At 67.2% G+C, this 56,521-nt stretch carries 54 protein-coding genes (1 of these 54 cut by a window edge); 20 read left to right on the top strand and 34 right to left on the bottom strand.

Going from position 1 to position 56,521, the window contains the following annotated elements:
- Positions 1-589, bottom strand: the 5' portion of a protein-coding gene (locus tag BEMPMBAN_RS18605) for a uroporphyrinogen decarboxylase/cobalamine-independent methonine synthase family protein (protein WP_159232731.1). The gene continues 422 nt to the left of window position 1, outside the view; the window shows 589 of its 1,011 coding nt (coding positions 1-589); the start codon lies at positions 587-589; the stop codon falls past the left edge of the window.
- 36 nt (positions 590-625) lie between these two features.
- Here BEMPMBAN_RS18605 and BEMPMBAN_RS18600 point away from each other — a divergent pair, with 36 nt between their 5' ends.
- Complete coding sequence (locus tag BEMPMBAN_RS18600) at positions 626-1,279, top strand: sensor domain-containing protein (RefSeq protein ID WP_159232730.1); 654 nt, start codon at positions 626-628, stop codon at positions 1,277-1,279.
- Here the strand turns inward: BEMPMBAN_RS18600 and mnmA are convergent.
- The 6 genes from mnmA to BEMPMBAN_RS18570 all read right to left on the bottom strand — a co-directional run bounded on the left by mnmA (position 1,276) and on the right by BEMPMBAN_RS18570 (position 7,254).
- Positions 1,276-2,349, bottom strand: a complete 1,074-nt coding sequence (mnmA, locus tag BEMPMBAN_RS18595; RefSeq protein WP_159232729.1) for a tRNA 2-thiouridine(34) synthase MnmA — start codon at positions 2,347-2,349, stop codon at positions 1,276-1,278. The genes BEMPMBAN_RS18600 and mnmA overlap by 4 nt on opposite strands.
- Positions 2,346-3,539 (bottom strand): cysteine desulfurase family protein, encoded by a 1,194-nt coding sequence (locus BEMPMBAN_RS18590; RefSeq protein WP_159232728.1) that lies wholly within the window; start codon positions 3,537-3,539, stop codon positions 2,346-2,348. The genes mnmA and BEMPMBAN_RS18590 overlap by 4 nt, the downstream gene beginning before the upstream one ends.
- 45 nt (positions 3,540-3,584) lie before the next feature.
- Positions 3,585-4,445 (bottom strand): lysophospholipid acyltransferase family protein, encoded by an 861-nt coding sequence (locus BEMPMBAN_RS18585; protein WP_159232727.1) that lies wholly within the window; start codon positions 4,443-4,445, stop codon positions 3,585-3,587.
- A complete protein-coding gene (locus BEMPMBAN_RS18580; protein WP_159232726.1) occupies positions 4,442-5,284 on the bottom strand; it encodes a GNAT family N-acetyltransferase in 843 nt (280 codons plus the stop codon). The genes BEMPMBAN_RS18585 and BEMPMBAN_RS18580 overlap by 4 nt, the downstream gene beginning before the upstream one ends.
- A gap of 148 nt (positions 5,285-5,432) precedes the next feature.
- Positions 5,433-6,389, bottom strand: coding sequence for an electron transfer flavoprotein subunit alpha/FixB family protein (locus BEMPMBAN_RS18575; RefSeq protein WP_159232725.1), 957 nt, complete (start codon positions 6,387-6,389; stop codon positions 5,433-5,435).
- A 73-nt stretch (positions 6,390-6,462) separates the two neighbouring features.
- Positions 6,463-7,254, bottom strand: a complete 792-nt coding sequence (locus tag BEMPMBAN_RS18570) for an electron transfer flavoprotein subunit beta/FixA family protein (protein WP_159232724.1) — start codon at positions 7,252-7,254, stop codon at positions 6,463-6,465.
- A gap of 208 nt (positions 7,255-7,462) precedes the next feature.
- On the opposite strand from BEMPMBAN_RS18570, the gene BEMPMBAN_RS18565 reads away from it, so the two are divergent.
- Genes BEMPMBAN_RS18565 through BEMPMBAN_RS18555 form a run of 3 tightly spaced genes read left to right on the top strand, consistent with a single transcriptional unit; the run spans position 7,463 to position 11,093 of the window.
- Positions 7,463-8,269, top strand: coding sequence for a class I SAM-dependent methyltransferase (locus tag BEMPMBAN_RS18565; protein ID WP_159232723.1), 807 nt, complete (start codon positions 7,463-7,465; stop codon positions 8,267-8,269).
- Positions 8,266-9,864 carry a 1,4-alpha-glucan branching protein domain-containing protein gene (locus tag BEMPMBAN_RS18560; RefSeq protein WP_159232722.1) on the top strand — a complete coding sequence of 533 codons (1,599 nt, stop codon included), beginning with the start codon at positions 8,266-8,268 and terminating at the stop codon, positions 9,862-9,864. The genes BEMPMBAN_RS18565 and BEMPMBAN_RS18560 overlap by 4 nt, the downstream gene beginning before the upstream one ends.
- Positions 9,865-9,866: 2 nt before the next feature.
- Entirely contained in the window at positions 9,867-11,093 is a 1,227-nt protein-coding gene (locus tag BEMPMBAN_RS18555; protein WP_159232754.1) for a glycosyltransferase family 4 protein, read from the top strand.
- A gap of 3 nt (positions 11,094-11,096) precedes the next feature.
- Here the strand turns inward: BEMPMBAN_RS18555 and zwf are convergent, their stop codons facing one another.
- Positions 11,097-12,608, bottom strand: coding sequence for a glucose-6-phosphate dehydrogenase (zwf, locus tag BEMPMBAN_RS18550; RefSeq protein WP_200846041.1), 1,512 nt, complete (start codon positions 12,606-12,608; stop codon positions 11,097-11,099).
- Between the two features lie 47 nt (positions 12,609-12,655).
- Positions 12,656-13,393 (bottom strand): acyltransferase, encoded by a 738-nt coding sequence (locus tag BEMPMBAN_RS18545; RefSeq protein ID WP_159232721.1) that lies wholly within the window; start codon positions 13,391-13,393, stop codon positions 12,656-12,658.
- A 106-nt stretch (positions 13,394-13,499) separates the two neighbouring features.
- On the opposite strand from BEMPMBAN_RS18545, the gene BEMPMBAN_RS18540 reads away from it, so the two are divergent.
- A complete protein-coding gene (locus BEMPMBAN_RS18540) occupies positions 13,500-14,780 on the top strand; it encodes a BamB-related PQQ repeat family beta-propellar protein (protein ID WP_159232720.1) in 1,281 nt (426 codons plus the stop codon).
- A 110-nt stretch (positions 14,781-14,890) separates the two neighbouring features.
- Positions 14,891-16,441 carry an alanine/glycine:cation symporter family protein gene (locus tag BEMPMBAN_RS18535; protein WP_159232719.1) on the top strand — a complete coding sequence of 517 codons (1,551 nt, stop codon included), beginning with the start codon at positions 14,891-14,893 and terminating at the stop codon, positions 16,439-16,441.
- 9 nt (positions 16,442-16,450) lie between these two features.
- Here the strand turns inward: BEMPMBAN_RS18535 and BEMPMBAN_RS18530 are convergent, their stop codons facing one another.
- The 7 genes from BEMPMBAN_RS18530 to BEMPMBAN_RS18500 form a co-directional block, all read right to left on the bottom strand.
- Complete coding sequence (locus BEMPMBAN_RS18530; RefSeq protein ID WP_159232718.1) at positions 16,451-17,140, bottom strand: esterase; 690 nt, start codon at positions 17,138-17,140, stop codon at positions 16,451-16,453.
- A gap of 64 nt (positions 17,141-17,204) precedes the next feature.
- Positions 17,205-18,425, bottom strand: a complete 1,221-nt coding sequence (locus BEMPMBAN_RS18525; protein ID WP_234897558.1) for a THUMP-like domain-containing protein — start codon at positions 18,423-18,425, stop codon at positions 17,205-17,207.
- The gene (locus BEMPMBAN_RS18520; RefSeq protein WP_159232716.1) at positions 18,383-19,381 is read right to left on the bottom strand and encodes a class I SAM-dependent methyltransferase; all 999 of its coding nucleotides are present in this window, start codon (positions 19,379-19,381) and stop codon (positions 18,383-18,385) included. The genes BEMPMBAN_RS18525 and BEMPMBAN_RS18520 overlap by 43 nt, the downstream gene beginning before the upstream one ends.
- A 26-nt stretch (positions 19,382-19,407) precedes the next feature.
- On the bottom strand, positions 19,408-20,085 hold the full coding sequence (locus tag BEMPMBAN_RS18515) for an enoyl-CoA hydratase (RefSeq protein WP_159232715.1): 678 nt from the start codon (positions 20,083-20,085) through the stop codon (positions 19,408-19,410).
- Positions 20,082-20,939, bottom strand: a complete 858-nt coding sequence (locus tag BEMPMBAN_RS18510; RefSeq protein ID WP_159232714.1) for an NUDIX hydrolase — start codon at positions 20,937-20,939, stop codon at positions 20,082-20,084. Before BEMPMBAN_RS18510 ends, BEMPMBAN_RS18515 begins: the two co-directional genes overlap by 4 nt.
- Positions 20,936-21,790, bottom strand: a complete 855-nt coding sequence (locus tag BEMPMBAN_RS18505) for an ABC transporter ATP-binding protein (protein WP_159232713.1) — start codon at positions 21,788-21,790, stop codon at positions 20,936-20,938. Before BEMPMBAN_RS18505 ends, BEMPMBAN_RS18510 begins: the two co-directional genes overlap by 4 nt.
- Before the next feature lie 80 nt (positions 21,791-21,870).
- Positions 21,871-22,056 carry a hypothetical protein gene (locus tag BEMPMBAN_RS18500; protein WP_159232712.1) on the bottom strand — a complete coding sequence of 62 codons (186 nt, stop codon included), beginning with the start codon at positions 22,054-22,056 and terminating at the stop codon, positions 21,871-21,873.
- Between the two features lie 62 nt (positions 22,057-22,118).
- Here BEMPMBAN_RS18500 and yczR point away from each other — a divergent pair, with 62 nt between their 5' ends.
- Positions 22,119-23,561 (top strand): MocR-like transcription factor YczR, encoded by a 1,443-nt coding sequence (yczR, locus tag BEMPMBAN_RS18495; protein WP_159232711.1) that lies wholly within the window; start codon positions 22,119-22,121, stop codon positions 23,559-23,561.
- 83 nt (positions 23,562-23,644) lie between these two features.
- Here yczR and serB read toward each other — a convergent pair whose 3' ends face one another.
- Together serB and ctaD are read right to left on the bottom strand one after the other, a co-directional pair.
- Positions 23,645-24,907 (bottom strand): phosphoserine phosphatase SerB, encoded by a 1,263-nt coding sequence (gene serB / locus BEMPMBAN_RS18490; protein ID WP_159232710.1) that lies wholly within the window; start codon positions 24,905-24,907, stop codon positions 23,645-23,647.
- 25 nt (positions 24,908-24,932) lie between these two features.
- A complete protein-coding gene (ctaD, locus tag BEMPMBAN_RS18485; RefSeq protein ID WP_159232753.1) occupies positions 24,933-26,678 on the bottom strand; it encodes an aa3-type cytochrome oxidase subunit I in 1,746 nt (581 codons plus the stop codon).
- Between the two features lie 202 nt (positions 26,679-26,880).
- Here ctaD and BEMPMBAN_RS18480 point away from each other — a divergent pair, with 202 nt between their 5' ends.
- Positions 26,881-28,020, top strand: a complete 1,140-nt coding sequence (locus BEMPMBAN_RS18480; protein ID WP_425294988.1) for an iron-siderophore ABC transporter substrate-binding protein — start codon at positions 26,881-26,883, stop codon at positions 28,018-28,020.
- Positions 28,021-28,174: 154 nt separating this feature from the next.
- Positions 28,175-29,221: an NAD(P)-dependent alcohol dehydrogenase gene (locus tag BEMPMBAN_RS18475; protein ID WP_159232709.1), complete on the top strand. Its 1,047-nt coding sequence runs from the start codon at positions 28,175-28,177 to the stop codon at positions 29,219-29,221.
- A 161-nt stretch (positions 29,222-29,382) separates the two neighbouring features.
- Here BEMPMBAN_RS18475 and BEMPMBAN_RS18470 read toward each other — a convergent pair whose 3' ends face one another.
- The 5 genes from BEMPMBAN_RS18470 to BEMPMBAN_RS18450 all read right to left on the bottom strand — a co-directional run bounded on the left by BEMPMBAN_RS18470 (position 29,383) and on the right by BEMPMBAN_RS18450 (position 34,885).
- Positions 29,383-30,045: a TetR/AcrR family transcriptional regulator gene (locus tag BEMPMBAN_RS18470; protein WP_159232708.1), complete on the bottom strand. Its 663-nt coding sequence runs from the start codon at positions 30,043-30,045 to the stop codon at positions 29,383-29,385.
- Positions 30,042-31,256, bottom strand: coding sequence for a cytochrome P450 (locus BEMPMBAN_RS18465; protein WP_159232707.1), 1,215 nt, complete (start codon positions 31,254-31,256; stop codon positions 30,042-30,044). The genes BEMPMBAN_RS18470 and BEMPMBAN_RS18465 overlap by 4 nt, the downstream gene beginning before the upstream one ends.
- Positions 31,257-31,488: 232 nt before the next feature.
- A complete protein-coding gene (gene nrdF, locus BEMPMBAN_RS18460; protein ID WP_159232751.1) occupies positions 31,489-32,451 on the bottom strand; it encodes a class 1b ribonucleoside-diphosphate reductase subunit beta in 963 nt (320 codons plus the stop codon).
- A gap of 72 nt (positions 32,452-32,523) precedes the next feature.
- Positions 32,524-34,098, bottom strand: a complete 1,575-nt coding sequence (locus BEMPMBAN_RS18455; RefSeq protein ID WP_159232706.1) for a flavin-containing monooxygenase — start codon at positions 34,096-34,098, stop codon at positions 32,524-32,526.
- Between the two features lie 46 nt (positions 34,099-34,144).
- Positions 34,145-34,885, bottom strand: coding sequence for a TetR/AcrR family transcriptional regulator (locus tag BEMPMBAN_RS18450; protein WP_159232705.1), 741 nt, complete (start codon positions 34,883-34,885; stop codon positions 34,145-34,147).
- A 152-nt stretch (positions 34,886-35,037) separates the two neighbouring features.
- Between BEMPMBAN_RS18450 and BEMPMBAN_RS18445 the strand changes: the two genes are divergently transcribed.
- From BEMPMBAN_RS18445 to BEMPMBAN_RS18435, 3 genes are read left to right on the top strand one after another with little or no spacing between them, the layout of a single operon-like run.
- A complete protein-coding gene (locus tag BEMPMBAN_RS18445) occupies positions 35,038-36,222 on the top strand; it encodes an NAD(P)/FAD-dependent oxidoreductase (RefSeq protein WP_159232704.1) in 1,185 nt (394 codons plus the stop codon).
- Between the two features lie 15 nt (positions 36,223-36,237).
- On the top strand, positions 36,238-36,810 hold the full coding sequence (locus BEMPMBAN_RS18440) for a hypothetical protein (RefSeq protein ID WP_159232703.1): 573 nt from the start codon (positions 36,238-36,240) through the stop codon (positions 36,808-36,810).
- Between the two features lie 40 nt (positions 36,811-36,850).
- Positions 36,851-37,267, top strand: a complete 417-nt coding sequence (locus BEMPMBAN_RS18435; RefSeq protein ID WP_159232702.1) for a VOC family protein — start codon at positions 36,851-36,853, stop codon at positions 37,265-37,267.
- Positions 37,268-37,283: 16 nt separating this feature from the next.
- On the opposite strand, the gene BEMPMBAN_RS18430 is transcribed toward BEMPMBAN_RS18435, so the two are convergent.
- Positions 37,284-37,994, bottom strand: coding sequence for a LysR family transcriptional regulator substrate-binding protein (locus BEMPMBAN_RS18430; RefSeq protein ID WP_159232701.1), 711 nt, complete (start codon positions 37,992-37,994; stop codon positions 37,284-37,286).
- Between the two features lie 28 nt (positions 37,995-38,022).
- Here BEMPMBAN_RS18430 and BEMPMBAN_RS18425 point away from each other — a divergent pair, with 28 nt between their 5' ends.
- Complete coding sequence (locus tag BEMPMBAN_RS18425) at positions 38,023-38,397, top strand: DUF5997 family protein (RefSeq protein WP_159232700.1); 375 nt, start codon at positions 38,023-38,025, stop codon at positions 38,395-38,397.
- 294 nt (positions 38,398-38,691) lie between these two features.
- Here the strand turns inward: BEMPMBAN_RS18425 and BEMPMBAN_RS18420 are convergent, their stop codons facing one another.
- From BEMPMBAN_RS18420 to BEMPMBAN_RS18400, 5 genes are all read right to left on the bottom strand, one after another.
- Positions 38,692-39,447: an NUMOD3 domain-containing DNA-binding protein gene (locus BEMPMBAN_RS18420; RefSeq protein WP_159232699.1), complete on the bottom strand. Its 756-nt coding sequence runs from the start codon at positions 39,445-39,447 to the stop codon at positions 38,692-38,694.
- Positions 39,448-39,475: 28 nt separating this feature from the next.
- Positions 39,476-41,644 carry a class 1b ribonucleoside-diphosphate reductase subunit alpha gene (gene nrdE / locus BEMPMBAN_RS18415; protein WP_159232698.1) on the bottom strand — a complete coding sequence of 723 codons (2,169 nt, stop codon included), beginning with the start codon at positions 41,642-41,644 and terminating at the stop codon, positions 39,476-39,478.
- Positions 41,611-42,075: a class Ib ribonucleoside-diphosphate reductase assembly flavoprotein NrdI gene (nrdI, locus tag BEMPMBAN_RS18410; protein ID WP_159232697.1), complete on the bottom strand. Its 465-nt coding sequence runs from the start codon at positions 42,073-42,075 to the stop codon at positions 41,611-41,613. Before nrdI ends, nrdE begins: the two co-directional genes overlap by 34 nt.
- A 34-nt stretch (positions 42,076-42,109) precedes the next feature.
- The gene (gene nrdH, locus BEMPMBAN_RS18405) at positions 42,110-42,355 is read right to left on the bottom strand and encodes a glutaredoxin-like protein NrdH (RefSeq protein WP_159232696.1); all 246 of its coding nucleotides are present in this window, start codon (positions 42,353-42,355) and stop codon (positions 42,110-42,112) included.
- A gap of 554 nt (positions 42,356-42,909) precedes the next feature.
- Entirely contained in the window at positions 42,910-43,464 is a 555-nt protein-coding gene (locus BEMPMBAN_RS18400; RefSeq protein WP_159232695.1) for an NAD(P)H-dependent oxidoreductase, read from the bottom strand.
- 107 nt (positions 43,465-43,571) lie between these two features.
- On the opposite strand from BEMPMBAN_RS18400, the gene BEMPMBAN_RS18395 reads away from it, so the two are divergent.
- Genes BEMPMBAN_RS18395 through BEMPMBAN_RS18385 form a run of 3 tightly spaced genes read left to right on the top strand, consistent with a single transcriptional unit; the run spans position 43,572 to position 46,394 of the window.
- Complete coding sequence (locus BEMPMBAN_RS18395) at positions 43,572-44,156, top strand: TetR/AcrR family transcriptional regulator (RefSeq protein ID WP_159232750.1); 585 nt, start codon at positions 43,572-43,574, stop codon at positions 44,154-44,156.
- Positions 44,153-45,223: a DNA polymerase IV gene (locus BEMPMBAN_RS18390; RefSeq protein ID WP_159232694.1), complete on the top strand. Its 1,071-nt coding sequence runs from the start codon at positions 44,153-44,155 to the stop codon at positions 45,221-45,223. The genes BEMPMBAN_RS18395 and BEMPMBAN_RS18390 overlap by 4 nt, the downstream gene beginning before the upstream one ends.
- 10 nt (positions 45,224-45,233) lie before the next feature.
- Complete coding sequence (locus BEMPMBAN_RS18385) at positions 45,234-46,394, top strand: AAA family ATPase (RefSeq protein WP_159232693.1); 1,161 nt, start codon at positions 45,234-45,236, stop codon at positions 46,392-46,394.
- A 3-nt stretch (positions 46,395-46,397) separates the two neighbouring features.
- Here the strand turns inward: BEMPMBAN_RS18385 and BEMPMBAN_RS18380 are convergent, their stop codons facing one another.
- Together BEMPMBAN_RS18380 and BEMPMBAN_RS18375 are read right to left on the bottom strand one after the other, a co-directional pair.
- The gene (locus BEMPMBAN_RS18380) at positions 46,398-47,285 is read right to left on the bottom strand and encodes an SDR family oxidoreductase (protein ID WP_159232692.1); all 888 of its coding nucleotides are present in this window, start codon (positions 47,283-47,285) and stop codon (positions 46,398-46,400) included.
- 42 nt (positions 47,286-47,327) lie between these two features.
- Positions 47,328-47,972 (bottom strand): TetR/AcrR family transcriptional regulator, encoded by a 645-nt coding sequence (locus BEMPMBAN_RS18375; RefSeq protein ID WP_159232691.1) that lies wholly within the window; start codon positions 47,970-47,972, stop codon positions 47,328-47,330.
- Between the two features lie 117 nt (positions 47,973-48,089).
- On the opposite strand from BEMPMBAN_RS18375, the gene BEMPMBAN_RS18370 reads away from it, so the two are divergent.
- Positions 48,090-49,571, top strand: a complete 1,482-nt coding sequence (locus BEMPMBAN_RS18370; protein ID WP_200846037.1) for a cytochrome P450 — start codon at positions 48,090-48,092, stop codon at positions 49,569-49,571.
- A gap of 12 nt (positions 49,572-49,583) precedes the next feature.
- Here BEMPMBAN_RS18370 and BEMPMBAN_RS18365 read toward each other — a convergent pair whose 3' ends face one another.
- The 3 genes from BEMPMBAN_RS18365 to BEMPMBAN_RS18355 form a co-directional block, all read right to left on the bottom strand.
- On the bottom strand, positions 49,584-50,084 hold the full coding sequence (locus BEMPMBAN_RS18365; protein WP_200846036.1) for a 2-isopropylmalate synthase: 501 nt from the start codon (positions 50,082-50,084) through the stop codon (positions 49,584-49,586).
- A 172-nt stretch (positions 50,085-50,256) separates the two neighbouring features.
- On the bottom strand, positions 50,257-51,309 hold the full coding sequence (locus BEMPMBAN_RS18360; RefSeq protein ID WP_159232690.1) for a phosphotransferase family protein: 1,053 nt from the start codon (positions 51,307-51,309) through the stop codon (positions 50,257-50,259).
- 86 nt (positions 51,310-51,395) lie between these two features.
- Positions 51,396-52,163: an SDR family NAD(P)-dependent oxidoreductase gene (locus tag BEMPMBAN_RS18355; protein ID WP_159232689.1), complete on the bottom strand. Its 768-nt coding sequence runs from the start codon at positions 52,161-52,163 to the stop codon at positions 51,396-51,398.
- A 108-nt stretch (positions 52,164-52,271) separates the two neighbouring features.
- Between BEMPMBAN_RS18355 and BEMPMBAN_RS18350 the strand changes: the two genes are divergently transcribed.
- The 3 genes from BEMPMBAN_RS18350 to BEMPMBAN_RS18340 all read left to right on the top strand — a co-directional run.
- On the top strand, positions 52,272-53,822 hold the full coding sequence (locus BEMPMBAN_RS18350) for a molybdopterin-dependent oxidoreductase (RefSeq protein WP_159232688.1): 1,551 nt from the start codon (positions 52,272-52,274) through the stop codon (positions 53,820-53,822).
- Positions 53,823-53,928: 106 nt separating this feature from the next.
- Complete coding sequence (locus BEMPMBAN_RS18345; RefSeq protein ID WP_159232687.1) at positions 53,929-55,473, top strand: ATP-dependent DNA ligase; 1,545 nt, start codon at positions 53,929-53,931, stop codon at positions 55,471-55,473.
- Positions 55,474-55,545: 72 nt separating this feature from the next.
- Positions 55,546-56,521: amidohydrolase family protein (locus BEMPMBAN_RS18340; RefSeq protein ID WP_159232686.1), on the top strand; the 976-nt coding region annotated here is incomplete at its 3' end.

The raw sequence follows: 56,521 nt of genomic DNA, 5'->3' as shown, positions 1-56,521 counted from the left end.
TGACCACCGATTCGTCCACCGGATGCACCGGTGAGAAGCGCGTCACACCCGTCAAGCGGCCCGCGAGGGCGGCCGGCAGTGAAGGCTCATCGAACTGCACGACCACCGCCGCCTCGAGGCGTCTTGTGAGTTGCGCCCGCAGCACTGCCACGCCTTCGGCCAGTGAGGTCGTCAGATCGCGGACCGCACCGGTGTCGGTGATGGCCCGGTGCCCGCCGGGGAGCTCCAAGTGCGCCGCCAGGGTGACCGGGCCCGGTGCCTGCACCTTGACCACGCGGTCGCCACCGCGTAGTCCGGCGGTCTCCCAGGCTTCCTCGAGCGCGTCGACGTCCTCGTCGAGGAGGCTCACCGCCCGACGGGTCACCGATCGGCGACCGGTTGCGATTCGGTACCCCCGGGGCACGGTGTCGATGGCGATGTCCACAAGCAGCGCGCCGGCGCGACCGATCATGTCTGCTCCCACACCACGCTCGGGTAACTCGACGAGGTGCGGTAGGCGGTGCAACTCGCCGACGACGATCTCGGTGGCCTGCCGGGCCGACGAGCCCGGCCACGATCCGACACCGGTCGCATTGGCGAAAACGCTCACTCGAACGACACTATGCGACGGACTACTGTCATGCGGATGACGGCCCCGCTGCGCGCGTCTGCGCTGTGCGCGTCTGCGCTGTGCGCCGTCGCCATGTTCGTCGCCGGGTGCGCGCACACTGTGGCCGGAACCGCAGTCCGGCCGGCACCTGGTGTCGACGAGGACTCGCGTTCGCCAGTCGACGTCGACGCCGTGCTGCTCGAGCGTGCGGAAATGCAGGCCATCACCGGGGCCGGCGAAGACCTCACCGCCATCCCCGGGATGGACAGCAAGGTGCCCGTCGACATCGATGTGATGTTTGAATCCGTTCCGCCGCAATGCCAATGGGTGTTCGCCGAATCGCAGATCTTCGGGTCCGAGGTCGAAGAGTTCCACAAGTCGACATTTCAGAACCCGCCGAGGGGCGGTCTGATCTCGCAGGCGGCCGCGGGTTACCGCGACGCGGCGGTTGCCCAGCGCGCCTTCGATGGCCTCGTCGAGCGGATCGCAGGATGTGATGCGACCGATTCGGGTCCGGCCATCGTGGGCGCTGTGACAGCGACCGAGGACTCCGTTCACACCCGCCCGGGCAACTGTGGACGCGACTACCGGGTGAAGTCCGTCGTGCTGGTGGAGGTGACGTTCTGCGCGTTCCCGGACTCGGTGCCCGACATCGTCATGTCGAACATCCTCGCCAACGTGCCCGGCTAGTGCGCCTCGCGAATCGTCGCGCTGCCGAGGACCTCGTCGCCGTCGGGATCGGGGCGGTAGAGCACCACGGTCTGGCCGGGTGCCACGCCCCGCAACGGCGCCCGCAGCTCGATCGCCAATGTGTCGCCGCGCAACTCGGCGACCGCGTCGACGATCCCGCCGTGAGCGCGCACCTGAACCACGCATTCCACCGGGCCGTCGGGGGTGACTCCCGAGGTGAACACCGGCGCATCCCCTGCCAGGGTGGTCACCTCCAGGTCGGCGAGGTCACCGACGCGCACGGTACCGGTGTCGGCGTCGATACCGGTCACGTAGCGAGGGCGGCCGTCCGGACCGGGGCCGGCGATGCCCAGTCCCTTCCGCTGGCCGATGGTGAAGCCGTGCACTCCGTCGTGCTCGGCGAGCACCGTGCCTGCGCCGTCGACCACCTGGCCGCGTCGCACGCCGATGCGGGCCCCCAGGAACGCTCGGGTGTCGCCCGACGGGATGAAGCAGATGTCATGGCTGTCGGCCTTGTCCGCCACCGATAGTCCGCGGCGGGCGGCCTCTTCCCGGATCTGCGCTTTCGGAGTGTCGCCGATCGGGAACACGGCATGTCGCAGCTGCTCGGCGGTGAGCACCGCCAACACGTAGGACTGATCCTTGTCGTGGTCCACGGCCCGGCGCAGTCGCCCGGCCGACAACCGGGCGTAGTGACCGGTGGCCAGCGCGTCGAAGCCGAGGGCCATCGCGCGGGAGGCCAACGCGGAGAATTTGATTCGCTCATTACAGCGCACACACGGGTTGGGTGTCTCACCCCGGGAGTACGAGTCCACGAAATCGTCGATCACGTCCTCTTTGAACCGGTCGGCGAAATCCCAGATGTAGAAGGGGATGTCGAGCACGTCGGCAACACGGCGGGCGTCGCCCGCGTCTTCCTTCGAACAGCACCCGCGTGAGCCGGTGCGCAAGGTCCCCGGCGCCTTGGACAGCGCCAGGTGCACGCCGACGACGTCGTGACCGGCGTCGACCATCCTGGCGGCGGCGACCGAGGAATCCACGCCACCGCTCATCGCGACGAGCACCCTCATCGGGGCCCCGAACCGGCCAGCGCGGCTTGCCGGGCCCGTTCGACCGCCGCGGGCAACACCTCCAGGACCGCGTCGACGTCGGAGTCGGTGCTGGTGTGTCCCAGCGACAGCCGCAGCGACCCGCGCGCACTGGCCGGGTCCGCACCCATCGCCGTCAGCACATGGGACGGCTGCGCCACCCCGGCAGTGCACGCCGAACCAGTGGAACATTCAATTCCCTTGGCGTCCAACAGCATCAACAGGGAATCGCCTTCGCAGCCACGGAACGTGAAGTGGGCGTTGCCGGGTAACCGGGCCGCCCCCGGCGCACCATTGACGTAGACGTCATCGATCGTCGCAAGCACCCCGTCGACCAACCGGTCGCGCAGGGCCCGCAGGCGGGCCGCAGTGGCCTCCATGTTCTCGACCGCCGCCCGGGCAGCAGCGGCCATTCCCACCACGCCGGCGACATCCTGCGTGCCGGAACGGACGTCGCGCTCCTGGCCGCCGCCGTGCAACTGCGGCACACAGGCCGTGTCCCTACGTAGCAGCAGAGCACCCACACCGGTGGGCCCACCGAACTTGTGCGCGGCCACGCTCATCGCCGACAGCCCGCTGGCGGCGAAGTCCACCGGGACCTGGCCGACGGCCTGGATCGCATCACTGTGCATGGGAATGTCGAACTCCGACGCGACGGCCGCCAACTCGGCGATCGGCATGACGGTGCCGACTTCGTTGTTCGCCCACATCACCGAGATGAGGGCGACTTCGGCAGGGTCACCGACGGCGGCGCGCAGCGCTGCGGGACTCACCGCCCCGACCGCGTCGACCGGTAGCCACGTCACCTCCGCGCCCTCGTGTTCCACCAGCCACTGCACGGCGTCGAGCACCGCGTGGTGTTCGACGGGCGTGGTGATGATGCGGCGGCGCTGCGGCGACGCATCGCGGCGCGCCCAGAAGATCCCCTTGATCGCGAGGTTGTCGCTCTCCGTACCGCCTGCGGTGAAGATCACCTCCGACGGGCGTGCCCCGAGCAACTTGGCCGTGGTCTCGCGCGATTCCTCCAACCGGCGCCTGGCCAGCCGACCGGAACCGTGCAACGAGGACGCGTTGCCGACCGTCGCCAGCACAGCAGCCATCGCCTCGATCGCGGCGGGACGCATCGGGGTGGTGGCGGCGTGGTCGAGATAGACCGGCGTGCACGCAGACATGACCGTTCCACAATAGCCGTCATGCGCCTGCCGACCCCATTCCGCTCACGCCACCAGTGCGTGGCCCTCACCGCAGCCGGACCCATTCGTCAGCGCTGACCTCATCTCGCCACGCACAGCGACCTCGCAGCGCGCGGCCAGCTCACGACGGTCCGCACCGGGCAGTTGCAGCGACTCGACCGAGACGTGGCAGACGGTGCGGCGCGCGGTGATGACCCGCTTGATCGACGTCAGCAGCGAGTCGTCACCGACGAACGCCGGCACGGTGGACTGCCGCCCGTCTTTGTGCCGGTAGCTCAGCCGCAGCGGCTGCACGGGCCGGCCGGCGTCGACCGCCGCCTGAAACATCGCCGGGCGGAACCGGCCGTAGCCGAGACCGCACCATGTGGTCCCTTCCGGGAACGCGACCACGGTGTGGCCGGCCCGCAACCGGTCGGCAACGGCAGCCACCACCGTCGGCAGCCTGCGCAGCCGGCCCCGGTCGATCGGGATGACCTTCATCAGCCGGACGATCGGGCCGAGCGCCGGCCACTCCACCAGGTCGGCGCGGGCGACGAACGACCCCGGCAGCACGGCGCCGATCGCGAAGGTGTCCAGCCATGACACGTGCCCGCTCACCACCAGCACGCCGCGCAGGTTGCGGATCGGTCCGCCCGACACCGACATCCGTACCCCGAGGCACCGCAGCATCATTCGGCAGTAGCCACGTTGCAGATGCGATCGACCCGGCATCGGCACAGCCAGCAGCCACACTCCCGAGAACAGCAGCAGAGCCGCTGCCACACGCCACGCAGTGCGCACCGCGACCACCCACCGTCGACCGGGCACGTCTGCGCCGGCGTGCACGCATCCGGCGCCGCAGGTCGCGCGCTGCAGCCAGGCGTGCTCGGGCGTGGTGGCGGTCATGACGGCACCCCGCCGGCCATCGCGGTCGCCGCACCGACCGAACGGAGTCGGCGCAGGTAGCGGGTGTCGGCGTGGCGCTTGTCGAGCAGCGCCGGGAAGTCTCCCACCCCGAAGTCGGGGTCGTGGGCCGGCTGACCACACACCTGGGCACCCAACCGCAGGTAGCCACGCATCAGCGGGGGCACCGACAGTCGGTCCGGTGGTTCGATGTCGTCGAGCGCGACACCGTCGATCACGACGGGCCGGAAGGGCCGGACGCCGTACTCGGGTGGCGCGGCGTGACGCCGCAGCACGAAGTCGCGCACCCCCCGCAGTTGACTGCCCGCAGCACCACGGCCCGCCGGATCCAGGATCGGGACCGAGACACAACCGGTGACGTGGTCGTAGCCGCTGCGGTCCAGGTAGGCCAGAATCCCGGCCCACATCAACAGCACCACGGCGCCGTTGCGATGGTCTTCACGCACCACCGCACGCCCCATTTCGACCAGCGAGGGACGCAACGGGTCGAGTGCGGTGACGTCGAATTCGGTGGCGATGTACAGACCGCCGGCAGCGATCGCACCGGACGGCGGCAGCATCCGGTAGCAACCGACGAGTTCGCCGGTGTCGTCGTCGCGGACGAGCAGGTGGTCGCAGTGTTCGTCGAAGCGGTCGGCGTCCCGGCCGTCCGTGCGATCGGCCTTCAGCGCGAAACCCGGCTCCGAGGTGAAGACGTCGTAGCGCAGGCGTTGCGCAGCCTCGATCGAGTCTGCGTCGGTGCACAGCAGCATCGAGTACCGCGGCGCGGAACCCGCTGAGGCAGTGCTGTCGGATCGGATGAGTACAGAAGCAGTGCTCATAACGTGCACGGTTGCCGAGCCGGGTCTCCGGAGGGCATCGTGCGCGTGACGTGTCCGTGAGCGCCAGATGACGAAGTGTGGTCCCGCCGCAGACGCAAGAACCCCGGCGCCACAGGTGCGCCGGGGTCCTCGGGTCAGAACTGGGTCGTCAGCCCTTGCGGGTCTTGACCGCCTCGGTCAGCTGCGGGGTCACCTTGAACAGGTCACCGACGACGCCGAGATCGGCGATCTCGAAGATCGGCGCCTCTTCGTCCTTGTTCACCGCGATGATCGTCTTCGAGGTCTGCATGCCGGCACGGTGCTGGATCGCCCCGGAGATGCCCAACGCGATGTAGAGCTGCGGAGACACGGTCTTGCCGGTCTGGCCGACCTGGAACTGGCCCGGGTAGTAGCCCGAGTCCACCGCGGCACGCGAGGCGCCGACGGCGGCACCGAGCGAGTCCGCCAGTTCTTCGACGATGCCGAAGTTCTCGGCACTGCCGACACCACGCCCACCGGAGACGACCACGGTCGCCTCGGCGAGCTCGGGGCGGTCGCCCGCGACGGCGGGTTCACGGGAGGTGATCTTCGTCGCGTTCTCGGCCGCGGCCGGCACCTCGACGGTGACGACCTCGCCGGCGCCGTCGGCGGGCTCCGCGTCGACCGAACCGGCGCGCAGGGTGATCACCGGGGTGTCGCCGACGACCTCGGCCTCGACGGTGAACGCACCGCCGAAGATCGAGTGCACGCCCTTGCCGCCCTCCTTCACCTCGACGACGTCGGTCAGCACACCCGAACCGATGCGGGCGGCCAGCCGACCTGCGATCTCCTTGCCGTCCGCGTTGGCCGACAGCAGCACGCCGGCAGGTGTCACGGATTCGGTCAGGGAGGCCAGCACGTCCACCTGCGGGGTGATCAGGTAGCTCTCCGCGTCGTCGGATTCGGCGAGGTAGATCTTGCCGGCACCGGCGGACTTGAGTCCCTCGATGAGCGGTTCGGCCGTACCGGGCTTGCCCACCACCACGGCGGAGGGCTCGCCCAGCGCACGGGCGGCGGTGATCAGTTCAGCGCTGACTTTCTTCAGCGCACCTTCGGCGTGCTCCACGAGCACGAGTACTTCAGCCATGCGTTTCGTTCGCCTCTATGTCTGTCAGGTGGTTCATGGATGTCAGGAGTTAAGGATGTGGTGGAAGATCTGCCTAGATGATCTTCTGGGCGACCAGGTACTCAGCGACCTTGGTGCCGCCCTCGCCCTCATCGGTGATCTTCTCGCCCGCGGTCTTGGGCGGCTTCGGGGTCGACGAGAGCACCTTGGAGCCGGCGTGGGCAACGCCCACCTCGTCGGCCTCGACACCGATCTCGGCCAGCGTGAGAGTGGTCACTTCCTTCTTCTTGGCGGCCATGATGCCCTTGAAGGAGGGGAAGCGGGGCTCGTTGATCTTCTCGTTGACGCTGACGACCGCAGGCAGGCTCGCCTCGAGCGTGAACAGGCCGTCGTCGGTCTCGCGCTCGGCGGTGACCTTGCCGTTCTCCACGCTCAGCTTTCGCACGTGGGTCAGCTGGGGCAGGCCCAGGTACTCGGCGATGATGGCCGGGACCGCGCCGCCGGTGCCGTCGGTCGCCTCGTTGCCTGCGATGACCAGTTCGGTGCCCTCGATGGTGCCCAGCGCGCGGGCCAGCGCCCAGCCCGTCTGCACCATGTCGGATCCATGCATACCCTCGTCGACCAGGTGAACCGCCTTGTCGGCACCCATCGACAGGGCCTTGCGGATCGCCTCGGTGGCGCGTTCGGGACCGGCGGTGAGGACCGTGACGGTGCTGTCGCCGCCTTCGCGCTCCTTGATCAACAGCGCCTCCTCGACGGCACGCTCGTTGATCTCGTCGAGCACGGCGTCGGCGGCCTCTCGGTCGAGGGTCCAATCACCCTCGGACAGCTTGCGCTCCGACCATGTGTCTGGGACCTGTTTGATCAGGACCACGATATTCGTCATGACTCTGGTTCGTCCTCCTCGAAGGGGCCGGTGACCGGCCCGCAATATCACGTTTGAAGCAACAACCACCATGTTACCCGCAAGTAACTTATTGGTGGTTCGCAGAAACACCATAGCTGGTCGAAGTTTGTGCTCTGTCGGCCCCGCGAACAGTGCGGGTTCGACGAACTGTTCGCCTCCGGACGGTTACGGGTTAGCCTGCCTTCCAATGAGCGCATCTGTTACCGGGGCGACAGAGCCTGGCAGGGCTCCGGCGGCCGCCCCCATGCCGCTGACCGGCGAGCGCACCGTGCCCGGTCTGGCCGAGGAGAACTACTGGTTTCGGCGCCACGAGGTGGTCTATCGACGGCTGGTCGAGCGTTGCTGCGACCGCGACGTGCTGGAGGCGGGCTGCGGCGAGGGATACGGCGCCGATCTGATCGCCGACGTCGCCCGTCGCGTGATCGGCCTCGACTACGACGATTCGGCGGTGGCCCACGTCCGCGCGCGCTATCCCCGCGTCGACATGCGCCAGGGCAACCTCGCCGAACTGCCACTGCCCGCCGAGTCCGTGGATGTGGTGGTCAACTTCCAGGTGATCGAACACCTCTGGGACCAGGAACAGTTCGTCGCCGAGTGTCACCGGGTGCTGCGCCCCGGCGGGGTACTGCTCATCTCCACCCCCAACCGCATCACCTTCTCCCCCGGTCGCGACACTCCGGTCAACCCCTTCCACACCCGCGAACTCAACGCCGCCGAGCTGACCGAACTGCTGGAGTCGGCCGGCTTCGAGATCGAAGGGGTGTACGGCGTCTTTCACGGCGCGCGGCTGGCCGAATTCGACACCCGCCACGGTGGGTCCATCATCGACGCGCAGATCGAGCGCGCAGTGGCCGACGCCCCGTGGCCCGACGACCTGCTCGCTGACGTCGCGGCCGTCAGCACGGACGACTTCGACATCGTCGAAGCGGGAACTCGCGACGACAGGGCCATCGACGACAGCCTCGACCTCATCGCGATCGCGGTGCGTCCGTGACGGAGGTCGACCCCGGACCGGCCGACGCGACCCCGGTGCCCGGGCTGTTCACCCTGGTTCTGCACACGCACCTGCCCTGGCTGGCTCATCACGGACGGTGGCCGGTCGGCGAGGAATGGCTCTACCAGTCGTGGTCGGCGGCCTACCTTCCGCTGGTGCGGGTGCTGCGTACCCTCGCGGCCGAGAACCGCAGGCACCTGGTCACGCTCGGCATCACCCCGGTGGTGGCCGCACAGCTCGACGACCCCTACTGCCTGCAGGGTATGCACCACTGGCTGGCCAACTGGCAACTGCGCGCCCTCGAGGCGGCGACCCTCCGGGCGTCACCGGCCTCGTCACCGGCGTCCACACCGGAAGCCCTGCGGCAGTTCGGGTCTCGGGAGTACGCCGAGGCGGATCGGGAGCTCTCGGAGTTCGACACGCTGTGGCGCCACGGCGCCAGCCCGGTGTTCCGCGAGCTGCTCGACGGCGAGGTGATCGAGCTTCTCGGCGGACCGCTGGCTCATCCGTTCCAGCCGTTGCTCAATCCCCGGCTGCGCGAGTTCGCGCTCCGCGAGGGGCTCGCGGACGCAGGCCAGCGATTCGCCCACACCCCGGCGGGCATCTGGGCACCGGAGTGCGCGTACGCCCCCGGTATGGAGGTCGACTACGCCGCCGCGGGCGTCGGCCACTTCATGGTCGACGGGCCGTCTCTGCACGGAGACACCTCGCTGGGCCGGCCGGTCGCCGCATCCGACGTCGTGGCGTTCGGGCGCGATCTGGCGGTCAGCTACCGCGTCTGGTCACCGAAATCCGGCTATCCCGGTCACCCGGCCTACCGCGATTTCCACACCTATGACCACGTCACCGGGCTCAAGCCCGCGCGGGTGACAGGACGCAGCGTCCCCTCGGACGCCAAGGCGCCCTACGACCCACGGCGCGCCGACGCCGCGGTGGACGTTCACGTGACCGATTTCGTCGACACCGTGCGGCGGCGGCTGACCGCCGAGAGCGCGCGGATCGGCAGGCCCGCCCACGTCATCGCCGCCTTCGACACCGAACTGTTCGGGCACTGGTGGTACGAGGGCCCGACCTGGCTCGAACGGGTGCTGCGGGCGCTGCCCGCCGCCGGTGTCCGGGTGGGCACGCTGGCGGACGCAGTCTCCGATGGCTACGTCGGGGGCCCGGTCGACCTGCCGCCGAGCTCATGGGGCTCGGGCAAGGACTGGCAGGTGTGGTCCGGTGAGAAGGTGGCCGATCTGGTGCAGCTCAACAGCGAGGTCGTCGACACTGCACTGAGCACCGTGGACAAGGTGCTCACCCAGTCGGGATCTCGGGGATCGCTGGGCGCTCCGACACCGAGGATGTTCGTCGCCGACCAGATACTGCGGGAGACGCTGCTCACGGTGTCCAGCGACTGGCCGTTCATGGTCAGCAAGGACTCGGCCGCCGAGTACGCCCGCTACCGCGCACACCTGCACGCGCACGCCACCCGCGAGATCGCCGGCGCGCTCGCCTCCGGCCGTGCAGAGCACGCACAGCGCCTGGCCGAGGGATGGAACCGCGCCGACGGGTTGTTCGGAGCGCTCGACGCGCGGAGACTGCCGAGCACATGAAGATGAAGATCCTGCTGCTGTCCTGGGAGTACCCGCCGGTGGTCATCGGCGGCCTCGGTCGCCATGTGCACCATCTGGCCACCGAGCTGGCGCTGGCAGGCCACGACGTCGTCGTGCTCAGCCGCAGGCCGACCGGCACCGACCCGCACACCCACCCGTCCACCGACGAAGTCACCGAAGGTGTGCGGGTGATCGCCGCCGCAGAGGACCCCCACGAGTTCACCTTCGGCGCGGACATGATGGCGTGGACCCTCGCCATGGGCCATGCCATGGTGCGCGCCGGTCTCGGCCTGACCGACTGGCGCCCGGATGTGGTCCACGCCCACGACTGGCTGGTCGCACACCCCGCCGTCACCCTGGCCCAATTCTTCGACGTACCTTTGGTTTCCACCATCCACGCCACCGAGGCAGGCCGACACTCGGGCTGGGTCTCGGGGGCGGTCAGCCGCCAGGTCCACGCCCTGGAGTCCTGGCTGGTGCGTGAATCCGACTCGCTCATCACGTGTTCGGCGTCGATGCGCGATGAGATCAGCACGCTGTTCGGACCGGAACTCGCCGAGATCTCGGTCATCCGGAACGGGATCGACACCGACGGCTGGCCGTTCGCGCTGCGTCGTCGCCACCAGGGGCCCGCCCAGCTGCTGTACTTCGGCCGCCTCGAATATGAGAAAGGGGTGCACGACGCGATCGCCGCCCTGCCCCGGATCCGCCGCACGCATCCCGGAACCACCCTCACCATCGCCGGAGACGGCACCCAGCTCGAGTTCCTCAAGGCACAGGCCCGCAAGCACCGGGTCCTCAAAGCTACGAATTTTGTCGGCCGCGTTGACCATTCGCAACTGCTGAGGTTGCTGCACCGCGCCGATGCCGCCGTGCTGCCGTCGCATTACGAACCGTTCGGCATCGTTGCTCTCGAGGCCGCCGCAGCCGGCGCTCCCCTGGTGACGTCCAATGCGGGTGGGCTCGGCGAGGCAGTGATCGACGGCCAGACCGGACTGTCGTACCCGCCCAGCGACGTGGCCGCACTGTCCGCGGCGGTCCGGCTGGTCCTCGACTCGCCGGCCTCCGCTCAGCAACGGGCCAGGGCGGCACGCGAACGGCTCACCTCCGACTTCGCCTGGCAGACCGTCGCCGCCGAGACCTCGCAGGTCTATCTGGCCGCCAAACGCGTTGAACGCCAACCACACCGGCGCAGGCCAATCGTCGAGCGGCCGCTGCCCAACCGGTGAGCGTCAGGGTGTCTTCTTGTCACGCCAACCTCGTTCGAACGGCAGCCGCCAGCTGTTGGGCGCGATCAGTTGGTGAATCGCGTTGGGCCCCCACGTCCCCTGCTGATACATCTTGGCCGGTGGAGGGTCGGCGAGCAGTTGCGCGGAGCGTTCCCACAACGACTCGATGCCCTCGGCGGTCGTGAACAGGGTGTGATCTCCGCGCATCGCGTCGAGGATCAAACGCTCGTAGGCCTCCAGGACATCGTCGCTGTATTCGGTCTCCTGGGTGGAGAACTGCATCGAGAGCTTCTCGAGCTTCATGCCCGGGCCCGGCCGCTTACCGTAGAACGACAATGAGATCTTCGACGAGTCGGCCAGGTCGAAGGTGAGATGGTCGGGCCCCTGGGAGCCGACACCGGACCCGGGCGGAAACATCGTCCGCGGAGCCTCTTTGAACGCGATCGAGACGATCCGTTGCCCCTCCGCCATCCGCTTGCCGGTGCGCAGGTACACCGGTACCCCCGCCCAACGCCAGTTGTCGATGCCGACCTTCAGCGCGATGAACGTCTCGGTGTCCGAGTCCCGTGCCACCCCCTGCTCTTCGCGGTAGCCCGAGTACTGCCCGCGCACCACGCAGGCGGGCTCCACCGGCAGCATCGACCGGAAGACCTTGTTCTTCTCCTCGCCGATGGCGCGCGGCTCCAGCGCGGTCGGCGGTTCCATCACGACGAAGGCCATCACCTGGAACAGATGGGTGACCACCATGTCCTTGTAGGCGCCTGTGCTCTCGTAGAAGTCGGCCCGCTGATCCAGGCCCAGCGTCTCCGGTATGTCGATCTGGATGTGGTCGATGAAGTTGCGGTTCCAGATCGGTTCGAACAGACCGTTGGCAAACCGGAACGCCAGGATGTTCTGTGCGGCCTCCTTGCCCAGGAAGTGGTCGATGCGGAAGATCTGCGTCTCCCCGAACGTCTCGTGCACGAACTTGTTGAGCTCCACCGCGCTCTCGAGATCGGTGCCGAACGGCTTCTCCATCACCACCCGGGACCGGTCGACCAGGTCGGCCTCCTTGAGCATCGTGATCACCGACTCAGCGGCCTTCGGAGGGACGGACAGGTAGTGCAGACGCTGCACCCCCGCACCGAGCTCGGCCTCCCTGCCGGCAACGGCCGCCGCGAGCGCTTCCGGCCCCGCCGACTGCGGGATGTAGGACACCTTCGCGGCGAACTGGTCCCATTCCTCCTCGGAGAACGGGTGGTTGCCGAACGAGTCGATGGCCTCCCGGGCGAGCTCGCGGAAGTCCTCGTCGGTGTACTCCTCGAGCGACGTGCCGATCAGCCGGATGTCGGGGGTCAGATCGGACTGCTCCAGATGGGCGAGGCCCGGCAACAGCTTGCGGCGCGCCAGGTCACCGGTGGCGCCGAACAGCACGATGACAAACGACGCCAACTTCGCCTCGTCCCTGCGGAACGGGTGGGCGCCTGGAGCGGGGTAAGAGATGTTGTGCGAAGTCCCGTTGGTCACCTTCGGAATGCTGTCACCTACGTCGCGCGGACGCAGCGCTTGGGCGGGTTCCGCCGTCAGCGGGCGGACTTCTTGCGTTCGATGTCGGCCAGCGCCGCCGCCAACTCGGCCCGCTGCGCCGCCGACGTCTCCCACGACAGCTTGCGGTTCTTGACCACCTTGGCCGGTGCCCCCACCGCGATGGAGAAGTCCGGGATGTCGCCCTTGACCACGGCGTGGGAGCCGAGCACGCACCCCCGGCCGACGCTGGTCCCCCGCAACACCGTCACCTTGGCCGCGACCCAGGTGTCCGGGCCGATCCGCACCGGGCTCTTGACGATGCCCTGGTCCTTGATCGGCAGCTCGATGCTGTCCATCCGGTGGTCGAAGTCGCACACGTAGCACCAGTCGGCCATCAGCACCGAGTCGCCCAACTCGATGTCGAGGTAGGTGTTGATCACGTTGTCGCGCCCGAGCACCACCTTGTCGCCGATGCGCAGCGACCCTTCATGGCAGCGGATGGTGTTCTTGTCCCCGATGTGCACCCAACGGCCGATCTCCATCTCGGACAACTCGGGAGCCGCCTGGATCTCCACGTCCTTGCCGATGAACACCATGCCCCGGGTGATGATGTGCGGGTTGGCGAGCTTGAACCGCAGCAGCCGCCAGTACCGGACCAGATACCACGGGGTGTAGGCGCGGTTGGCCAGCATCCATTTCAGCGATGCCACGGTGAGGAAGTCGGCTTGACGCGGATCCCGCAGTCGGGAGCCTCGCCAGCGCTTATGCAGCGGCGCACCCCACATCGTCGTCATGGCCGGAAAGCCTACGCGAGCACGGTGGGGTCGAACGGTTACCCTCACCTGGGCTCGAACAACACCCGGACGCGGCAGGCCGCTCCGAAGATTCAGAAGGGATCCAGTGCTCCGGCGAATCCTCGCGTTGGCCGCAACGGCGCTGATCTCGGGTGCGCTCACCGGCTGCGGCAACACCGATTCCTGGGTCCAGGCCCGCGCCGCGACCGGCTGGGCCGCGCAGTACGCCGACGCCGCCAACAGCAGCTACTCCCCCGTCGACGGCTCCGACACGCTGCGTCTGGAGTGGACGCGTTCGGTCAAAGGTGAGCTCGCCGCGCAAGCGGCGCTCGGGTCCGGCGAGTACCTGGCCGTCAACGGCCAGACCGCCGGGGGTTGCTCGCTGATGGTGTGGGAGACCGACAACCAGGCGCGGCAGCGCTGGTGCACCAGGCTGGTCCAGGGCGGCGGCATCGCCAGCCCCATGTTCGACGGATTCGACAACGTCTACATCGGTCAGCCCGGAGCGGTGTTGTCGTTTCCGACCACCCAATGGATCCGGTGGCGCAAACCGGTGATCGGGATGCCGATGACCACCCGCATCCTGTCGCCCGGAAATCTCCTGGTGGTAACCCATCTCGGACAGGTGCTGGTGTTCGACGCCCATCGGGGCACCGTCACGGGCAACTCGCTGGATCTGGTCGCCGGTCTCGACCCCACCGATTCCGAGCGCGGTCTCGACGACTGCCGCCTGGCGCGCCCGGAGTGCCCGGTGGCCGCCGCACCCGCCTTCTCCGAGGCGACCGGCATCATCGTGCTGACGTTGTGGGAGCCGGGAGCCGACGCGCCGGTACTGGTCGGTCTGCGGTACCGGCCGGGTCAGACCCCACTGCTGACCCGCGAGTGGACCAGCGACGCTGTCGCCGACGGACCATTGGCCAGCCCGGTGTTCTCCGCGGACGGGTCGACGGTCTACGTCAATGGTCGCGACGAGCGGCTGTGGGCGCTCAGCAGCGACGACGGCACAGAGAAGTGGTCGGTGCCGCTGAACTACCTGCCCCAGACCCCACCGTCGGTCACCCCGGGCGGGTTGATCGTCGCCGGCGGCGGCCCGGGAGCCCGGCTCATGGCGTTTCGCGATGCCGGTGACCAGGGCGACGAGGTGTGGAGCCGGGACGACACGTCACCGCTGTCGACGTCCAGCCTCGCCGGGATCGGCTACACCGTGGCACGCGACGGCGACGACGGGATGGCCCTGGTCGTGTTCGACCTCGGTGATGGCCGCACGGTGAACAGCTACCCCCTCCGCGGGGCCACCGGATGGCCCGTCGGGGTGTCGATCGGGCGGGACGGGCGGATCGTGACCGCCACCAGTGACGGCCGGGTCTTCGGTTTCGCGCCGTCCTGATCCCGCGACCTCCGCAACAACCAGTTCACAATTTCGCAACACCTGCAGCCCTCGCCGGTGCAATCATCCATTGCGATCACCCGGATGCCGCCACCAGAGGGGACACCACCTTGTCGGATTTCCTGAGCACCGTGAACAGCTACATATGGAGCAACGCGCTGGTCTACCTGTGTCTAGCCGCAGGCGTGTACTTCTCCATCCGATCCAGGTTCGTCCAGGTCCGTCAGGTACCCGAGATGATCCGGCTGATGTTCAAGGGCGAGAAGTCGCCTTCGGGTATCTCGAGCTTCCAGGCGCTGACCATCTCACTGGCCGGCCGCGTGGGTACCGGCAACATCGCCGGGGTGGCGACGGCGATCGCGTTCGGCGGTCCGGGCGCCCTGTTCTGGATGTGGACCGTCGCCTTCCTCGGGGCATCGACGTCGTTCGTCGAGTGCACGCTGGGCCAGATCTACAAGACCCGCGACCCGCTCACCGGCGAGTACCGCGGCGGCCCTGCCTACTACTTGAGTAGGGCCTTCGCCCACACCGCAGCGGCGCCCGCGATGAAGATCTACGGCTACGTCTTCGCGGCGGTCACCATCCTGGCAATGGGCCTGCTGCTGCCCAGCGTGCAGTCCAACTCGATGGCCTCGGCGATGAACTCCGCCTGGGGCTGGTCCAAGTGGTGGGTGGCCGTGGGCACCGTGATCGTGCTGGCCTTCGTGATCATCGGCGGGGTCAAGCGGATCGCGACGTTCGCTTCGGTCGTGGTGCCGTTCATGGCCATCGTCTACATCGTCCTGGCGCTGATCATCGTGGCGCTCAACGCCGGTGAGATCCCCGGAGTTATCTCGCTGATCTTCTCCAGCGCATTCGGGCTCGACTCGGCGTTCGGGGCGATCCTCGGCTCCGCGGTGATGTGGGGCGTCAAGCGTGGCATCTACTCCAACGAGGCCGGCCAGGGCACCGGTCCGCACGCCGCGGCTGCCGCCGAGGTGTCGCATCCGGCCAAACAGGGCCTGGTTCAGGCCTTCGCCGTGTACATCGACACGCTGTTCATCTGCACGGCCACCGGATTCCTGATCCTGTCCACCGGGGCCTACCGGGTGTTCGAGGGCGAGAGCTCCGACGGCGCGGTCATCCGCGAGGGCGGCTCGATCCTGCCGGCCGACGCCGAGGTCGGCCCGACGTTCGCGCAGACCGGCTTCGACACCCTGTGGAGCGGTGCCGGGTCCAGCTTCATCGCCATCTCGCTGGCGTTCTTCTGCATCACCACGATCATCGCCTACTACTACATGGCCGAGACGAACCTGCGTTTCCTGCTGGGCAAGACCAACACCGTCAACGTCCCCTACCTCCGCGGCACCGTCGGCTCGAACACCACGATGATGCTGCAGGCGCTGATCCTGGTGTCGGTGACCATCGGCGCGGTGTCCACCGCGTCGGACGCGTGGACGCTGGGCGACATCGGCGTCGGCCTGATGGCATGGCTCAACATCATCGGCATCATCATCCTGCAGCAGCCCGCCTACAAGGCGCTGTGGGACTACGAGAAGCAGAAGAAGCTGGGCCTGGACCCGATGTTCGACCCGACGGCCCTGGACATCAAGAACGCGACGTTCTGGGAGAACTACGACCCCGCCACCGGCAAGGACAAAGAGCCCGCCAGCAGCGCCTGACGGGTCCGCTCAGGCCAGCATCGGTGCGATCGCGCTGCGCGGCACCGCCGCCTGCAGCGCGCCACCGGCGCCGGGCATCATCTCGCCCTGGCCGAAGAAGAAGATCACCGAGTCGTCGGTGATCGCGAACTCCTGGTACTTGGCCGGGTCGAGTCCGTCAGCCGGTGAGATCGGCGCGTCCACGCCGATCTGCCGAGCCACCGTGGACTGCACGATCGGGAAGATCACGTCCAACGGCCGGGCGTCCGGTTTGAACAGGGTGTCGAAGGTGATCGGGGCCTCCGCCTCGACGTCCCAGTTGAACGACTTGTACCAGGTCTGCGGACGCGCACCGCCGACGTTCTCGTACACCTCGAAGACCACGCTGCGGGTTCCGGCGTCCTCGGGTCCGGACCGGTAGGCCCGACCGTTGCCGTCGAGGACATAGGGCAGGTTCCACGACCCGGGCATCTCCGAGACGTTGACGAATCCGTCTCGGGTCTGCGTCAGATAGGCCGTCAGGGCCTGCTGGTCCGGGTAGTCGGCGGGAAAGGTGAAGTCCAACCGGTACGTGGAGTTCTCCGCGAACACGTGGCAGACCTGCTCTTCATCGACCGTGCCGCCCAGGTCCGCGCAGGCAGTCTGGGCCGCCACCGCCGGGGCGGCAGCCCAGCCCGCCACGACACCGGCAGCCAACAGTGCAGCGGCGAGAATTCGCATCGTCGTCCTCATCATCGGCGCCGACTCGGACCACGGCGCTGTTGAAGCCAGGGTACGTGGCCGATCAGCGTGACGGACGACATATGAATGCCGTTGCCCGGCTTGCCGCCCCGGACCCGAGCCGGGTCACGACGACGGACAGCTGGGCCGAACCACGCAGTCGAAGCCGTGACCGCAGCGCATCGGGGTCGACGTCGACACCGCGGACCAGGATCTCCACCGCGCCCACGCCTCGAACCGACAGCGCCCCCCGCAGGTGTCTTTCGCTGAACGCCAACTGCTCCAGCACCTCGAAGCCGCGCACCCCGTCGGGCAGGGTGTCTCCCGACAGATAGGCGATGTCCGGATCGAGCTGCCACAGACCGTGCCGAACGGCGTAGTGGCGCACCAGTCCGGCGCGCACCACCGCACCGTTGGGGTCGACGATCCAACGGCCGACCGGGGCCACCGGGCAGTCGTCGGGCAGCGCGTCGGTGATCTCCTCTTTGCTGTCGAGCAGGGTCGCCCGGCGGCCCACCCCGGCGTCGGCGAGACCGGGAGACCACAAGCACGCTTCGCGCACACTGCCCGCAAGCGAGGTCACCTCCACCTCCCCGTCAAACCCGAGCTGCCGAAGGGCTGCGAAATCGACTCCGGGAGCACACTTCACGACGTACTCCCGCTCGCCAAGCACGTCCAGAAGCCGGTCCAGCGGCGGCAGGTATGCGCGGGGGTCGAACCGCCGCCTCGACCCGCTGCGCCGTGCGGGGTCGACGACGACGACCGCGTCGGCGGTCACCGGCCGCAGCGCATCCGCACGGCACAGCGGTACGCCTGCGACATTCTGCCGGGCCATCGCCAGGCGCACCGGGTCGATGTCGCTGCCCAGCACGAAACCTGCCGAATGCTGAAGCGCCGCAAGCTCGGTGCCGATCGAACAGGTGGCGTCGTGCACCGTGGCGCCGGCCAGCCGTCGCGCCCGGTGCTCGGCGACCGGACCGGCCGTCGCCTGCTGAAGCGCTTCGTCGGTGAACAACCAGTCCGAGGTGTCGGCGAACTTCGCTGTGTCGGTGAACTTCGCCGCGGCCTTGCGCCGCAGCATCACCGTCTCCACCAGGACGGCTGCCCGGTCACCGAATCGCGTTCGCGCCGAATCGATATCGGCGATCAGACTCCGGCCTTCGAGGCGATGGCCGGCGACCTCGGCGAGTGCCAGCTTCCCGGCATAGCTGCCCAGATAGCGCACATCGTCGAGGCCGAACGCTACGACGGCTTGACCCCCGTCACCATGACGTTGTAAAACCACCCCTTCGGGACGACCCGGCGCAACAGGTTGGCGTCCACCCAGGACAGGGTGGTCCAGCTGCCGAACGCGAACTTCGCCCAGCCCCAGCCCAACTTGCCCGGCGGCACCGTGGACTCGAACGTCCGGACGGGCCAGCCCAGCATCGCGGCGGTGAACTCTTCGCTCGCGGTCTCCACCCGCACAGCACCGGCCGAGCGCGCCATCGACTCGAGATCGGCGGGGTCGAAGGTGTGCAGGTCGACGATCCACTCCAGCGCGGCGGCGCGCGAGTTCTCGTCGAGTTCGGCCTGCGGACGACGCCAGCTGCCCAACCCCGGCAGCTTCATCGCCGCCACGGTGGACTTCCATGTCAGATCAGCCAGCCGGCGGGCGTAGCCATTGCCGACGGTGGTCGGCTCACCGGCGAAGACGAACCTGCCACCGGGCTTGAGGACCCGGACCACCTCGCGCAACGACAACTCGACGTCGGGGATGTGATGCAGCACCGCGTGCCCGACCACCAGGTCGAAGGTGTTGTCGTCGTACGGGATGCCCTCGGCGTCGGCGACTCGACCGTCGATGTCCAGCCCGAGCGACTGACCGTTGCGGGTGGCCACCTTCACCATGCCCGGGGACAGGTCGGTGACCGATCCGCGTCGCGCGACCCCGGCCTGGACCAGGTTGAGCAGGAAGAACCCGGTGCCGCATCCCAGCTCCAGGGCGCGGTCGTAGGGCAACTCGCGCTGCACCTCGTCGGGCACGATGGCATCGAAGCGGCCGCGGGCGTAGTCGATGCATCGCTGGTCGTAGGAGATCGACCACTTCTCGTCGTAGCTCTCGGCTTCCCAGTCGTGATAGAGCACCTGGGCGAGCTTGGTGTCGTGCCGGGCAGCCTCGACCTGCTCCTCGGTCGCGTGCGGCGTCGGAGCCGGCAGGGCGACCTCGGGGTAGGCGCCGGTTTCCTTCGTTTCCGTCATGCAGGGCAGCCTAACGTGCGCATCTGCTACCCGAACGACGCCTTCGCCGCCCCCAGCGCCGCCGGCGGATAGTCCAGAAACCGGCTCGCCCACGTGGTGGCGGCGTCGTACACCCCGTCCGGTGCCACCATCTGGTCGATCAGCCCCAACTCCAGCGCCTCGCGCGCGTCCACGAAACGCCCACTGAAGACCATGTCCTTGGCCTTGCTGTCCCCGACTGCACCCGCCAGGCGGGCCGCACCCCCGCCGGCGGGCACCAGCCCGGCCAGGATCTCCGTCGCCCCGAACTTCACGTTGTCACCGCTGACCCGCCAATCCGCCGCCAGCGCCAGCGTGAGGCCGGCGCCGAGCGCATACCCGGTGATGGCGGCGACGGTGGGTTTCGGCACCGCGGCAAGCGCGTCGACCGCGCGCTGACACACCCGCACCGCCTCCTCGGCCTCGGCGGCGTCCAGGGTCTGCAGCTCGGGCACGTCAGCGCCGGCCGAGAAGATCTCGTGACCACCGAACACGATGACCGCGCACACCTCATCGAGCCGCCCGACCTGCTCGGCCGCCTCTGCGAGTTCGCGGCAGACCTGACGGGTCAGTGCGTTGGTGGGCGGCCGCGACAACAGCAGCGTCGCGATCCGCGCCGGCTCCGCGCCCTCGGTGATCGAGCGCTCGTCCGGCTCGGAGAGCACCACGCTGACGAACTCGGTCACGCGAGCGGCGCCCCGTCGGTGTACCCCTGGGGAGAGCGCCGGTTGCGCGCTTCGTTGTAGCGGTCGCTGTTGAAGAACTCGATCTCCCAGTTGCCGCCCTTCGCAGCGGACAGGTGCGGTTCGACAGCCACGATCTGTCGCTCCACGGCGAGCACCTCGGCCACCGATCGACCGTCGAGGGCGTCGAGCTGGGTCCACGTCGGCGGCAGCAGAAAGCTGCGCCCGTCGGCGAAGTCGTCGAGCGCCGCCTGCGGGGTCACCCAGTCGGCCTTGTCGGTCTCGGTGTTGTCGCCGTCGGCACGCTGCCCCTCGGGGATCGCCCCGACGAAGAAATACGTGTCGTAGCGCCGGGTGCGTTCCTCCTTCGGCGTCACCCAATTGGCCCAGGGCCGCAACAGATCGGCGCGCAGCATCAGCTTCTCGGAACGCAGGAACTCACCGAACGACAGGCTCTTGTTCTCCAGTGCCGCGCGTTGCTCGCGATACACCGACGCGTCGTCGACGAGCAGGTCCGGGTCATCGGCGGCTCCGGCGAACAGCACGCCGCACTCCTCGAACGTCTCCCGCGCCGCGGCGCACACCAGCGCCTCGGCAAGCTCGACGCTCACCCCGAACCGGTCGGCCCACCACTGCCGGTCGGGGCCGTGCCAGGCGACGTCGGCATTGCGGTCGCGGTCGTCGACACCGCCGCCCGGGAACACCATCACCCCGGCCACAAAATCCATGGCGGAGTGCCTGCGCATCAGAAATATCTCGAGACCTCGCTGGTCCCGGGGAAGGTCCCGGATGAGCATCACCGTCGCGGCGGGCCTCGGCGTCAACGGCGCCGCGGGGGCAGCCGGCGAGTCTGTCATTTCCGCCTCCTGTGCGCGGCGCGGCTTCGTGCCCGACGTGCGAAGTAGCGCCCGTCGATGACGTCGAGCGCGATGGACTGCCCGAAAGCGGTCGAGAGGTTCTCCGCAGTCAGCACCTCGGTCAGCAGACCGGAGTCCACCACGCCGCCTTCGGAGAGGATCAGGCAGTGGGAGAAGCCCTGCGGGATCTCCTCCACGTGGTGGGTGACCAGCACCATCGCCGGGGAGTCCGCGTCGACGGCCAGGTCGCCGAGCCGGGCGACGAGTTCCTCACGGCCGCCGAGGTCCAGTCCGGCCGCGGGCTCGTCGAGCAGCAGCAGTTCAGGGTCGGTCATCAGCGACCGCGCGATCAGCACCCGCTTGCGCTCGCCTTCGGACAGGGTGCCGTAGCTACGCTCGGCGAGATGCTCCGCGCCGACACTTTCCAGCATGTCGAGCGCCTGGTGGTAGTCGATCTCGTCGTACTGCTCACGCCACCGGCCGAGCACGGCGTAGCCCGCCGAGACCACCAGATCCCGCACCACCTCGTCGTCGGGCACCCGCTGTGACAGTGCCGAACTACTCAGCCCGACCCGTGCCCGCAGTTCGGCCATGTCGACCCTGCCCAGCTTCTCCCCGAGCACGTACGCGGTGCCCGAGGACGGATGTTCCATCGCCGCGGCGATTCGCAACAACGAGGTCTTTCCCGCCCCGTTGGGCCCGATCACCACCCACCGCTCGTCGAGCTCGACCGACCAGGTGACCGGACCGACGAGGGTCCGCCCGTCACGGCGCAACGTGACGTTGGCGAAGTCGATCAGCAGGTCGGGATCGGCGGTTGCTTCCTCTTCGTCAGACCTGTCGACTGGCACCCGCCCATCGTAGTCAGGTGACTTCGGCGTGATCCGTCACGCTCACCGCGACCGACCACGCCGAAGTCACCACGAGGCGGTCAGGCGTGATCCGGGAACCGTGCCCGCATGGCGTCGAGGTCGTTGAGCTCGCGACGCCGGTCGGAGGTCACATCCCAGCGGTCCCACGACTCGACATAACCCGAGGGACGCATCGCGGCGAAGACCAGCCGGTGCTTGAGCTTCCCCAGCCGAGCCGCCCAGATCGATAACCAGTTTGTCGTCATGACGGGCATTTTTCCGACCACTGGCTTGCCAAACAATATCCACTTCACCAATACTGGCCTCAATGACTACGGTGATGACGGCACGTTCGCTCGATGTGGATCTCTTGGCTCGAGAGCTGGGCAACTGGCGGACGTCCACTCGCAGCGGACCGGCCTATCACGGTCTGGCCGACGCCATCCGGCTGTTGATCGTCGACGGCAGGCTTCCAGTGGGGGCGCGGCTGCCCAGCGAGCGGGTGCTGGCCGAGGCGCTGCGTGTCTCCCGGACCACGGTGACCGCTGCCTACACCCAGCTGCGCGAGGACGGCTACCTCAACGCCCGCCGCGGCGCGCGCAGCACCACCGCACTGCCGGTCACTGCGGCGGTCACCGCGCCCCTCTCGGCGCCGGCCCTCAGCCTGGCCGCCGCAGCGCTTTCCGCCCCGGCCGCAGCGGTGATGGCGGCCTTCGCCGAAGCGGCCGACGACGTGGCACCCTACCTTCAGGGCACAGGCCACGAACTCCTCGGCACCCTCGCCCTGCGCCAGGCCATCGCCGAAAGATACTGCGAGCGTGGCCTTCCGACCGGCCCTGACGAGGTCATGGTGACCACGGGCGCTTTGCAAGCCATCGGGTTGATCCTCGCGGCATACCTGCAACCCGGCGACCGTGTCCTCGTGGAGCAACCCACGTACCATGGTGCGCTGTCGGCGATCACCACCGCGGGTGCACGGCCGGTTCCCGTCTCAATGACCGAACACGGCTGGGAGCTCGAGGCGTTGGAGGCCGCTGTGCATCAGTTGGCCCCGAACCTGGCCTATCTCATCCCCGACAATCAGAACCCGACCGGGCACACGCTACCCGCCGCAGATCGAAAGCAACTGGCGCACATCATCTCCGAGACCCGAACCCGGACCATCATCGACGAGACCATGAGCGACATCTGGCTGGATGAACCGGCTCCTCCGCCGTTGGCCACCGAGCTGAGGGGCCGACACGATCTGGTGCTGACGGTCGGATCGATGTCCAAGTCCTTCTGGGGCGGTCTTCGGATCGGCTGGATCCGCGCCGAGCGCAACACCATCGCCACCCTGGTAGCGCTGCGCCCCTCCGTCGACATGGGCACCCCGATCCTCGAACAACTCGCGGCGGCAAAGCTTCTCGCGCAGCGCGACGATCTGCTGCCGGAGCGCCGGGAGATGCTGCGGGCCCGCCGGGCGTTTCTGCGCTCCCTGCTGCAGCAGCACCTGCCCGACTGGCAGCCGGGGCCGGGCGCCGGCGGGATGTCGCTGTGGGTGCGACTGCCCGCGCCTGTGAGCACCGCGCTGTCCGCGGCGGCGTCTCGGATCGGCCTCGAGCTGCCTGCCGGACCACGCTTCGGCGTCGACGGGACGCTGGAACGCTTCGTGCGCGTCCCGTATGCGTTGCCCGAAGCTCAGCTCACCGAGGCAGTGGCGCTGCTGGCCCGGGCATGGCACAGCGTCACCGGCTCCACCGCACCGGAACCCGCCACCGTCGTGGTCTGACCCCGCCCGCTCGCCGGAACGGTATTCCAGCAGAGAAGGTTCGAGAAGAGGTCTGCCGGAACGCAATTCCGGCGGTGCCGACCCTAGTCGGGAATGTCGACCCGGCGCACGACGCCGTCCATGGCGTCGGCCGCCTCGATCTCGCCGCGGGTGACACCCAGGACGAACAGCACCGTGTCGAGATACGGGTGGCTCAGGGAGGCATCGGCAACCTCGCGCAGCGCCGGCTTCGCGTTGAACGCCACCCCCAGGCCCGCTGCCGACAGCATGTCGATGTCGTTGGCGCCGTCGCCGACGGCCACGGTCTGCTCCATCGGCACACCGGCTTGCTGCGCGAAATCGCGCAGCGCCTTGGCCTTTCCGGGCCGGTCGACGATGTTGCCGACCACCCGGCCGGTCAGCTTGCCGTCGACGATCTCGAGTTCGTTGGCGGCCACGAAGTCCATCATCAACTCGTGCGCGAGCGGTTCGATCACCTGGCGGAATCCGCCGGACACGATGCCGCAGTGATAACCGAGCCGGCGCAGGGTGCGCAGGGTGGTGCGGGCCCCCGGCGTCAGTTCGATCTGATCGGCCACCTCTTCGAGCACCTCGGCGGGCAGCCCCTCCAGCGTGGCGACCCGGCGGTGCAGCGACTCGGCGAAATCGATCTCGCCACGCATCGCCGCGGCGGTGACCTCGGCGACCGCGGCCTCGGCGCCGGCGTGCGCGGCCAGCATCTCGATGACCTCGCCCTGGATCAGCGTGGAGTCGACATCGAAGACGATAAGCCGCTTGGCGCGCCGCGACAGGCTGTAGTCCTCGATCGCGATGTCGACGCGTTCCTCGACGGCCACCCGGGCCAGCACCGTCTGCAACTGGCGGTACGCACCGGGGGGCACCGACACCCGAAGCTCCAGACCGGTCACGGGATAGTCCGACACCCCGCGGATGAAATCGATGTTCACCCCCAGAGACGCCGCTTCCCTGGCCACCACGCCGAACGCCGTGGCGCTGATGGGCCGTCCCAGCACCACGATGGTGTGCGTCGACGGCTCCGTCATCACCGAGATGCCGTCGCTGCGTTCGATGGCGACGTCCAGGCCCACCCCGTGGATGGCGGCCTCCACCTCCGCCGGCAGCTCAGGGCCGCCGGCGACGTCGGCTGGGCCTCCCACCAGCACCCCGAGCGTCAGCCGGCCACGGATGACCACCTGTTCGACGTTGAGCAGATCAACCCGGTGCCGGGAGAGCACCTCGAACAGCGCTGATGTGACACCCGGCTGATCGCGGCCGGTCACCGTGATCAGGAGCGACGAGCGCGTGCGCGCCGAGCCGAGGGAATCGGCCGCCTCTGATGCGGTCACCCCCGGGTGCCGCCCACGCGCTCCGTCAGGTGCGGACCTTCTCGTCATCGAGCCTGGTGACGTCGCCGTCATCGGGTCCGTGCGCACGGCCCACGTGGGCTTCGCGGCGCATCCGATCGACCATGTGCGGATAGTGCAGCTCGAACGCCGGACGCTCGGAGCGGATCCGCGGCAGCTCGGTGAAGTTGTGCCGCGGCGGCGGGCAGCTGGTGGCCCACTCCAGCGAGTTGCCGTAACCCCACGGATCGTCGACGGTCACGACCTCGCCGTAGCGCCAGCTCTTGAAGATGTTCCACAGGAACGGCAGCGTCGAGGCACCGAGGATGAACGCGCCGATGGTGGACACGACGTTCAGCGTCGTGAACCCGTCGCTGGGCAGGTAGTCGGCGTACCGGCGGGGCATGCCCTCGTCGCCGAGCCAGTGCTGCACCAGGAACGTGGTGTGGAAACCGATGAACGTCAGCCAGAAGTGCAGCTTGCCCAGCCGCTCGTCGAGCAACCGCCCCGTCATCTTCGGGAACCAGAAGTAGATGCCCGCGTAGGTGGCGAACACGATCGTGCCGAAGAGCACATAGTGGAAGTGCGCGATGACGAAGTAGCTGTCGGTGACGTGGAAGTCCAGCGGCGGGCTGGCCAGCAGCACACCGGAGAGGCCACCGAGCAGGAACGTCACGATGAACCCGACCGAGAACAGCATGGGCGTCTCGAACGTCAACTGGCCCTTCCACATCGTGCCTATCCAGTTGAAGAACTTGATGCCGGTCGGTACCGCGATCAGGAACGTCATGAAGCTAAAGAAAGGAAGAAGTACCGCGCCGGTGGCGTACATGTGGTGTGCCCACACCGCCACCGACAGCGCCGCGATGCCCAGCGTCGCGTAGATCAGCGTGGTGTAGCCGAAGATCGGTTTTCGGCTGAACACGGGGAAGATCTCGCTGACGATGCCGAAGAACGGCAACGCGATGATGTAGACCTCGGGGTGCCCGAAGAACCAGAACAAGTGCTGCCAGAGCAGCACACCGCCGTTCGCCGGGTCGTACACGTGCGCGCCGAGGTGACGGTCGGCGGCCAGGCCGAACAGCGCGGCGGTCAGGATCGGGAACGCCAGCAGCACCAGGATCGAGGTCACCAGGATGTTCCAGGTGAAGATCGGCATCCGGAACATCGTCATGCCGGGCGCGCGCATGCACACCACGGTGGTGATCATGTTGACGCCACCGAGGATGGTGCCCAGACCACCGACGGCCAGGCCCATGATCCACAGGTCACCGCCGGCACCGGGTGAGTGGATCGCGTCGGTCAGCGGCGAGTACGCCGTCCAGCCGAAGTCCGCAGCGCCGCCGGGGGTGATAAAGCCGGCGGTGGCGATCAGGGCGCCGAACAGGAACAGCCAGAATGAGAACGCGTTCAACCGCGGGAACGCCACGTCGGGCGCGCCGATCTGCAACGGCAGCACCAGGTTGGCGAACCCGAACACGATCGGCGTCGCGTAGAACAGCAGCATCACCGTGCCGTGCATGGTGAACAACTGGTTGTACTGCTCGTTGGACAGGAACTGCAGACCCGGCACGGCCAACTCGGTGCGGATGAACAGCGCCATCAGCCCGCCGATGAGGAAGAAGGCGAAGCAGGCGACGCAGTACATGATGCCGATCAACTTGTGATCGGTGGTGGTGATCAGGTTGTAGATCAGGTTGCCCTTGGGACCGAGCCGCTCCGGGAAGGGTCGCCGGGCCTCGAGTTCTCCGATTGGGGGCGCTTCGGCTACCAACAGGTCCTCCAACGTTTCGCAAGCCACCGGGCAGGGTCCCGGGCTGTCCCGACCATCGATTCGCCGGCTCGCCGACGGGTGTTCGTTATGAATCTTAGCCCCCGAACCCGTCCGCGGTCGGGGTGGTCCTACAAACGGTCGTATTCGATTCCGGACCGTCGGCTGCACAGCCCCGAACTGCCCGGATGTTACCGTCGGCGACGTGCTGTTCAGGCGAGTAGACGCGGGCCGCCGGGGCTGCCGGTCGGTGCCGTGTGCGGGAGCCACCGCCCTCGTCGCCACCCTCGTTCTCAGCGGCTGCGGAGCAGGCGACGCGCCGGCGCCGGGCGACGCCGAGGGTTCGGTCATCACCAGCACGACCCGCATCGCCGGTGCGGGGGTCCTCGGAAACGACCGACGACCTGACGAGTCGTGCGCGCCGGAACCGGCCGTGCTCGACGAGGGGCCGCCGGAGCGGGAGGTCGGTAACGCGGTCGGGCATGCGGTGACGCCGCCGTTGCCGGAGACGACGCTGGTGCCCGCCGATCCGCAGCGCATCGTGGTGCTCTCCGGGGACCAACTCGACGCGCTGTGCGCGCTGGGACTGCAGTCCCGCATCGTCGCTGCCGCGCTGCCCGACGGTTCAGACGATCAACCGTCGTATCTGGGCAGCGTGATCCACGACCTGCCCGGCGCCGGGAGCCGAAGCGATCCCGATATCGCCGCCGTGGAGGCAGCGCAACCAGACCTGATCCTGGGGTCGGTGGCCCGCACCCCCGAGGATTTCCCGGAACTGTCGGCGATCGCGCCGACGGTGTTCACCGGACCCCCGGGCGCGGCGTGGCAGGACAATCTGCGCATGGTGGGTGCGGCCACCGGTCGACTCGACGCGGCGAACGCGATGATCGAGAACTTCGACCGCGCCGCACAGAGAACCGGAACAGACAACGACGCCACGCATTTCCAGGCGTCGGTCGTGCAGTTCACCGACACCACGATGCGCGTCTACGGCACCGACAACTTCCCGGCCGCGGTGCTCGCAGAAGTCGGTGTCGACCGTCCCGCCGCACAACGATTCACCGACAAGCCCTATGTCGAGGTCGGCATCTCCGACGCCGACCTGGCCGACTCGGCGGACCTGTCCGTCGCCGACGGAGACATCGTCTACATCTCCTTCTCCTCGGCCGAAGCCAAGCAGCGCGCCACCGAGGTCATGGACGGCGACGCGTGGCGGCGGTTGTCCGCCAATCGCGACAACCGGGTGTTCGCGGTGAACAATGAGGTCTGGCAGACGGGCGAGGGCATCGTCGCCGCACGCGGCATCCTCGCCGATCTGCGGTGGCTCAACGCCCCGATCAACTGAGGGCCGGCGCCCGGTCGGAGGTCACAGGCGCGATCGGGACTAATGGCGCCCCCTCACCCGTTGAGTGTCCTGGGAGCCGCATCGTCGCGGCCACTTGTCCGCGGGCGCCGCAGTCGCCGCCCGCGCAATCGCATGAACACCAGAGGACGTGATGATGAGCACTGTTTCCGCCTATGCGGCCACCTCGGCTGTCGACCCGCTGACCAGGACCACCATCACTCGGCGGGATGTCGGGCCCCACGATGTGGCCTTCGACATCCACTTCGCCGGAATCTGCCATTCCGACATCCACACTGTGCGCGCGGAGTGGGGCAAGGTGAACTATCCGCTGGTGCCGGGCCACGAGATCGCGGGCGTCGTCACCGAGGTCGGATCCGAGGTGTCGAAGTTCACTGTCGGCGACCGTGTCGGTGTCGGATGCTTCGTCGACTCGTGCCGTGAGTGTGAGTACTGCCGTGCCGGTGAGGAGCAGTACTGCAACAACCCCGGCATGGTCGGTACCTACAACGGCATCGGCCGCGACGGGCAACCCACCCAGGGCGGTTACAGCGGGGCGATCGTCGTCGACGAAAACTATGTGCTCCGGGTCCCGGACGCCGTCTCGCTGGCGGACGCCGCCCCGCTGTTGTGCGCGGGCATCACCACGTACTCGCCGCTGCGGCATTGGAACGCCGGGCCCGGCACCCGGGTCGCGGTCATCGGCCTCGGCGGACTCGGGCATCTGGCGGTGAAGCTGGCGGTGGCGCTCGGAGCCGACGTCACCGTGCTCAGCCAGTCGCTGAAGAAGATGGAGGACGGTCTGCGCCTCGGCGCCTCCGAGTACCATGCCACCAGCGACCGTGACACGTTCAAGAAACTGCGCGGCAGCTTCGATCTGATCCTCAACACCGTCTCAGCCAACCTCGACCTCGGGGCCTATCTCGGGTTGCTCAAACTGGACGGCACCCTGGTCGAACTCGGGATGCCCGAGCACCCGATGGAGGTGCCTGCGCCCGCGTTGATCTTCGGCCGCCGCCGGCTCTCCGGTTCGTTGATCGGCGGCATCGCCGAGACCCAGGAGATGCTGGACTTCTGCGCCGAGCACGGCGTCACCCCCGAGATCGAGGTCATCGAGCCCGAATACATCAACGAGGCCTATGACCGCGTGGTCGCCAGCGACGTCCGCTACCGGTTCGTCATCGACACCGCGTCGCTGCGGTAGGCGTCACCGGACGCACTCGCACAGCAGCTGCGTTTCCCGGCGGCTGGAACTATTGCGGATATGGACACCTGAGGGGCTCCATTCGAGAACTGGTGGGACTCAATCTCGGCGTAACCGCCGTCAAGAGACCAGACCCGTTCATGTTGGCGGTCTGGGTGTGCTCAAAGTCTGGGGTTGAGTCTGGGGTTGAGTAGGCCGGGAATGACGAAGTCACGAAAGACTGTCCGCCGATCAGCAGCGGCGTCGTTCGCGCCTGAAACGTGTTCCATCAGCAGCATCTGTGCGATGCGCACCAACCAGTCCGCGGCGGCGTCGGGGTCGAGTTCTTCGCGTAGTTCGCCGTTTTCCTTGGCGGTTAGCGCATGTGGTCGTAGCACGTCGCGGATTTGGTCTCGGAAGACACTTGATGCTGCCGCCGAGACGGTCATCTGCAGGCTTTCCGGAGAGAACAACACTCTCAGCCACCGAGACTGCTCGACCATGTCCAGTGTGGCGTCGAGGGCGTTGAGGAGTCGTTCACCGAATGGGCCGCTTTGAGTAAGTGCGGTTTCGGCGATGTCGATCACTGCTGTCGTTTCCCGCAGCATCACGAAGGCCAGGACGTCGTCGCGTGTTCCGAAGTAGCGGTACACAGTTGTTCGATGCACCATGGCCTCTTTGGCGACGTCGTCGACCGTGGTGCGCGCGATGCCGCGGCGCTCGTAGCACCTTTCAGCAGCATCGAGTAGGCGTGCTCTCGCTTCATCATCGTCGCGGGGTGGATGCTCGCCCCACGGGGTGGGGCGGCATGGATTGTCGGTGATACGCGCCTTGCGTTGCGTCATTGCCGCGGACCCGGGGTGAATGTCACATGGAGGGCAGTGGGTCCGCGCAGGGTGGTACCGACTTGGCTGGTAATCGTCGACAGATCAACGTGTTCGGGGTCCAAGGCGAGGTCGGGCAGCCGCGTGATCAGCAAGTCGAGCGCCACAAGGAGTTCGGTGTTGGCCAGCCAGTTGCCGATGCAGCTGTGGGGACCCTGGCCGAACGACAGCGGCGGCATCAGGTTGCGGGTGATGTCGAATTCGTCGGGCCTCGGGTATATCGCTGGGTCGCGGTGAGCGGCATTGATGGCGAAGATCATCGGTGTGAGGGGCGGGATGTGGATGCCGTGCCATGTGGTTTCGGCGGGGCACGCGCGCGGCAACAGCCCCACAGCTGGTTCCCAGCGGGCGCCCTCCCAGATGGCAGCCTGCAGGTATTGCTGCGGATCTGATTGCACCAGCCTGAGTTGCTCGGGATGGTTCAGCAGTGCCGACAGCACGTTGCCCAGGGCGTACGTTGTCGTATCCGCCCCGAGCGGAAAGAGCATGCGCAAGAATGTCAGAATCTCCTCGTCGCTGAGGAATTCACCGTCTTCGCCCAACTCGGTGACGAGCATCGAGATCATGTCGCCACCTGGTTCGCGTCGCCGCTCGGCCAGCAACGGCCTGACATATTCGGTGAACTCTTGTGCGCTGTCTATTGCCGCCGCCGGGCTGAAGGCGTACTCGATCATCGCTTTGGCCCAATGTTGGATTCGCGTTTCGTCGTCGACCGGAATACCCAGCAGGCGGCTGATGATCAACAGTGAGAACCGTTGGGTGAATTCGGCGACCAGATCAGCCGATCCTCGAGAGACAAACGCATCGATGAGCTCGGTCACCACGGGCTCGATCACCGGTTCCACATAGGCCTGCACCCGCCCACGGCGCAAAGGGGCCGACACCAACGCGCGGCTGGCCCGGTGCTGGCTGCCCGACATGCTCAGCACCGTCTTACCGAACACCGGTTCCGTCGTCATCGCGTAAACAGGCGCAGCGGGAAATGTTGTCTCGTCGCGGAATGCTGCCCGAACCAATTCATCGGTCAACAGCAGGACGGCGCGAGTAGCGGCAAACGGCACTATCGCATATGGCTTACGCGCGCGAAGCCGGGCCAGCACAGCATGCAGATCCGGCTGATCATCGAACGCGAAGTCGATTCCCTCGATATCCAACGGGCCTAGGGGCGTCATGCGGCCGGACATTACGCAGCGACGCAACAGAAGTCCAATACTGTCGCATGTTGCATCGGCCCTTCGATGATGCACCGTCAGGGGGTCGCCATGCCGATCACCACATTTGCGGCTCCCTCAGCGCCCCGGCGGTCAATGTGGGCAAAACGCGGGGTGAGCCTCTAACCGGTCCCGACTGGATCGCTTGCAGCATGTGAAAGGAACCGGTCCATCCAGCACTCTGAGCAGGGCTTCAGAAGTCCCAGTCCTCGTCTTCGGTGTTGACGGCCTTGCCGATGACGTAGCTCGACCCGGAGCCGGAGAAGAAGTCGTGGTTCTCGTCGGCGTTGGGGCTCAGCGCCGACAGGATCGCCGGGTTCACGTCGGTCTCGTCGCGCGGGAAGAGCGCCTCGTAGCCGAGGTTCATCAACGCCTTGTTGGCGTTGTACCGGAGGAACTTCTTGACGTCCTCGGTCAGCCCCACCCCGTCGTAGAGATCCTGGGTGTATTCGACCTCGTTGTCGTAGAGCTCGAAGAGCAGCTCGTAGGTGTAGTCCTTGAGCTCGGCCTTACGCGCCTCGTTCTCGAGCGCCAGCCCCTTCTGGAACTTGTAGCCGATGTAGTAGCCGTGCACGGCCTCGTCACGGATGATCAGCCGGATCATGTCGGCGGTGTTCGTCAGCTTGGCCCGGCTGGACCAGTACATCGGCAGATAGAAGCCCGAGTAGAACAGGAAGCTCTCCAGAAGCGTCGAGGCCACCTTGCGCTTGAGCGGATCGTCGCCCTTGTAGAAGTTCATCACGATCTCGGCCTTGCGCTGCAGGTTCGGGTTCTCCTCCGACCAGCGGAACGCCTCGTCGATCTCGACCGTGGAACACAGCGTGGAGAAGATGTTGCTGTAGCTCTTGGCGTGCACCGACTCCATGAACGCGATGTTGGTGTAGACGGCTTCCTCGTGCGGAGTCAGCGCGTCGGGGATCAGGCTGACGGCGCCGACGGTCCCCTGGATGGTGTCCAGCAGCGTCAAGCCGGTGAATACCCGCATCGTGAGCTGCTTCTCATGGGCGTTGAGCGTGCCCCAGGAGGGGATGTCGTTGGAGACGGGCACCTTCTCCGGTAACCAGAAATTGCCGGTCAACCGCTCCCATACCTCGGCATCCTTATCATCCTGCAGGCGGTTCCAGTTGATCGCGGAGACGCGGTCGATCAGCTTCATTCCCTCGGACACCAGGACCCCATTTCGCCGGATTTGCAGTGGCTGTACCTGTTCTACAAGCCGACCCCGACACTACAACTTGTTGGGGCTCAAAAGCCGTGACGCCGCAACATCTTGTGTTGGCGTGTCGCGCCCCCGCCGGAGGAACGTGTACTCCGAGGCCTTGAACCGGCGCGTCGCCAGCCAGTACTGCCACGTCATGCCGCTCCACAGGGTGCGGTTCACGCCGTGCTCGTCGAGGTACCAGCTCTGGCAGCCGCCGGTGCTCCAGACGGTACCGCGCAGATCGTCCTGGAGTTCGTCGTTGTAGCGATCCTGCGCGGCCCGTGTCGGCGCGAGTGCGCGGGCACCGGCCCGGTCCACTGCGGCGATGGCCTGGGCCGCGTAGCGGATCTGCTGTTCGATCATGAACACCACCGAGTTGTGCCCCAGCGCGGTGTTCGGGCCGAGCAGGAAGAACAGGTTGGGCATGTCGGCGACGGTGATGCCGCGCAGCGCCGCGATGCCCTCGGTGTTCCACCGGTCGACGAGGTCCTCACCGCCGGGGCCTTTGATGTCGACATAGGTGTAGGAGTCGGTGACGTGGAAGCCGGTGGCGAAGACGACGACGTCGGCCGGCCGCTCCACACCGTCGGCGGTGACGATGCCGGACGGGGTGAGCCGGGCGATGCGGTCGGTGATGACCTCGGCCTTCGGGTCGGCGATGCCGCGATAGTAGGTGTCGGAGTTGAGGATCCGCTTGCACCCGGCCCGATAGTCGGGGGTGAGCTTGCGGCGCAGCTCGCGGTCCTTGATCGAACGCCGGATGTTCCACTTGCCGAGCATCTCGCCGATCTTGAGCAGCCGCGGCTGCCGGGTCATCGCGAAGCCGACGGTTTCGTGCACCCAGTAGATGCCCGCACGCATCGCGGCCCGGGTGCCGGGGACGTTGGCGAACACCCGGCGCATGCCCTCGGGTATCGGGTTGTTCGGCCTGGGCATCACCCACGCCGGCGTGCGCTGGTACAGCTGCAACGACGCGACGTCCTTGACGATCTCGGGCACGATCTGGATGGCGCTGGCACCGGTGCCGATGACGGCGACGCGCTTGCCCGCGATGTCGACCGAGTGATCCCACTGCGCGGAGTGGAAGGCCGCTCGGCCGGCCGCGAGGTAGTCGTCCAGACCCTCGAACTCCGGGATCAGCGGGATGTGCAGGCCGCCGGCCCCCGAGATCAGGAACTGCGCGATGAACTCGCGACCGTCGGTGGTGAACACGTGCCAGACGAGTTCGTCGTCGTCCCACTGGGCGCGGTCGACGTGCGCGCCGAAGTGGATGTAACGACGCAGCCCGTACTTGTCGGTGACGCCGAGGAGGTAGTCCTGGATCTCCGGTTGGAAGGACCACATATGGGTCCAGTCGGCCTTCGGTTCGAACGAGAACGAGTACATGTGTGCCGGGATGTCGCAGGCGCACCCGGGATAGGTGTTGTCGCGCCAGGTACCACCGATCTCGTCGGCCTTCTCCAGAATCGCGAACTCCACTCCCCGACGCTGCAGCTCGATGCCCATCCCGAGCCCGGAGAACCCCGAGCCGATGATCAGGGCGCGGGTGCGCACCGGGGCGCGGTCGACCGAGGCGTTCTCGACGTGTTCCGTGACGCTCATGGCACTGACTGTACCTGGGAACGCCGGTACCGGTTAGGCGGACGTGTCAGGCGACCTGCTCGCGGCGCTGCACCCCTTCATGCAGTGGCACGTCCGGGTCGATGCGGATGCCGAGCACCTCACAGGTGCCGTTGATCGAGCCCATCATGATGGTGGTCAGGTACTCGACGAACTTCTCCGGCGGCAGCCGCCGCGGGGTGTCCCCCGCCGATCCCAGCCACCAGTCGGTGGCCGATGCCGCTGCCCCGAAGGTGGCGAACCCGGCCATCTCGAAGGCTGCGCCGTCGAGTTCCATCTCGCGGAGCTCGTTGCTGAACATGTCGGCCATCGCCAGGGTGATCTCGCGACCCTCGTTCAGCGCGCGAATCGTCGACTCGCTCTGCTCGGTGAAGCGGCCCAGCATCAGGAAGCGCACCACGTTGGGGTGTTCGTCGACCAGCCGCACGTATTGCTCGACAGCGCGGTGGATCAACGCGCGGGCGGGGTCTTTCGAGACGTCGATGGCCGGGAAGATCGCCGCCCACAGCATGTCCCTCATCCGCTGGCCGATGGCCTGGAAGAGATCCGACTTGTCGGTGAAGTGCCGGTAGATCTTCGGCTTGGCGGTGCCGGCCTCCTCGGCGATCTCCCGCAGTGACACCTCGGGCCCCAGCCGGTCGATGGCACGGAAGGCGGCGTCGACGATCTCGGAGCGCACCTTCTTGCGGTGCTCACGCCAGCGCTCACTGCGGGCGTCGACCTTGACACCCGGTTCTTCGGAGGAGCGCGCCCTCGACCCTCGTCGCACTCGACCACTGTACCCGGGCCGACGTCGCTGACCTGCTCAGACCCTCACGTGGTGCGAATGATTACCGAACTATTAGGGAATCTTTCCGGCGAGATGGCCGACGGGTCCTTGGGTACTATCGCTGCGACAAGCCGATCGACGAGACGAGATTCATGACGCAGCGATACGACCTGGTTATCGCCGGTGGAGGGCCATCGGGGTCGGCCGCCGCATGGCAGGCCGCACAGACCGGTGCGAAGGTCGTGGTTCTGGACAAGGCGCAGTTCCCGCGCGACAAGCCCTGCGGCGACGGTCTGACCGCGCGCGCGGTCAGCTACCTGCAGAAAATGGGCCTGGCCGACGAGGTCGCGACCTTTCATCGGGTGAACCGGGTGACGGTGTTCAGCCCGAGCGAGTGGGAGCTGTCGTTCCCGAAGCGCCCGGGGATGCCCGACCACGGCCACACCGTCAGCCGCACCCACCTGGACACGGTGCTGCTCAAGCACGCGGAATCGGCCGGCGCCGAGGTACGCCAGGGCGCCGAGGTCACCGGACCGGAGATGGATGCCGACGGCCGGGTGATCGGTGTGACGCTCAAAGGGGGCGAGAAGGTCTACGGCGACGCGGTGATCGCCGCCGACGGCGCCTACTCCCCCATCAAACGCGCGTTGAAGATCGACTCGGAGTACAACGGCTACCAGGCGATCGCCATCCGCTCGGAGATGCACGCCAACCGGCCCGACTCCGACTCGCTGGACATTTACTTGAAGCTGGTGTTCGAAGGCGATCAACTGCCCGGGTATGGCTGGGTGTTCCCGATGGGTGACGGCATCTTCAACATCGGCCTCGGCTACGTCAACAGCTACAAGAACTGGCAGTCGATCAACGCCACCCAGTTCCTTGGCGAGTTCCTGCGCACGCTGCCGCGCGACTGGGATCTTCCGCCCATTGAGGAGTTGAAGAAGAACAAGAGCGTGCGCGCCTGGCGCCTGCCTATGGGGTTCACCGCGTGGCCGCCGTGGCGGCCGGGCGTGCTGTTCACCGGCGACTCCCTGGGCGCGGGTAAACCGGCCTCCGGCGCCGGCATCTCGAAGGCGCTCGAATCGGGGCTGGCGGCCGGCGAGTGTGCGATCGCCGCGCTGCAGAACGGCGGACCCGACGACTTCACCAACTACGCGCAGCGGATGGAGGCGGCGTGGGGACGGGAGTACAAGCGCGGCCGCTACATGCACAAGCTGATCGGCCAACCCAAGCTCGCCAACGCCGGGGTGAAGCTCATCGACAACGCCGCTTTCCGTGACCGGATGCTCAAGGCGCTGTACAAGAAGGCCCAAGGTCCGCAGCACAAGGTGAAGTAGGCGGCGCCCCACCCGATGACGGCGTCGCAACCGGACGGCGCCCACCTGGGCGCTGAGGCGGCACGTCGGTTGAGCGTGTTCGACTCGGCAGACATCTCGCCCGGCCTCAGTGCTGCCGAGATCGCACAGGTCGAGACCGATTTCGACTTCGAGTTCGCCGACGATCATCGAGCGTTTCTGGCGGCGGGGCTTCCTCTCGGCGATTCGTGGCCGGATTGGCGGTCGGCGACGCGCAGAACGTTGGGTGCGCTGTTGGCGCTGCCCGCCGACGGCGTGCTGTTCGACGTGGAGTGGAACGAGTATTGGCACCACGACTGGGGACGACGGCCCGCCCGGATGAAGGATGCGCTGCGAACGGCGCGCTATCGCCTGGCCCGGGTCCCCCGGATGGTCCCGGTGTTCGGTCACCGTTTCCTGCCCGCGGGGCGCGGCTCGTCCGGCCACCCGGTGTTGTCGATCTACCGGACCGAGATCCTCTGCTGCGGGGACGATCTCGTGCACTATGTCGACAACGAGTTCGGCCCGGAGCCGCACCGCCCGGGTTCCGCACGCCCGACCGTGGAGTTCTGGTCCGACCTGACGCAGTGACATGGCGAAGATGTCGTCGGGTCGGACTACCCTCACCGCCATGGAACAGCGGATCAGCCTCATCACCCTCGGTGTCGACGATCTCGACCGGGCCCGCCGCTTCTACGAGGACGGGCTGGGGTGGGTGCCCACACAGGCGCCCGAGGGGGTCGTCTTCTACCAACTGCCCGGCATCGCGCTGGCGTTGTTCGGTCGCGGTGATCTCGCCGAGGATTGCCGGCACCCGGTCGACGGCCGGTTCAGCGGAATCACCATCGCGATCAACCAGCGCTCCGAGGCCGACGTCGACGCAGTGCTCGACCAGGCCGCAGGGGCGGGCGCGACCCTCCTCAAGCCCGCCGAAAAAGTGTTCTGGGGCGGGTATTCGGGCTACTTCGCCGATCCGGACGGACACGTGTGGGAGGTTGCGCTCAACCCCGGGTGGACGATCAACGACGACGGCACCTTGACGATCTAGCCGTCACCAGTGGGCTTCAGCGTCGACCGCGACCGGTCCGGCCCGGCTTACGGGCGACCTTGCCCGCGGCAGCGCGGGCGGCCTGCTTCGCGAGGGTCTTCTCCCGCGCGGTGCGCTTTGGTACCGGCTGGGTCTGAGCCCGCGACGAACCCGGCTTGCGCCCCCGCACGATCCCGATGAACTCCTCGAGCAGCACCGGCTGCGGCCCTTCTGGGACGGCGAGCGCCACCGGGCAGGTGGGCGCGTCGGCGATCGGGCGATGCGTGAGGTCTTTGCGGTGGTACAGCCGTGCCAGCGACTGGGGAACGATCAGCGCGCCCATCCCTGCAGCGACGAGCTCTATTGCGTCGGAGGTGGTTTCGGGCCGGTGATCGACCGGAACGCCGGGGGCGTCGACCCAGGCGACGACGTCGTCGCGCGGCAGCAGTACCGGCTCACCGTCGAGGTCTGCGGCAGTGATCTCGTCGACGGCACTGAGAATGTGATCGGTCGGCACCACGACCACCGTGGTCTCCTCATAGAGAGGGATGGTGGCCAGCCCAGACGTGTCGGCCGGTCGGAGCACGGCCGCGTCGACGGTGCCGGTCCGCACTTCGGTAGCCGCATCCGCAGCGGCGACCAAGCGCAAGTGCAATGGCACCTCGGGGCGGCGCTTCGCCCACGTCCGAGCCCACTTCGCAGGAGTCCCGCCAGGGACATAACCGAGGGTGAGCGAGGGCCGAGCCACGGTTTCAGGCTACCGATACGCTGGGGTCATGAGCAGGCCGAACGCGCAGTCGATGAAACCCGCCACGGCGGCGAAGAAGCTGGACGTGTACCTGCCTGCGACGCCTGCAGAGTTCCAGGAGAACACGATCACCCGCGACGAGCTGGCTGCGCTGCAGGAGAACCCGCCGCAGTGGCTCAAGGACCTCCGCAAGGACGGGCCGCACCCGAAGAACCTGGTGGCGGCCAGGCTCGGCATCTCGATCGCCGCACTGTCACGCAACGACGTCGAAGATGCGCTCACCACCGAGCAGATCAATGCGCTGCTCGAGGCGAAGCCGCAGTGGTTGATCGCCGAACGCGAGAGCTACCAGAGCGTGCTCAGTGAGCAGCGGCGACTGAAGGCGCTGCGCGCAGAACGCTAGCTGGAGCTGATTCTCGCCGCTTCTAGTCACTGCCCTCCTGCTGTGGGATGACGCGGAGCGCATCTGTTTCTCCAGTGGTCCGCGGCGGACTCGTCGGCTGCCGTCACGGGGACAGACCAGCCGCTCCCCGTGGATTCATCGCGTTGGGCGGTGCGCCGGATAGGTCGACAGCCGATGGAGAGCATCCTGAGTCAGACCCCGGCCGTTGTCCATGTCGGACCATCTACGCGCAGAATGTCTCCCGACACCAAGAGGCGCTGCCCTTTCGGCCGCGCCTTTAGTGTGTGACGGGGCTCAATTCAACTCTTCCATGCAGTACTGGCACGTATCTTTCTTGACTCCTTTGTTTGTGTGGTGCCGCGTATGCGCGTTGCGCCTACTCGACGGCATCGGCCGCCCCTTACGTACCGCCGACATCTTTGCGCGGGTCTCATCACTCGCCTGACGCCCATAATTCGGATTGCCAGCGCCTCGTCTCTGTTCGGCTAGCTTCTCGCGAGCTTGCTCCGACATGACATGACCGAAGCTCGGATGACTGACCCCAAACTTTCCGTAGTTGGGGTTCTCGGGCCCCGCGTTCTGCCCTCGTCGGAGCTCCGACCATTTCGCGCGCTGCTCAGCAGCGTGATTACGACCAAAAAAAGGATTGGCGTCAGCGAATCGACTCACGCCTCTTCGGCCGGTCGACCGGATCCTAGCGGCTTCCCGCATTTCTGCCGTCCACTCGATGCCCATGGGACCCAAGCCTCCCTGAGAGAGGTTAAGTAGTGGATGCCCCTCCCGCCGAAGAGACTCGATCCAGGCGATTTCCGCCTTCCCGAGTTCCGCGAGGCCTTCTATCAAATCCAGCTGGTCCGCAACGATGTCCTCGCCGTCGTGCTTTCGAAGCCAATCGTAGAAGGGAGTCTTCCTTCCCGACCGCGCAACTTTGACATGTTGTCTGAGGCGAACTTTGGCCGATTTGGTCGTGAGACCAACATAACGATAGACGCCCTCCGACTGGAGCCTGACCCCGTAGATCACGCCGCCGGTCGGAAGTTCAGCGACCACCGATATGTCCGCTGTCAGCGACCAGTTGTCACAACATGCAGCTGACGCAATTTTCCACCTCAGTCCCTTGCAAGGCCATCTGGCGCAACCGGATGTAGTACAGCGTCTTGATGCCCTTGCGCCAGGCGTAGATCTGCGCCTTGTTCACCTCACGGGTGGTGGCGGTGTCCTTGAAGAACAGCGTCAGACTCAGCCCCTGGTCCACGTGCTGGGTGGCCGCGGCGTAGGTGTCGATGATCTTCTCGTAGCCGATCTCATACGCGTCCTGGTAGTACTCCAGGTTGTCGTTGGTCAGGTACGGCGCCGGATAGTAGGCCCGCCCGATCTTGCCTTCCTTGCGGATCTCGATCTTGCTGGCCACCGGGTGGATCGAACTCGTCGAGTGGTTGATGTAGCTGATCGACCCGGTCGGCGGCACCGCCTGCAGGTTCTGGTTGTAGATGCCGTGCGCCTGCACCGACTCCTTGAGCCGCTTCCAATCCTCTTGCGTAGGAATGCGAATCCCGGCGTCGGCGAACAACTCGCGCACTCGCGCGGTGGCCGGCTCCCACACCTGATCGGTGTACTTGTCGAAGAACTCACCGGACTTGTACTTCGAACGCTCGAACCCGCCGAACGCCGTGCCGCGCTCGATCGCGATGCGGTTACTCGCCCGCAGCGCGTGGTAGAGCACGGTGTAGAAGTACATGTTGGTGAAGTCGACGCCCTCTTCGGAGCCGTAATGGATCCGCTCGCGGGCCAGATACCCGTGCAGGTTCATCTGGCCCAGGCCGATGGCGTGGGACTCGTTGTTGCCCTGCTCGATCGACGGCACCGACGTGATCGAGGTCTGATCGCTGACCGCGGTCAACCCGCGGATCGCCACCTCGATGGTCTGGGCGAAGTCCGGCGAGTCCATCGCCTTGGCGATGTTGAGCGAGCCGAGGTTGCACGAGATGTCCTTGCCCACCTTGGAATAGGACAGATCGTCGTTGAACTCCGACGGCGTGGACACCTGCAGGATCTCCGAGCACAGGTTCGAGTGGGTGATCTTGCCCTCGATCGGGTTGGCCCGATTCACCGTGTCCTCGTACATGATGTACGGGTAGCCGGACTCGAACTGCAGCTCGGCCAGCGTCTGGAAGAACTCACGCGCCTTGATCTTGGTCTTGCGGATCCGGGCGTCGTCGACCATCTCGTAGTACTTCTCGGTGACCGAGACGTCGGCGAACGGCACTCCGTAGACACGCTCGACGTCATACGGCGAGAACAGGTACATGTCCTCGTTCTTCTTGGCCAACTCGAAGGTGATGTCGGGGATCACCACCCCCAGCGACAGCGTCTTGATCCGGATCTTCTCATCGGCGTTCTCCCGCTTGGTGTCCAGGAAGCGGTAGATGTCGGGATGATGCGCGTGCAGGTACACCGCGCCGGCACCCTGACGCGCGCCGAGCTGGTTGGCGTAGGAGAACGAGTCCTCGAGCAGCTTCATGATCGGGATGACGCCCGAGCTCTGGTTCTCGATGTTCTTGATCGGCGCGCCGTGCTCACGGATGTTGGTGAGCAGCAACGCGACTCCACCGCCGCGCTTGGACAGCTGCAGTGCCGAGTTGATGGAGCGCCCGATGGACTCCATGTTGTCTTCGATTCTCAACAAGAAGCACGACACCGGCTCACCGCGCTGCTTTTTGCCCGAGTTCAGGAACGTCGGGGTAGCCGGCTGGAACCGGCCGTCGATGATCTCGTCGACCAGCTTCTCGGCCAGCACCGTGTCACCGGCGGCCAGTGTCAGTGACACCATGACCACCCGGTCCTCGAAGCGCTCGAGGTAGCGCTTGCCGTCGAACGTCTTGAGCGTGTAGCTGGTGTAGTACTTGAACGCACCCAGGAACGTCGGGAACCGGAACTTCTTGGCGTACGCGCGGTCCAGCAGCGTCTTGACGAAGTTGCGCGAGTACTGGTCGAGGACCTCGCGCTCGTAGTAGTTCTTCTGGACCAGGTAGTCGAGCTTCTCGTCCTGGTTGTGGAAGAACACGGTGTTCTGGTTGACGTGCTGCAGGAAGTACTGGTTGGCCGCTTCCCGGTCCTTGTCGAACTGAATCTTGCCGTCGGCGTCGTACAGATTCAGCATCGCGTTCAGCGCGTGATAGTCCGTTTCACCCGGCAGCGCGTGAACTTCGCTGGCTACAGGTTCTGCAGCTGTGACGGTTGGGGGCACGTCTGGTCCTTCCAGAAGTCAGAGAGGCCCGCACGGACGGCGAAGACGTCGTCCGTGGTGCCCATCAATTCGAAACGGTAGAGAAATGGCACGCCGCACTTGCGGGAGACGACGACACCCGCGTAGCCGAATTCGGCGCCGAAGTTGGTGTTGCCGGCAGCGATGACGCCCCGCAACAGGCCCCGGTTGTGCTCGTTGTTGAGGAACGCGATCACCTGCTTGGGGACGTATCCCCCGGCGTCAGGGTCAGGGCCGTTGGCGTGACCACCGCCGTAGGTGGGCAGCACCAGCACGTAGGGCTCCTGGACGAACTCGGGGTCCTCGATTCGTCCGTGAACCGGAATGCGGAGGGCAGGAATCTCCAGCTTCTCGACGAAGCGGTGCGTGTTCTCCGAGACGCTGGAGAAGTAGACGAGGTTGCCATCAAACATCTCGTGGCGCCTCCTTCCTGCCTTCGATTACCGGTTATGCCGTGGCTGCGACGGCGGCACCGGCCAGCGCCTTGATCCGATCGGGCCGGAAGCCGGACCAGTGGTCGTTGCCGGCGACCACGACAGGTGCCTGCAGGTAGCCGAGCGCCATGACGTAGTCACGGGCGTCGTTGTCGACCGAGATGTCGACGACGTCATATGCGACCCCCTGCTTGTCCAACGCCTTGTAGGTGGCGTTGCACTGGACGCAAGCGGGCTTGGTGTACACGGTGACAGTCATTCGGCGGGCTCCCTCAGCGAAATCTTTGTTCGACGATCAGTGGTTCTTGGTGACGGTTCTTGGTGACTTGGACGAGATTGCAGTGACGACTTTGCACCGCACTAACGAACGGCTGGCGGGTCAACAGAAGCCTCTGACGATCAACGCCGAGTCGAGGCCGGGAACTGCCCTCACACTCTGGTGGAGATCGCCATGCGCCGCTGTCGCTGACTACCATCCTAGACACTAGATGTTGTGCTCCGTTAGTAGAGCACACACAAGATGGTCTTAATCACACGTTTGGAATTTTGCCTGGTGAGCGCGGTGTGTCGCGGGGTCACCGGCGTGTCGCAGATCACATCGGGGGCTGGCGGACACCACACGACGTGTCTATCAGCACCCACCGACATCCCGCCGCAGGCACACCGGCCACGGGCTCGTACCCGACAGACAACGGACCCGGTCGCACCTCTCCCGTCAGCAAACGATGCTATGACTGCAAACGCCGCTCCGGACAGCCGTGCGCTGCGACAGCGCAGAGCTGCCCGGAGCCGGCGCAAAGTGTTGTGGGTCGCTCAGCCGATCTCGGCGGCCAACTTGCCGACGATCTCGCGCAATCGCGCCGCGACCTCGGTGCTCTCGCGCGGATGCTTGCCGTCCAGCGAGGCCGCCGGAATGGACAGATCCAGGTCCTCGACCACCCGCGGCCCGGCGAGCCCGAACGACTTGCGGGTCTCGTCGTGCGCCCAGACACCGCCGTACTGGCCCAGGGCCGCGCCGACCACCGCCAACGGCTTGTCCTTCAGCGCGCCGTCACCGAACGGCCGCGACAGCCAGTCGATGGCGTTCTTCAGCACGCCGGGAATGCTGCCGTTGTACTCGGGGGTGACGATCAGGGCCGCGTCCGCGTGGCCGGCCACCTCACGCAGCGCCGCTACGGGTTCGGGGACACCACCGTCTTCCTCGGACTTGTCGATGTCCTCGTTGTAGAAGGGCAGTTCACCCAGTCGGTCGAACAGTTCGAGCGCCACTCCGGCCGGGGCCGACTCGGTCGCCAACTCCGCGAGCTGGCGATTCACCGAGGCAGCACGCAGGCTGCCCACCAAAACCAATACCTTGCTGTCTGACATTTCCGTCCTTCGTCGTTGGGATACCCCTTCTCCAACTAACCGGACTGCGGTCCGAGTTATTTCGGCTGAGCTAAAGTTGCCAGGTGAGTGTGTCCGACCGGCTGACGATGCTGCCGGTGAGTGAACCCGGCCCGCCCGAGCGGGGTGATGCGGCCCGCAACCGGGCGCTGCTCCTCGACGCCGCACGGCGGCTCGTCGACGAACGTGGCGCCGAGGCCGTCACCACCGAGGACATCGCGGCCGCGGCGGGCGTGGGAAAGGGCACGCTGTTCCGCAGGTTCGGCAGCCGCGCGGGCCTGATGGTGGTCCTGCTCGACGAGGACGAGAAGACTCAGCAGCAGGCCATCCTGTTCGGGCCGCCCCCACTCGGGCCCGGTGCGCCACCACTGGACCGGTTGCTGAGTTACGGACGGGAACGGCTCAAGTTCGTCATCGCCCACCACGCGCTGCTCTCCGACGTCGGCCGTGATCCGCAGATGCGGTACAACGCACCGATGACCCTGCACCACCGCCATGTCCGGCTGCTGCTCGAATCCGCCGGCACCACAGGCGATCTCGACACCCAGGCCACCGCGCTGCTCGCTCTGCTGGATGCAGATTACGTCCACCACGAGCTCAACGATCGAGGCCGCACCCTCCAGGAGTTCGGCGACGCGTGGGAGTCGGTGGCGCGCAAGCTCTGTGGGACATGAACACCCACAACGCGTGGATCCTGCACGTCGACCTGGACCAGTTCCTGGCGTCGGTCGAACTCCGGCGTCATCCCGAACTGGCCGGTCTGCCGGTGATCGTCGGCGGCAGTGGTGACCCGACCGAACCCCGCAAGGTCGTCACCTGCGCGTCCTACGAAGCCCGCGAGTTCGGTGTGCACGCGGGGATGCCACTGCGCGCCGCCGCCCGTCGCTGCCCCGGCGCCACGTTCCTGCCTTCGGACTCAGCCGCCTATGACGCAGCCTCCGATGAGGTGATGACCCTGTTGCGCGACCTGGGACATCCGGTCGAGGTGTGGGGCTGGGACGAGGCCTACCTGGGCGCCGACGTCGAGGACCCGGTGGCGCTGGCCCGGCGGATCCAGGAGATCATCGCCACCGAGACGGGCCTGGCGTGCTCGGTCGGCATCAGCGACAACAAGCAGCGGGCCAAGGTCGCCACCGGCTTCGGCAAACCCGCGGGAGTGCACGCACTCACCGACGACAACTGGATGTCGACGATGGGTGACCGCAGCGTCGACGCATTGTGGGGCGTCGGCCCCAAGACCACGAAAAAGCTTGCCGCGATGGGTATCACGACGGTCGCCGACCTGGCCGCGACGGATCCCGCGGTGCTGACGACCGAGTTCGGTCCCAGCACCGGGCTATGGATCCTGCTGTTGGCCAAGGGCGGCGGCGACGCGACGGTCAGCGCCGAGCCGTGGGTGCCGCGGTCACGCAGCCACGTGGTCACCTTCGCCGAGGACCTCACCGACCGGGCCGAGATGAACGCGGCCGTCGTCGAACTCGCGCAGCGCACCCTGGCCGACATCGTCGGGCAGCAGCGGGTCGCCACCCGCGTGGCCGTGACGGTACGCACCAACACGTTCTTCACTCGTACCAAGATCCGCAAACTCCCGTCGCCGACGACGGACGCGGAGACCATCGTCGCCACCGCGCTGGACGTGCTCGACCTCTTCGAGCTGGACCGTCCGGTCCGGCTGCTGGGGGTACGGCTGGAACTCGCGATGACCGACGAGCCGGCGTCGGCTGTCAGCCCCGGCCGCTAACGTCGTCGGCATGCTCGAGGCCGTCGCCGTCCGCGGATACCGCTCGCTGCGCGAGCTCGTGGTGCCGCTGCGCCGTCTCACCGTCGTGACCGGGGCGAACGGCACCGGCAAGTCGTCGCTGTACCGCGCTCTTCGGCTGCTGGCGCACTGCGGCCGTGGGGAGGTGATCGCGTCGTTCGCCCGGGAGGGCGGGGTCGGGTCCGCGCTGTGGGCCGGCCCCGAGAACCTCGGCGGCGCCCGCCGCACCGGCGTCGCACAGGGCAGTCCGCGGACCCGCACCGTGTCGATCGAAATGGGCTACGCCGCAGATGATTTCGGGTATCTCATCGACCTGGGTCTGCCGCAAGACGGGGGGACGGCGTTCGCACGCGACCCGGAGGTGAAACGCGAGTTGGTCTTCGCCGGCCCGGTCGCCCGCTCGGGCACGACGCTGGTCCGCCGGGTACGCGGTTTCGTCGAGGTGGCCGGCGATTCCGGCTTCGATGAGCTCAGCCGTAATCTGCCCGCACATCGCAGTGTGCTCGCCGACTGGGCCGGCGCGGTGCCCGAACTGGTCGTGGTTCGCGAACGGCTGCGTGACTGGCGGTTCTATGACGGCTTCCGCGCCGACAGCGCGGCTCCGGCCCGTCGGCCTCAGGTCGGCACCAGGACCCCGGTTCTGGCCGACGACGGCGCCGACCTGGCCGCGGCGGTGCAGACCATTCTCGAGACCGGCACCGATGACCTCGCCCGCGCGGTGGCCGCTGCATTCGACGGCGCTTCGATCGCGGTGTCCTCCACCGATGGGTTGTTCGACCTGCAACTGCATCAACGCGGCATGCTGCGTCCACTGCGAAGCGCCGAGATATCCGACGGCACTTTGCGCTTCCTGTTGTGGGCCGCGGCCCTACTCAGCCCCCAGCCGCCGTCGCTGATGGTGCTCAACGAGCCCGAGACGTCGCTGCACCCCGACCTCGTGCGCCCGCTGGCAGGCTTGATCGGCCAGGCTGCGGCACGCACGCAGGTGGTTGTGGTCACCCACTCGCAGACGCTGCGGGAATGCCTCGGTGCCGCACCGCTCGGTGCCGACGGCGACGCGTGGGAGATCGAACTCGTCAAGGACTGGGGCGAGACCAAGGTGGCCGGCCAGGGTCTGCTGACCACTCCCGCGTGGGAGTGGGGAAAGCGATGAACCTCAGCGCCGTTTGGCACTCGGGCGCAGCGCCCTCGTGAACAGGATGTTCACCTGCTTCATCGACATGCTGTAGGGCAGCCACATCGTGCGCTTGAACAGATACAACGCACGGATGTCCTGAGAGGTGTAGATCAGATACCGGTTCTTCGCGACCCCCCGCAGGATCTTGTCGGCGGCGAACTCCGGTGACACCGCGTGGCCGGCGAACCGGTTGGTCCACTTCCGCACATTGGGATCGTCGCGGTCCACACCGGCGATGTGCACGGTGTTCACCAGAGGTGTTTTCACCGCGCCCGGCACCACCACGGACACCCCGATGCGGTGCCGGGCGAGATCGAAGCGCAGCACCTCGGACAGGCCCCGCAGCCCGTACTTGCTCGCGCTGTACGCCGCGTGCCAGGGCAGGGCCACGATCCCGGCCGCCGACGACACGTTGACCAGATTCCCGCCGCGCCGGGCCTCGATCATCGGCGGCACAAATGCTTCGATGACGTGGATCGGCCCCATCAGGTTGATGTCGATCAGGGATTTCCAGTCCTGATGGGTGAGCTTGTCCACCGTGCCCCACGCCGAGATCCCGGCGATGTTCATCACCACGTCCATTGCCGGGACCTCGGCGTGGATGTCAGCGGCGAACGCGGCCACCTGGTCGTGATCGGAGACGTCGAGCGCCCGGTGCGCGGCGACGACACCGCCCAGCGCGCGGGCGTCGGCGACGGTCGCCTCGAGGCCCTCGGTGTCACGATCGGTGAGGTAGAGCTCGGCTCCGTGCGCGGCCAGCTTCAGCGCGGTCGCACGCCCGATCCCGCTGGCGGCGCCGGTGAGGAAACACCGCTTGCCCCGGAATCGGGCACCGAAGCCACTGTCTGACTCGATCCGCTGCGCCATGACGGCGACACTACCGTCGCGTGTTCGGGCGGGCGGTCGGTGTCAGTTGCGTCGGGGGGCGACGTCGGCGCCTCCCCACAGCGCGCTCAGCCACAGCCGCTCGACGATCTCGACGGCGGCCACCGGATCCTGGCTGCGGCCCACGAAGGCACTGTCGTGGGCGAGGGTCATCGAGGTGACCGCGGTCAACGTCCGCACCAACGCGGTGAGGTCGTCCGACACCGGTCGCGCTCCCGAGTCCTGCTTGACCAGGCCGACGATCTTGTCGACCACGGTGTCCTGGAAGTCGTCCATGATCTCGCGGATCTGCGCGTCGGTGTTCCGTGCCAGGTTGCACGCCCCCATGATCGGATCGTGGGAGGAGAACACGACCGCGGCGTAGCCGACCATCCGCTTGGCGAACTCCGACGGGGACTCGTCGGGCTCGCGTGGCGCGAAGTCGTGGGTGAGCTTGTCGAGCTCAGCCATGGCTTCGGCCACGATGACCGCGAGCACCGCGTACTTGGAGTCGAAGTAGAAGTAGAAGCCGGATCGGGCCACCCCGGCGCGCTCGCTGATGGTGCTGACCGACAGGTCCGCGAACGAGCGTTCCTCGAGCAGTTCCCGAACCGCGGCGATGATCGCATCGCGTTGCCGGTCCCCGCGGCTGCGGCGGTTCTCCGGAGGCGGTGATGGTACGGCGGTCATGGCTCTAGACCTTTGCATCGCGACTCGCTCCCCTCAAAACTTGACAGGCGTCAAGTCCCCCCGCCAGGATAGTGCCAAGGTGACATCCACCACAGCTTGTCCTTTCAGGAGCGTTTGATGGCGACGATCAATACCACGGACTACTGGCTTGACCAGGCGAAACGGCGACTGAAGCCGACTCCGGTCACCATCCCGGGGATGGGGGCCGTCGAGAAGCGCCTCCTCGAACACGAGTGGAAGCAGGTCACCCTCGCCGAGCCCCCCGCCGGCAGTGGCCTCAAGGCGGTCAAGGGCGACAACGGCCTGCCGGTCCTGGCCCACATGATCGAACTGTTCCGCGGCGGCCCCGATTTCATCCTGCACCAGTACCGCAAGAACGGGCCGATCTTCTACGCCGGTTCCCAGGTGCTGCCCTCGGTGACCGCACTGGGTCCCGACGCCACCCAGGCCGTCTTCTCGAATCGCAACAAGGACTTCTCCCAGCGGGCATGGGATCCGGTGATCGGGCCGTTCTTCGAGGGCGGGTTGATGCTGCGCGACTTCGACGACCACATGTATCACCGACGGATCATGCAGGAGGCGTTCACCCGCACTCGGCTGGCGGGATACGTCGAGCACATCGACTCGGTGGCCTCGGCGGTGATCGCCGATGACTGGGTGGCCAACGACCGCCGCTTCCTGTTCCATCCCGCGGCCAAGGAGTTGACGCTCGACATCGCGTCGGTGGTGTTCATGGGCCACGAGGCCGGCACCGACAAGGAACTCGTGACCACGGTCAACGAGGCGTTCACCACCACCACGCGAGCCGGCAACGCGATCGTGCGTAAGCCGGTGCCGCCGTTGAGTTGGTGGCGCGGAATTCGCGCGCGCAAGACGCTCGAGGACTACTTCAACGCCGGCATTGCCGAGAAGCGGCGCTCGGAGAGCACCGACATGTTCAGCGTGCTGTGCCATTCCCAGGACGAGGACGGTCAGAGCTTCACCGACGAGGACGTCGTCAGCCACATGATCTTCTTGATGATGGCTGCGCACGACACGTCGACGTCGACGCTGACCACCATGGCCTACCACCTTGCGGCCAACCAGGAATGGCAGGACCGGTGCCGCGAGGAGTCCGAGCGGATCGGCGACGCCCCGCTCGACATCGACGCTCTGGACAAGCTCGAGACCTACGACCTGGTGATCAACGAGGCCCTGCGGATGATGACCCCGCTGCCGTTCAACTTCCGCCAGGCCGTACGCGACACCGATCTGTTGGGCTTCTTCATCCCGGCAGGGACCAATGTGGTGACGTGGCCGTCGCTCAACCACCGGCTGCCCGAGCTGTGGACCGACCCGGAGAAGTTCGACCCCGCACGCTTCGCCGAGCCACGCAACGAGCATAAGAAGCACCGGTACGCGTTCGCCCCGTTCGGCGGGGGTGCGCACAAGTGCATCGGCATGGTCTTCGGTCAGCTGGAGATCAAAACCGTGATGCACCGGCTGCTGCGCAAGTACCGGCTGGAGTTGCCTCATCCGGGCTACACGCCGCACTACGACCACGGCGGGATGTCGGTGCCGGTCGACGGCATGCCGATCGTCCTGCGTCCGCTGCGTTGAGCGACGCGCCGACTAGGTCCGCGCCACCAGGAGCCGGTTGACGCAGGCGACGACCGCGCGCAGGGCCGACTGCTCCGGGTCGTCGGCCCAACCCATCGCCCATTCGCTTCTGCCGCCGTCACTACCCCGGACGAACGTCGCGGTGTGCTTCCCGGCGGACTGCTGGTGGAACGCCGTCAGCTCGAAGGCCACTCCGCGCTCGTAGAGCATTGCCGTCAAGGCGGCGACCGGCCCGCTCGCCGCGGCCCGCGACGTGCCGATCCGGTCTCCGACGGCCAGCGTCGCCTGGTAGTTGCGGGCCTGGGGACCCAACCGTCCCGACGGCCGTTCGGAGTCCACACAGGACCACTGGCCCAGGCGTAGCAGTCCGGTGCTCGGGGCGTACTCGTTGACGAACTCGCGGAACGACTTCGCGCCTGCCTGCTCGCGCAACGCGCGCGGGATCGGACCGTCCACACGCGCTGCGAAGCACAGCGGCGACGCCAGGTACTCGGTGACAGAGGGGGAGTTCATGTGCCGGCTTTCTGACTTCTGAGGAAGTGACCGACGAGTAGCGACGACCCACAGCGAGGGGTCGGTCAGGATCAGACCCCGCTGCGGGTTGCTACTACGAGTCGTCTCGGCACGTTCGCGATGCTAGACCTCTGAGTTCGGTCAGCGCAAACGAATACGTCGCCGCGGGTGATCACACGAACGGGTTGTCCCCCCTGGCCACCGCGGTCCCCAGCTCGATCAGGTTCTGCGCGGAGGCGTGCAGCCGCTCGCCGGCCTCCGAACTCGCCTGTCCGGCAAGGTAGCGCGACCACGTCCCTTCGATGACGATGGCGAGCTTGAAGCACGCCATCGCGACGTACCAGTCCAGTCGGGTGGTGTCGCGCCCGCCCGCAGCCAGGTAGGCCTCCAGCAGCTCGGCTCGCGTCGCCAACCCGCCCAGCGCGGCCAGTTCGGCCCCGGCGTCGATCGGGTTGGGCCCCTCCGGCCAACACACCAGCATCCACCCGAGATCCAGCAGCGGGTCCCCGACCGTGCACATCTCCCAGTCGATGAACGCGGCCAGCTCCGGCGTGTCCCGCCGCAGCAGCACGTTGTTCAGATGGGCGTCGCCGTGCATGACGCCCGGCTCGGTGTCCGGCGGGCGATCGGACTCCAGCCACTGCGCGAGCGCGCCGACCGACGGAAACGATTCCGGCGCGTAGTGCTCGTGCCGGTAACTCTCCAGCAGCCGCATGAACTGTGGAACCTGGCGCGCCAGAAACGATCCCGGGCGCTTGATCGCCGCCAGCGGGCTGTGTTCCCACTGCACCGTTCCCAGCCTCGCGAGACCGGCCGCGTAGGACAGCCCCACTCGGTGCCGCATGTCGGGCTCGCGGACGTATGCGTCGTCGGTCTCGGTCCCCGGGTTGAAACCGTCGACGGCCTCCATGAGGTAGAACACCACACCGAGCACGTCGAGGTCCTCGCAGCCGGCGATCAGCTCCGGATGCGGGACCGTCGTACCGGCCAGCGTCTGCAGGACCGCGATCTCCCGGCGCATGGTGTTGTCGCTCGTGGGGCGCGGGTGTTCCGGCGGACGCCGCAACACCATCGGCTGCCCATCGACATCGAGGCGCACCACGATGTTCTGTGAGCCCCCGGTGAGGGGCTCGACGTCGCTGACCGTCGAACCGATCCCGGTGCGCCGCAGCCACCGCTGCAGCGCTTCCCGGTCGGCTTCGCTGAGTGAGATATCGACGGGCATGCCGTCATGGTGTCAGGCACCCGGCCCCCGGTAACGATTTCGGTGTGCTGAGTCGCGCAATCCGCTGACCAGCACACCGATTCCCGTTACTTCGGGGCGAAGCGCTGGCCCGCGTCCAACCGAAGACACTGACCGTTGAGCATCGGGTTCTCGACGATCGCCAGCGCGAGCTTGGCGTACTCCTCCGGACGGCCGAGGCGCTTCGGGAACGCCGCGTCCTTGGTGAGGATCGAAACGTATTCGTCCGGGATGCCCTCGGTCAGTCCGGTGGCGAACAAGCTCGGCGCGATGGCCAACGCCCGGATACCCAGGCTGCCCAGGTCGCGCGCCATGGTGAGGCACATGCCGGCGATCGCGGCCTTCGACGCGGTGTAGGCCACCTGGCCGATCTGTCCTTCGAACGCCGCGATCGAGGCGGTGTTGATGATGACGCCGCGCTCCTCGGCCTCGTCGTCGACAGGATCGTTCTTGCTCATGTGCCAGGCGGCGAGGCGGCTGATGTTGAACGTCCCGATCAGGTTGAGGTCGATGCTCTTGCGGAAGCTGTCCAGACTGTGCGGGCCGTCCTTCTTCAGAGTGCGCTCGGCGATCCCGCCGCCGGCGGTGGTGACCGCGATGTGCAGTCCGCCGAGACCCTCGACCGCGCTGCCGAGCACCGCTTCGGTGCCGTCGAAGTCGGTGATGTCGACCTCGTAGAAGGTGCCGCCGATGCCGTCGGCCACCTCTCTGCCGTTGGACTGCGGGCGGTCCAGCACCGCCACGCTCGCACCCCGCTTGGCGAGAGCCTCTGCCGTGGCACGTCCGAATCCCGATGCGCCACCGACGACGACGGCCTTCTTGCCCTCGATCTCCATGTACTTCCTTTCATCAACGTTGCAAGTAGAGGTAAATCTGTAAAGCAACTTAGCGGACGACATCTTTCGGTAAGGGTTTCGGGTTCGCTGTGGCGGTAGTTTGGCGTCATGACCACGCTGGGCGCGAAGGCGATGTGCGGCCTCGCGGCAGCCGCGGTGGCGGTCGGCGTCTCCCAGCTGGTCGCGGCCGCGTTCGGGCCGCAGGCTGACGTCCGCACCGCCGTTGGGTCCTCGGTGATCGAGTTGACGCCCGGGCCGGTCAAAGAGTGGGCGATCGAGACGTTCGGCACCGCCGACAAGCTGGTACTGAGCGTGCTCGTGCTCGTCGTCATCGGGGTGATCGCGGCAATCGCGGGGATCGTCGAGGGTCCCCGCAGACCGCTCGGCAGCGCCGCGATCGTCGCCGCCGGTGGCCTCGGTTGCGCGGCGGTGCTGTCCCGCGCCGGTGCGACCGTCGTCGACGTCGTGCCCACCGTGGTGGGTGCGGTGTGCGGGGTGGCTGTCCTCCGGCTACTGATCTCGAGGCGGTTCACCGACGCTCGGGGTGGCCCGGCCGCCACAGACACCGCCGATGGTCCCGACCGGGGCCGACGACTGTCCCTGGTGACACTCGGTTTCCTCGGCGTCGGCGTGGCGTCCGGCGTCGCGGGCGCCGTGATCAGCCGGCTGGCGTCATCGGTATCGGGCGATCGTCAGGCCTTCGCCCTGCCCCGCGTCGACGTCCCCGCTCCCCCGGTGCCGGCGTCGGTGCAGCCCGAGGGTGTGGCCCTGCCGTCCTTCATCACCGACAACGCGGACTTCTACCGCATCGACACCGCGCTGACCGTGCCGCAGCTCAGCCGGGCCGACTGGCAGTTGCGGATTCACGGGATGGTGGACCGCGAGGTCACCTACCGGTTCGAGGACCTGGAACGGTTCGAGGCCGTGGAGCAGGTGGTCACACTGACATGCGTGTCCAACCCCGTTGGCGGCGAACTCATCTCGACTGCCACCTGGACCGGCTACCGGGTTCGGGATCTGCTCGCCGAAGCCGGCGTGCGGCCCGACGCCGACATGGTGCTGTCGATGTCGACCGACGGCTGGACGGCGGGAACGCCGGTCGAGGCACTCACCGCCGAGGACGCGATGCTCGCGATCGGCATGAACGGTGAACCGTTGCCTGTCGAACACGGCTACCCGGCCCGACTGGTCGTGCCGGGGTTGTACGGCTACGTCTCGGCCACCAAGTGGCTGGTCGACCTCGAGCTCACCCGCTTCGACCGCGCGGAGGCGTACTGGACGCGGCTCGGTTGGTCGGCGCGCGGGCCGATCAAGACCGAGTCACGCATCGACGTGCCGCGAGCCGGCGAGGACGTGGCGTTGGGCCCGGTGACCTTCGGCGGTGTGGCCTGGGCCCAGGACCGCGGGGTGCGCGACGTCGAAGTCCAGATCAGCACTCCGAGTGGCGAAGGGCAGTGGCAGCGAGCCGAACTGGGTGCCGGCTACTCCGACGCCACCTGGCGGTTGTGGAGCTTCGACTGGGAAGCCGAGGAAACCGGATTCCACACGATCACCGTGCGCGCCACCGACAACACCGGTTACACGCAGACCTCCGAACGCGCCGATCCGGTGCCCGACGGCGCGACGGGATGGCACTCGATCACCTTCGCCGTCAGGTGAGCCCCACCCCTCCGCCGGAACGGTATTCCAGCAGGTCTCGACGCGGTTTTTGGCGGCTGGAATACCGTTCCGGCGGAGTGTCGGTGGGCCGTGTCAGGCTGGTGGCGTGCTGCTGGTAGACGTCGCCCGCGCGTCCGCCGACGTCGGCGCCTCCTCGGCGCGGCTGGCCAAGGTCGCCCGCCTCGCGGAGTTGCTGCGGTTGGCCGGAGCCGACGACGACGCGCGCCTGGTCACCGTGGTGGTGTCGTGGCTGTCCGGTGAGCTGCCGCAACGCCAGATCGGCGTCGGCTGGGCGGCACTGCGCTCGCTTCCGGGGCCGGCGGCCGAGCCGAGCCTGAGGGTGCGCGAGGTTGATGCCCGGTTGAGCGAGATCGGCGCCGTGTCCGGAAAGGGGTCCCAAGCGCGCCGCGCCGAACTGCTGGCAGATCTCTTCGCCGCGGCCACCGACGTCGAGCAACTCTTCCTGCGGCGGCTGCTCGCCGGTGAGTTGCGGCAAGGCGCACTGATCGGGGTGATGGCCGACGCGGTGGGCCGCGCGGCCGAGGTCCCGGTGGCGGCGGTGCGACGGGCGGCGATGCTCGGCGGGGCGCTCCCGGCGGTGGCCGCCGCTGCGCTGACCGGTGGCGTGGCCGCCCTGGAACAGTTCACCTTGCAGATGGGTCGGCCGGTCGGCCCGATGCTCGCCCAGACAGCGTCCGACGTCGGTGAGGCTCTCGACCGCCTCGGTGGCACCGGGGTGTTCGAAGCGAAACTCGACGGCGCCCGAGTGCAGATCCACCGGCAAGGTGAGGCGGTCTCGATCTTCACCCGCAGTCTCGACGATGTCACCGCGCGGCTGCCCGAGGTCGTCGACGCCGCGCTGGCGCTGCCGGTCACCGAAATGATCGCTGACGCAGAGGCGATCGCGCTCAAACCCGACGGCCGCCCGCACCGCTTCCAGGTCACCGCCTCCAGATTCGGTCGCCGCGGCGGCGTTGCCGGTACGGGATCCCAGGCGCTGTCGGTGTTCTTCTTCGACCTGCTGCGCGTCGACGGCGAGGACCTGCTCGACCGGCCCACCAGCGAGCGCCTCGCCGCACTGGACACGATCGTGCCCGGCCACCAGCGGGTCGATCGGCTGGCCACCTCCGATGTCACTGCCGCGCAACGGTTTCTCGAGACCACACTGGCCGCCGGGCACGAGGGCGTGATGGCGAAGTCAGCGACGGCGCCCTACGCGGCGGGCCGCCGCGGCGCGGGGTGGCTGAAGATCAAACCGGTCCACACCCTCGACCTCGTCGTCCTCGCCGTGGAATGGGGATCGGGCCGGCGGACCGGCAAGCTGTCGAACATCCACCTGGGTGCCCGCGACCCGCAGACCGACGGCTTCGTCATGCTGGGCAAGACGTTCAAGGGCATGACCGACGAGATGTTGTCCTGGCAGACCGGGCGATTCCTGGAACTGGCAACCGGGCCCACCGACGGATACGTCGTCCGGGTACGGCCCGAGCAGGTCGTCGAGATCGCGTTCGACGGTGTCCAGACCTCATCGCGCTACCCCGCAGGCATGGCGTTGCGTTTCGCCCGGGTGGTGCGCTACCGCGACGACAAGAACGCCGCCGAGGCCGACACCGTCGACGTGGTGCGTGCCCATTACGAGCGTGGCAACTGACTGTCGGCCCCGAACCGGCAGACCGCGCTAAACTGTAATCCATACGGTAAGCAGCCATAGAACGGAATCGGCATGCACAAGGACGACATGATTCTGATCAGCGTCGATGACCATGTGGTGGAGCCGCCGGACATGTTCAAGAACCACCTGTCCAGGAAGTATCTGGATGAAGCGCCGCGGTTGGTGCACAACGCCGATGGGTCCGACACGTGGCAGTTCCGGGATGTGGTGATCCCGAACGTGGCGCTCAATGCGGTGGCGGGTCGGCCCAAGGAGGAGTACGGCCTGGAACCCCAAGGGCTCGACGAGATCCGGCCGGGGTGTTGGAAGGTCGATGAGCGGGTCAAGGACATGAATGCCGGCGGCATCCTCGGGTCGATCTGTTTTCCGTCGTTTCCGGGGTTCGCCGGCCGGTTGTTCGCCACCGAGGATCCGGAGTTCTCGTTGGCGTTGTTGCAGGCGTACAACGACTGGCATGTCGAGGAGTGGTGCGGAGCCTATCCGGGGCGGTTCATTCCGATGACGTTGCCGGTGATCTGGGATGCCGAGGCGTGCGGCAAGGAGATCCGGCGCAACGCCGAGCGGGGGGTGCACGCATTGACGTTCTCGGAGAATCCGGCGGCGATGGGGTACCCGAGTTTTCACGATGACTACTGGACGCCGGTGTGGGAGGCGCTGGTCGACACCGACACGGTGATGAACGTGCACATCGGTTCGTCGGGGCGGTTGGCGATCACCGCCCCGGACGCCCCGATGGACGTGATGATCACGCTGCAGCCGATGAACATCGTGCAGGCCGCCGCGGACCTGTTGTGGTCGGCGCCGATCAAGAAGTACCCCGACCTCAAGATCGCGCTGTCCGAGGGGGGCACCGGCTGGATCCCGTACTTCCTCGAGCGTGCCGACCGGACCTACGAGATGCACTCGACATGGACCGGTCAGGACTTCGGCAAGCAGAAGCCCTCAGAGGTGTTCCGCGATCACTTCCTGACCTGCTTCATCGCCGACCCTGTCGGGGTGAAGCTGCGGGAGGAGATCGGTCTGGACA

Source organism: Mycolicibacterium austroafricanum, from assembly GCF_902705885.1.
GTDB lineage: Bacteria > Actinomycetota > Actinomycetes > Mycobacteriales > Mycobacteriaceae > Mycobacterium > Mycobacterium vanbaalenii_A.
The sequence above is the reverse complement of the archived record's forward strand: the minus strand, read 5'-3'. Positions and strand labels throughout refer to the sequence as shown.

Bases quoted from the DNA above. Each gene is read 5' to 3' on its own strand.
- BEMPMBAN_RS18600 (WP_159232730.1), top strand. From the start codon at position 626: ATGACGGCCCCGCTGCGCGCGTCTGCGCTGTGCGCGTCTGCGCTGTGC.
- BEMPMBAN_RS18510 (WP_159232714.1), bottom strand. From the start codon at position 20,939: ATGACAGACTCGCCGGCTGCCCCCGCGGCGCCGTTGACGCCGAGGCCC.
- BEMPMBAN_RS18425 (WP_159232700.1), top strand. From the start codon at position 38,023: ATGAGCAGGCCGAACGCGCAGTCGATGAAACCCGCCACGGCGGCGAAG.
- BEMPMBAN_RS18370 (WP_200846037.1), top strand. From the start codon at position 48,090: ATGGCGACGATCAATACCACGGACTACTGGCTTGACCAGGCGAAACGG.
- BEMPMBAN_RS18475 (WP_159232709.1), top strand. From the start codon at position 28,175: ATGAGCACTGTTTCCGCCTATGCGGCCACCTCGGCTGTCGACCCGCTG.
- BEMPMBAN_RS18440 (WP_159232703.1), top strand. From the start codon at position 36,238: ATGACGGCGTCGCAACCGGACGGCGCCCACCTGGGCGCTGAGGCGGCA.
- nrdI (WP_159232697.1), bottom strand. From the start codon at position 42,075: ATGTTTGATGGCAACCTCGTCTACTTCTCCAGCGTCTCGGAGAACACG.
- nrdF (WP_159232751.1), bottom strand. From the start codon at position 32,451: ATGAAGCTGATCGACCGCGTCTCCGCGATCAACTGGAACCGCCTGCAG.
- BEMPMBAN_RS18435 (WP_159232702.1), top strand. From the start codon at position 36,851: ATGGAACAGCGGATCAGCCTCATCACCCTCGGTGTCGACGATCTCGAC.
- BEMPMBAN_RS18360 (WP_159232690.1), bottom strand. From the start codon at position 51,309: ATGCCCGTCGATATCTCACTCAGCGAAGCCGACCGGGAAGCGCTGCAG.
- BEMPMBAN_RS18455 (WP_159232706.1), bottom strand. From the start codon at position 34,098: ATGAGCGTCACGGAACACGTCGAGAACGCCTCGGTCGACCGCGCCCCG.
- BEMPMBAN_RS18580 (WP_159232726.1), bottom strand. From the start codon at position 5,284: ATGAGCACTGCTTCTGTACTCATCCGATCCGACAGCACTGCCTCAGCG.
- BEMPMBAN_RS18555 (WP_159232754.1), top strand. From the start codon at position 9,867: ATGAAGATCCTGCTGCTGTCCTGGGAGTACCCGCCGGTGGTCATCGGC.
- BEMPMBAN_RS18465 (WP_159232707.1), bottom strand. From the start codon at position 31,256: ATGACGCCCCTAGGCCCGTTGGATATCGAGGGAATCGACTTCGCGTTC.
- BEMPMBAN_RS18500 (WP_159232712.1), bottom strand. From the start codon at position 22,056: ATGACGACAAACTGGTTATCGATCTGGGCGGCTCGGCTGGGGAAGCTC.
- BEMPMBAN_RS18585 (WP_159232727.1), bottom strand. From the start codon at position 4,445: ATGACCGCCACCACGCCCGAGCACGCCTGGCTGCAGCGCGCGACCTGC.
- BEMPMBAN_RS18350 (WP_159232688.1), top strand. From the start codon at position 52,272: ATGACCACGCTGGGCGCGAAGGCGATGTGCGGCCTCGCGGCAGCCGCG.
- BEMPMBAN_RS18570 (WP_159232724.1), bottom strand. From the start codon at position 7,254: ATGACGAATATCGTGGTCCTGATCAAACAGGTCCCAGACACATGGTCG.
- BEMPMBAN_RS18545 (WP_159232721.1), bottom strand. From the start codon at position 13,393: ATGACGACGATGTGGGGTGCGCCGCTGCATAAGCGCTGGCGAGGCTCC.
- BEMPMBAN_RS18530 (WP_159232718.1), bottom strand. From the start codon at position 17,140: ATGCGAATTCTCGCCGCTGCACTGTTGGCTGCCGGTGTCGTGGCGGGC.
- BEMPMBAN_RS18365 (WP_200846036.1), bottom strand. From the start codon at position 50,084: ATGAACTCCCCCTCTGTCACCGAGTACCTGGCGTCGCCGCTGTGCTTC.
- BEMPMBAN_RS18390 (WP_159232694.1), top strand. From the start codon at position 44,153: ATGAACACCCACAACGCGTGGATCCTGCACGTCGACCTGGACCAGTTC.
- BEMPMBAN_RS18380 (WP_159232692.1), bottom strand. From the start codon at position 47,285: ATGGCGCAGCGGATCGAGTCAGACAGTGGCTTCGGTGCCCGATTCCGG.
- BEMPMBAN_RS18400 (WP_159232695.1), bottom strand. From the start codon at position 43,464: ATGTCAGACAGCAAGGTATTGGTTTTGGTGGGCAGCCTGCGTGCTGCC.
- BEMPMBAN_RS18395 (WP_159232750.1), top strand. From the start codon at position 43,572: ATGCTGCCGGTGAGTGAACCCGGCCCGCCCGAGCGGGGTGATGCGGCC.
- BEMPMBAN_RS18355 (WP_159232689.1), bottom strand. From the start codon at position 52,163: ATGGAGATCGAGGGCAAGAAGGCCGTCGTCGTCGGTGGCGCATCGGGA.
- BEMPMBAN_RS18565 (WP_159232723.1), top strand. From the start codon at position 7,463: ATGAGCGCATCTGTTACCGGGGCGACAGAGCCTGGCAGGGCTCCGGCG.
- mnmA (WP_159232729.1), bottom strand. From the start codon at position 2,349: ATGAGGGTGCTCGTCGCGATGAGCGGTGGCGTGGATTCCTCGGTCGCC.
- BEMPMBAN_RS18470 (WP_159232708.1), bottom strand. From the start codon at position 30,045: ATGACGCAACGCAAGGCGCGTATCACCGACAATCCATGCCGCCCCACC.
- BEMPMBAN_RS18385 (WP_159232693.1), top strand. From the start codon at position 45,234: ATGCTCGAGGCCGTCGCCGTCCGCGGATACCGCTCGCTGCGCGAGCTC.
- BEMPMBAN_RS18520 (WP_159232716.1), bottom strand. From the start codon at position 19,381: ATGACGGAAACGAAGGAAACCGGCGCCTACCCCGAGGTCGCCCTGCCG.
- BEMPMBAN_RS18590 (WP_159232728.1), bottom strand. From the start codon at position 3,539: ATGTCTGCGTGCACGCCGGTCTATCTCGACCACGCCGCCACCACCCCG.
- yczR (WP_159232711.1), top strand. From the start codon at position 22,119: ATGACTACGGTGATGACGGCACGTTCGCTCGATGTGGATCTCTTGGCT.
- BEMPMBAN_RS18375 (WP_159232691.1), bottom strand. From the start codon at position 47,972: ATGACCGCCGTACCATCACCGCCTCCGGAGAACCGCCGCAGCCGCGGG.
- BEMPMBAN_RS18575 (WP_159232725.1), bottom strand. From the start codon at position 6,389: ATGGCTGAAGTACTCGTGCTCGTGGAGCACGCCGAAGGTGCGCTGAAG.
- nrdH (WP_159232696.1), bottom strand. From the start codon at position 42,355: ATGACTGTCACCGTGTACACCAAGCCCGCTTGCGTCCAGTGCAACGCC.
- BEMPMBAN_RS18445 (WP_159232704.1), top strand. From the start codon at position 35,038: ATGACGCAGCGATACGACCTGGTTATCGCCGGTGGAGGGCCATCGGGG.